The sequence below is a fragment of the Candidatus Dependentiae bacterium genome, from assembly GCA_026389015.1.
GTDB lineage: Bacteria > Babelota > Babeliae > Babelales > Vermiphilaceae > JAPLIR01.
In genome coordinates, this window is record JAPLIR010000023.1 from 1 (window position 1) to 49,841 (window position 49,841).

Here is a 49,841-nt window from a genome sequence, read left to right on the forward strand (position 1 = left end):
TAAGCCAACTGATGAAACAGTCTTCAGGTTTGGGTGGATTATTTACCTACTTAGATTTGTTTTCTGGTGGTGCCCTGAGTAAATGTACATTGTTTGCATTGGGCATCGGGCCTTACATTACTGCATCGATTATGATGCAAATGTTAAGTATGACCATTCCATCATTAGAACAACTAATGAAGGAAGGTGAATACGGACGTAAGATTGTTAATCAATACACGCGTTATTTAACGTTTGGTGTCAGTATCATGCAGGGTCTAGGGTATGCCATGCTGGTTGAAAAATTTAATCTAGTTCTTGACCCAGGTTGGGGATTCCGGATTATGTTTATTTTAACATTAACGGTAGGTTCCATGATTACTATGTGGCTTGGTGAGCAAATCTCACTATTTGGCATTGGTAATGGTAGTTCCATGATAATTTTTGCGGGTATTGTTGCTCGTTTCCCTGACGATGTTATTAGAGTATTGGGTTCTGTAGAGCAGGGGCTTATGGGTTGGGAAACAGCAGTTATTATTGCTGTTGTTTTTGTAGCCATTACTGCCTGCATTGTCTTTTTAGAAAAAGGCGAACGAAAAATACCGGTACAATATACCAGACGTGTAGTTGGACAAAGGGTGTATGGCGGTCAAAGCTCCTATATACCATTTAAAATTAATACGGCCGGTGTTATGCCAGTGATTTTTTCGAGTGCTGTGTTGAATATCCCAGTATTTCTTTTTTCTATGCTTGCCACACGTTTTGATTTCTTTAAAACGCTTGCTGAGCATTTTAGTTATACGGGAATTCTCTATAATATGTTAAATTTTGTGCTTATTATATTTTTCTCTTTCTTCTACACTGCATTGGTATTTAATCCTGATGAGCTTGCTGATAATATTAAGAAAAGTGGTGGATTTATTCCTGGCATTCGTCCTGGAAGAAAAACTGCTGAATTTTTTAATTATATTTTGAATCGCATTGGTTTGATTGGAGCCATTTATTTGGGTCTTCTTGCATTATCACCAACCATTTTGAGTGTTTTTATTAAAATACCATTCAATTTGGGCGGTACGGCATTACTGATCGTTGTTGGTGTTGCCTTAGATACTGCGGCTCAAATTGAAGCTTATTTGATTGAGCATCGTTATGAAGGGTTTCTGTCAAGCGGCAGAATGAAAGCTAGAGGAGTAGCACGTTGAACTCCAAGACTGATGTTATTATATTAATTGGCCCACCTGGCGCAGGCAAAGGATCACTGGCTAATCTATGTATTAAAAATCTTGGCTGGAAACAATTGTCAACTGGTAATTTGTGCAGAAAGCATATAGCTGAACAGACAGAAATTGGTAAGCAGATAGATTTTGCTATAAAATCTGGTAAACTAGTTTCTGATAGTCTTATGACTGGTGTTGTTGACGAATGGCTTTCAAGTCAAATTGGTCGGGTTCCGGCGGTTATTTTAGATGGCTTTCCAAGAACAGTTGCGCAAGCAAAAGCTCTTGGTGAGTATTTAAAGGATAAAGAAAGCCATTTGAAATTGACCGTTGTAAAACTGTTTATTTCACATGAAAAAGTGATTGCACGTTTGTGCAATCGATATATTTGTTCAAACATTGAGTGTCAGGCTATTTATTCGCTGAGTACTGGATCAACGTTAGTTCCGCAAAAAGAGATGATATGCGATACTTGTGGAAATCCACTTACAAAAAGAAAAGATGATGAAGAAGAAGCAATAGTAGAACGTTTGCAAATATATCGTAAACACGAACAAGATCTTTTAAATTTTTATATTAACGCACAACATGCCGTTACAGAGTGTAATGTTGAGCGGTCTCTTAATGAGATATTTGAGGATTTTAAAAGATTGATGGGAATAGGACTTAAAGCTGGATGATTACTTTAAAAAATAAAGCTTCCATTGCCAAAATGGAGGAAGCAGGACAACTTCTAGTTGATATTGTTGATACTATGACTTTTTTGCTGCAACCGGGAACAAGTACTTTAGATATTGACACTTGGATTGCACAAGAATTAAAAAAAAGAGATTTGACATCAAAAACACGTGGCTATATGGGATATAAACATTCCAGCTGTGTCTCTGTTAATGATGAAGTAGTTCATGGAGTTCCATCTGCTCATTCGATTTTAAAGGATGGGGATTTGGTTAAAGTTGACATATGCGCTTCCTTCAAGGGTTACTGTGCTGATATGGCACGTTCATTCATTATTGGAAAACCTGCTGATGCTTCTATTCAAAAATTGGTTGAAGCAACACAGCGAGCTTTAGATAAGGGTATTGAAAAGGCTCGTGCGGGCAATCGCTTATCTGATATTTCAGCTGCGATACAAGAAGAAGCTGAAATGCATGGATTTGGTGTAGTGCGTGATTTTGCAGGACATGGTATTGGGAAATCCATGCACGAGGATCCAGAAGTGTTAAACTATGGAAAACCTGGTATGGGCCCAATATTGCGACCGGGAATGGCATTTGCGTTAGAGCCTATGTTGACTGTGGGTAAGTATGATGTGTATGTTGCCGATGATGGTTGGACGGCCAAAACAGTAGATAAAAGTTGGGCTTCTCATGTGGAAGACACGGTTGTTATCACTGAGGGCAATCCAAGAATTTTAACAAGAAAAATAACCACGGATTAAGGATTTGAAAGTTCTATGAAACAAAAAGAAGATGTAATAAAAGTTGATGGTGTTGTGAAGGAAACATTGCCGAATGCCATGTTTCGTGTCGTTATTGAAGGTGGGCATGAAGTATTGGCACATGTTTCTGGAAAAATGCGCATGCATTACATCAGAATTTTGCCAGGTGATAAGGTTGCCTTGGAACTTTCACCATATGATTTGACTCGGGGAAGAATTGTATTGCGCTATAAAACATAACGAATGATTGTTGCATAAGGAACTCAGCGATGAAAGTACGAACATCTGTTAAAAAAATTTGTAAAGAGTGTTGCATTATTAAACGTGCTGGTGTTGTCCGTGTGCTTTGTAAAAAAAGCGCTCGTCATAAACAACGTCAAGGTTAACGCACTAGAGCAAGGGATTGTATGGCTAGAATAGAAGGTGTTAATTTACCATCTAACAAAAGAATTGAATATGGATTGACCTATCTTTTTGGTATAGGTTTAAAGTTATCGCAAGATGTTTTAACAAAACTAAAAATTAGTTATGACAAACGTGTGAGAGACTTATCTGACGAAGAAGTTGCAGCGATTCAAAAAGAAGTTTCTAATAATTATATGACGGAAGGTGAATTGCGTAAAGATATCGCAATGAACATCAAGCGTCTACAAGAAATTGGGTCGTATCGTGGATCACGTCATAAAAAAGGCTTACCTGCACGTGGACAACGTACTAAGACCAATGCTAGAACTCGCAAGGGACCTCGTAAAGCTGGCGGTCAAGTTGCATTGAAGCGTAAAGTAACCAAAAAATAATTAATAAACCTTGAATGATACGTTAGTGATTTAAAGGACAGAATGGCATACAAAAAAAAGTCTAAAAAAACCAAAAGACAGGTTGATTTAGCAGTAGCACACGTGAAGTCTACTTTTAATAACACCCTTGTTTCGATTACTACTACCGGTGGTGATGTTCTTCTTCAAGGTAGCTCTGGTAGATTAGGTTTTAAGGGTTCACGTAAAGGGACACCATTTGCGGCAACGCAAATAGGTACTGGTCTTGCTAAAGATATGGTTGCGCTAGGCATTAGAAGTGTTGAAGTGAACTTGCAAGGACCTGGATCAGGAAGAGATTCAATAGTGCGTGCGTTTCAATCTTCAGGGTTGAATGTTACTGTTTTGCGTGATGTAACCCCGTTGCCTCACAATGGTACCCGAGCTCCCAAAAAGCGCCGAGTATAAGAACGGTATACGTAACGGAGATATGATAAGTTTTATAATATGGCGGTAATGTCATTCCAGATATGATAAGGTGAACATGGAAAGAAAACCAACAGGATTTGCTGATCAAAACGCTAAGCGTGGTACAAGTAGCAGAAAGACTACGGATAACAGTGCGGAACAACCTTCCAAGCGTCCGGGTAAAAAGCTTTCTGAATACGGTAAGCAATTAGCTGAAAAACAAAAAGTAAAAGGCATCTATGGCATGCGAGAAAGTCAATTTAGACGTTTCTTTAGTATTGCTATTCAGACACGTGAAGGCGCAACAGGCGAAAACTTATTGAGTTTGTTGGAAAGACGTCTTGATAATACTATCTACAGACTAAAGATGGCTACAACACGTGTGCAAGCTCGTCAAATTATTGTCCATGGCCACATTAAGGTTAATGGCAAAAAGGTGTCATCACCTTCTTTCTTGGTATCATTGAATGATGAAATATCATTGGGTGCTACTGTTGCTAATAAGGCAGCGTTTTTGGAGCAAGTTATAGATAAAAGATTGAAAATGGCGATCAAAGTTCCAGAATGGTTAGAACTTGATAAGAACGAGCGTAAGGGACGTGTGTTACGTAATCCTGCTCGTACTGATATTCAAGTTCCAATTGAAGAGCACTTGATTGTAGAGTTGTACTCTAAGTAATTAGTGTTGTTACGTATAGTACGATTTTTTTATTATTAGCAGGAGATTACATGGATAGGAAGGAGTATAAACCTTTGACTATTCCACGCTTGAGTTGGAATAAAAAAGAACTAACAAGTTCTTATGGTGAGTTAGTTGCTCAACCATTAGAGCCTGGGTTCGGTATTACCTTAGGGAATGCTTTACGACGAATACTCTTAGGCGCTGTTGAAGGTTCAGCCGTGACATCAGTCACCATTAAGGGCGTTAATAATGAGTTTTCGGTTGTTGAGGGTGTTATAGAAGATACCATGCAGCTGGTGCTTAATATTAAAGATATCGTTATCCGTAATAAAGAGGGTAAGCCCGGTACAATGCGTCTTACGATTAAGGGAGAAGCTACTGCTCGTGTTGCAGATATCGTTGCAGATGAGCATTTAGAATTAGTAAACCTTGATCATGTTATTGCGCATGTTGCTCCAGGTGGCGAACTTGATATCGAGTTCTTTGTTGAAAACGGTAGAGGTTATCGCGTAGCGCAATGGCCTGAAAGAAAAGCTTTCTTAGAAGATGGCCGCATTTATGTTGATGCTATGTTCTCTCCGATTAGACAAGTGACTTTTGATGTTGAGAAAACACGTGTTGGTGGCAACATTGACTACGACAAATTGACGCTCAAAATTCACACAGATGGTTCTGAAAATCCTCTTGATGTTGTTCATTATTCAGTATCCGTGCTAAGAACACAACTTGAACATTTCTTAGCAAGCGCAGAAATTCCATTTAATCAAATTTCTGCATTACCTGAAGAAGAAAAAGAACAAGAGCCAGTTGCTTTAGATGGTTTCGGCCTCAAAGGTGTGCCGGTTGATTTATTGCTCAAGCCAATTGATGAATTAGAGCTTTCAGTACGTGCGCACAATTGTCTCATTAATGCTGATATTAAACGTGTGATTGACTTAGTGAACATGTCAGAAGATGATGTCTTAAGAATTAAAAACTTTGGACGTAAGTCATTGACTGAAGTGAAGGAAAGCATGAAGGCATTTGGTCTTTCTTTCAGCATGGGCATCAAAGAATCAGACTTAAAAAAAGTATTGAAAAATAACGAAGAATAAGTAAATTATTTACTGCATTGAAGATCCACTGGAATTACAATGAAACATCAAATTGATAGAAGAAAATTAAACGTAAAACCCGCTCATAAAAAAGCGCTATTACGTAACCAAGCAATCCATTTAATTACTTATGGTTTCTTGGTTTCTACTAAAGTGCGTGTTAAAGAAGTACAACGCTTTGTAGAAAAATTGATTACTGTTGCTCGTGTGGGCAATGATTTCAACTCACGTCGTCGCGCACAAGCTATTTTGCCTTATAAGCAAGATACCTTGTTAAAGTTGTTCACTGATATTGCACCTAAATATGCACAACGCCCAGGTGGTTACACCCGCGTTATTCCTATGGGTCAAAGAAAAAGTGATACTGCTACGATTGCAAGATTGGAATGGGTATAACAACCTATGATGCAAGAGACCCTGAACAAAATAGATCAGGTATTTAGTCAACTAAGACCAATGGTTCAAAGAGATGGCGGCGATATTGAGTTCGTCAAGTTTGAACAAGGTATTGTGTATGTAAGAATGCATGGTGCTTGTGTTGGTTGTCCAGCATCAATGTACACCTTGAAGCTTGGCCTTGAAGATTCTCTTAAAGAGCAAGTTCCTGGTGTTACTGAAGTTGTACAGGTTGATTAAATAACATCAATTGCATTATCAAAAAAATTAAAGCCTTTGTAATAAGAATATAACGCTTATTACAAAGGCTTTTTGGTTGTCTGGTATTTTTTAAATTGCATCTCCAATAAATTAAGTCGCTAGAACATCTTCTGTCTTTTCAGTACATCGACTCTAAAAACTTGGTTTTTTTCGACCCCACGTCATTCTAATTGGATTAATTGATTCATGCCATGAATATATTGATTTTCTAATTGAAAATATGTCATCATGGGGTAGAATATGAAGTTATTAGTTGAATTATAGGGTAATTCCAGGTTTGTTTGCCTGACATGGAGAGAGAGATGAAAAGAAATATTTTATTGTTATTGGTTTTAGTAGGTATGTGGCAGGCTTTCTCTCTTGAAGGCTCAATTCCCCCGGTTACGGGTGTTGCTACACTTGATACTTGGCTTGCGCAAACCTATGGTGCGGTCCAAGTTAACGATGCCAATTGGAATTATCTGATACTGTATAACGGGGGTTTTCCTGTTGCATTTGGCAACGCAATTTGCAGTTCAAATACTAATCAAGTAGCTGGGTTGATAGATGGGCTTAAAAACTATGTTCATGCCAATCCTAGTTCAAAATATCTAGCTCGTCAGATAATGGTTGCTGCTTGTGGCATAGCCTATGGGTACCGAGGTATGAGTGGTTACTATGATGCATTTACACAAAATGGCGTTGAATTTTATGAATGTGATCAAGCTGCTAAACAGCTTCCTGCCAATCCTCATAATCCTGTAAGGACCGGCCTGAATGAAGCCCCTGCTCGTTGTGGCTATAATAATGACTTCGTATCATTTGGTACGCCAGATAGTCAAGAGCAACAAAATGAAGAGGCCATAAAAAAAGGTATAGAACTTGGGGTAGAAATTTTTGGAGAGATATTATAGATCGTACTTTTAAAGACTTTGAAAAATGGAGACAGAAATGAAAAAAAATATCTTATTTTTATTAGCCTTAGCCGGCATAGGGCAAGCTGCTTTGTTTACTCTTACCATGAAGCCATTAACGGACCAAGAGTACGGCCAGGAAATGGTACATGGAGTGGTTAAATACGTTATTGCAAAAAATTATTGGATAGCTTCAACTGCTCAATGGTTATGTTACAGGCAATTGAAGATTTTTTTAACACGGGACTTCGCTTTGCCAACCAGACTTCAAATCCTGGCCAATTGCTTGATTTTAAATATGGGCTACAAGGTAACATTAATGATGCTCTTCTTGCAGTACAACAAATAAAAGATAAAACCAAGGTGTTGGAAAATACTCAACAGCGCGATATAGCTCAGCAGGCATTAGAGAAAGCAAATCGTAAAATGGTGAGCATAATCAACACAGCACAAGCAATTTATCAAAGGCTGGGCGACGTCAGTAAGAAAGATTTTTTTGACCAAGTGAAAGCCGGATTTGAAGATGTTGGCAAGACTATAAAAGGTGGATTTGAAGACTTTGGATCTGCTGTAGAATCTTTTGGGAAAGATGCCGTTGATAAAGTAAAGGCTTTTGGAGAAGAAGCCGCTAACAACGTCACAATGGCTACAGATATGATGAAAAAAATGATTGAAAACTGGCAAAAAGGTAAAGAGAGACCGGTCTATTGTGATCAGCCACCTACAAATTTCAAACAACCTAATAGTTTTTTACCTCCTCTTATGAGCGCTTATGACAATGAAGTTGATCTGCAAATTAAAAAAGAAGATACTGAAGGGTATCTTGAACTTATAAAAGCACATGCTCCTGTTGTCCATTTGGAAGATAGTGAGCTTTATTTACCCATTTGGCCAAATGAATATTTTACGTCACAAGGGACCTCAATTAAACTTCGAAATCCACAGGCCAATACTATAATGACCATTGCGGGTGGAGAGGTCGGCACTATCACCTTTGAAAAAATGTATGAGAATTTTTATAAAAATCTACCCATTATACAGAGAAATAATCCTGATATGTATATTGATAATCCTCATTGTACTATATTTGGATCTAATCCAAATGGTGTTGGTTACACGAGCAAAGGGCCGGTAGCAAACAAAGATGCCAATGGCAATCTTATTACTCCTATGTGGGTGGTGACTTCTGAACAAGATAACAATATTTACATTCAATATCTCTATTTCTATGGCTTAAATGGACCTTATGATATTGGTCCACTACAAGGAAACGTCGCCGAGTTTCAAAACTATCATGAATCAGATCTAGAACACGTTACCTTAGAATTTGATAAATCGAGTAGAAAGTTGAAACGTATCTATTATGGATCTCATGGCAAAAGAGAAGGTTTTTGGCTTGATGCGAACCATCCAGATATAAAACGTATCAATGGACGTATTCTTGTGTATTCGGCGCACTATGGACACGGATGTTATCCCCAAGATGGTACGTACGTTCGTATATTTGGTGTGGCCAACGATGTAACGGGTAATGGTATTCAATGGATACCCCAAAATTTAGTGCGTCTTTATCCTGAAGGTGATCCACGTTTTAATCCTAAAACTATGGGCTTTCTGTATTTTGCGGGACGTTACGGCGCGCATGGTATTGACTCAGCAGCTGCGGGCGGTTGGTTCCCAGAGATGGATACAGAACAAACAGCGCGAGAAAACAGACTTGTCTATAAGAAAAAGATAGGCGTCAAGGGTGATATTGGCCGCGCATATACGCCAAGTAAATGGTTCTGTGAAAACCCATCATCAAATTTTTTCCAAAATGCAAAATATATTGGATGCATTGTAAAATCTATTCCTGAAGCAGGGATCCCTGATTAAAGAGATTGAGTAGGAGTGGGTGACGCACACACTCCTACAATCTTTTGCTAAGAATTTCTGGCTTCTATTCCAGATAAACTCAATTTTTTCATTGCAATCTTCTTTTCTAAGCGATTGAGAAGTTCTGTTAATTCAGTAATGCCGCCAGAACAGGTAATGCGTACATACCCTAGTTTTGGGTCTGCACCAAAATAAGACAGAGGACTGATCATAATATGTTCATCTAATAACAATGAATAACATAGTTCTTCATCGGTAGAAATAAGGCCAGTTTTACCCAGTACTTTTTTTGCTTCAGCGGGCATTTGAGTTCCGAATAAACAGTGCAAGTCAGCTAGTACATAAAAAGTTCCCTGTACTTTATATGCTGGATCAGGCATCTGAATATTCATCTGCTTGAGTCGATTTTGTACGTATTCAGTTTGAACTGTATAATGATTACTCAATTGTTTTCTTTTTTCTGGAGTAAAATGAAGCATGCCTTGTGAGTAGGCATATTGTAAACTCCGTGGTAGATGTAAATAAGCAAGTGCGCCTTCATTAATGATATTTTCTCTCAATTCTTTATTGTGACATACGATGACTGCCATACGTTCACCACTTGCAGAAAACCCTTTTGTAGTAGAGCGGAATAAAACGATACGATCTTTTAATTCCGGTGCTGCAGTTAATAGCGATTCATGCTGCTTGTCTCCACAGACGACTTCGGCATATGCTTCATCTAAAATGATAGGAATGTCAGCAGGAGTATTTTTAAGTACATGTGCAATATTTTTCCATTCTTCCTGGCCAACAATAAAACCTAATGGATTATTCGGATCACAAAATAGAAAGGCGCTAATGGCATGACCATCTTTTTGTGCCAGCTCCTGTGCAGTATCTATACTTTTTTGTACTGCTTTGGCAGTTAATCGATAGCCAGGTTCTTTGAGCAGATCAATCAAGTGTAAATTATTGCCATGAGTCTCATTATTATAAAACGGATAGAAAGGAGCCGTTGCTATAATCCGTCCATGAGGTTTTTTTTCATTAATTATTTTAAAAAGCATTCTTAGTGCTCCTGCGCCACCCACGGAGAAAATAATATCATCAGGATGTATTGATGTGTTATGCCATGCTGAAAGGGCTTGCGCCATCGTGGTTCGGTAGGGAAGTTCTCCTGCAAGATCACCATAGTCTATTGCGGTTGAATTCGTTCTTATAGTTTCTATGTTATCTTCAACTGACATATTTTTTTGAGATATCGATTTTACTAGTTGGGTATTGGCATCAACCAAGCTTTGCCAATAATCAGCTGCTGAGCGAGCAAGATCCTCATTTAAAAAATAGGATGGTTTTCCTATGCCAGCAAAAATCATATCTGATTTTCCTGTCTTTGTTTGTAGCTGCTCGTCTACATGATGAGTCCACATATTAAGCAACATTAAAGTATCTATGGTTCCAGCTGGCGTACCATTGGGTTTAAATAAGGTATGATGTTCTTTAGTTTCTGTAACAGAAACTGAACATACTTTGAAGCAGGTTGCTGCAACTAAGGTTACTATACATAACGACAAAAGTAGTATTGTTTTATTGCGCATAATGAAATCACTCCATTTATATATATGAAATCTTTTTAAAATAACATCTATTTACAAATAGAATAACATAATGGGTTTTTTTGTCAATAGGGGTTCGTATTATAGGCAGAAATCACTATAATATAGGTTTGAGGCAATATTCTTATGGAAGGTATTTCTACCCCTGTTCAATTACCGTAACGGTGCTTCCTGATGGCCCTTTATCAATAAAGAAGTGGACGGGAAATTGATCCTTCATGGAAGGTAAATGGGATACAATAATGATTTTTGCAAAGTCATCCTGAATTTTATACAAAGCATCCATAATCAGCGCGAGTCCTTCTTCGTCTTGTGACCCAAACCCTTCATCAATAATGAGCGTTTGGAGTGATGTGCCTGCTCTACGCGCAAGCAATTTGGATATAGCAATGCGGAGTGCAAAATCTATTCTAAATGCCTCTCCACCCGAAAATAACTCATAAGGACGAATGCCCGCAGAATCGGAAATTTTAATATCAAGTGTTTCTTTGGTGCCGCCTTTTTTCAAATCACGCAGCGATTCAAAAAATACTTGTGATTGGTTGTTGGTCAAACGTGAAAGCAAATAATTTGCTTCATGTTCAATTTCTGGAATAGCATCTTCGATGAGCAGTGCCTGAATACCATCTTTGCCGGTGGCGGCAGCAATGGTTTGGTAATCGTATATGGTGTTTTGTAACGCCAGGATCATCTGTTGTTGTTCTTTGTGTTCTTTTTCAAGCTGCACAAGCGCTTTTTGTTGTGTTTCTAAGCGCGCTTTTTCTTGTAAGAGCTGCTCTTTGCGTTGTGCTAGCTCTTTGATTGTTTGCGTCAAGGTAGCGTCTTGCGCTTCGAGTGTTGATTGGCGTACTGCTAAATCTTGGTAGGTGGCGCAGGTTGCGGAGAGTTCTTTTTTTTCAGCACGAATCTTTTTGAGTTGTGCGCACAATTCACTAATTGTTTTTTGTCGTTGCGTTTGTAACGAAGCTTCATTGATGAGCTTGGTGTATTCAGTGAGTTGTTGTTCGATCTGCTGCAAGGTATCAACTGCTTTCTTATGTTCTAGTTGGTTATAGGCAATACCCTTTGCTTCTAGCTCCAGTGACTTTAATACAGCGGTCATCATTTGATATTCGTTGTTTTGTTCTATGGCTGCATGTTCTTGTTGAATGAGTAAAGCGAGTGCTGTTTGTTCGGTAACTAAAAGTGTTGCGGTGTCGATGAGCTGCTTGTTGTGCGTGGTTGTCGTGATGTTTAATTCTTGTAGCGCAGCATCTAATTTTTCACTATTTTTTGTATGTTCTTCACTCTTTATTTGCAACGTTGCCAAGAGTTCGAGTTGCTTGCGTGCATCTTCCAGTGTGGCATGTTGATCGATGAGTATTTTTTTTAATTGTTTTACTACGTTCGTGATACGTTGCAAACGGTGGCGCAAAAATTGTTCTTGTTCAACGAATTTATTTTTTAAAAATCTTTTGCGTGCTGCGGATAAATTTTGTTCGCAGAGTGGGCAACTTGGATCTTCGTCATCGTGCGCTAACTGTTTTTTCTGTTCTAAATTTTCTAATTCTCCGGTGAGCCAACGACCCTGCTCGAGGAACTTTTGGTAATATTCTTTACGTCGTTCAAATTGCTTTTCGATGATAGTGTGACTGTTCAGCGTCGCAGATTTTTCTTTGAGGGTGATCTGCATTGCGGTCAATTGTGTAATGCATTGTGTTTTTTCTTTTTTGAGCAAATCGCTACGTTTTGTACTTTCTTCTATCGTGTGTTCGAGCGATTTTTTTTCAATGATTAAACGTTCGATCTGTACCTTTTTTTGATTCAATGTTGCAGCTTGTTTTTCGCGTAAGGTATGTGCAAGCTGCTGCGCTTGTTCTTTTTGTTTGAGGTACTGTTCTTTTAAGTCCAAATTCTTTTGTAGATGTTGTTGATGTTGTTTGATTTCATTAATCAGGCGTTGTTTGTCAGCTTCTAATTGTGCGATGTCGGTAAAGGTTAATTGTTTTTTGTGTACCGATTTCCACTCGCGCATATCTCTTTGCAACAGCTCTAGATGCTCTATTTCTTGTTTGCGGAGTTGTTCATAATGAAATGCTAAGACTTGATATTGTTTTTGGTCTTCGATGAGTTGTTTTTGTGTTTTGGTTAACGCATCTCGTTCTTGTGTTGTCGCCGCTTCTTGTGTTGCAAGGGTTGTCGATTGCGTCGTAATATCCATAAGCTGCGCAATAATAGTTGCTGTGTTTTGCAGTTCATGCTCAATTTTTTCTTGCAGCGTGGTACGGCTGGCTATGGTACTGTTTGCTTCTCGAATTTTTTCCATGGCTAATTTTTTAATGGCCTCATATTGGTTGAGTCCCAAAATGGTTGCCAGAATTTCTTTACGATCCTTGGGCGATTTTTTGGAAAATTCATTGGCCTGGCCTTGGCGTAAAAATGCTGAATTAGAAAAAGAATCAAACGTGAGATTCAACGTTTGTTCTATCACCGCTTGGGTTGCGCTAATAGTTTTATCGGTGAGTGGAATAAATGATTCATTCGCATCTAATAGGCCAAAATCAAGTGCCGCATAAGGCTTGCCATAGGTTTGTGCAAATTCACGACGTATGCGGTAGAGTTGATTGTTGAATTCAAAGTCGAGGGTAACCATCATTTGGGTTTGCCCGAGGCGTAATAATCCTTGATCTGCTTTTGAACTACCTGAAACTTTACGTGCTTGACCCCACAATGCCCAAGTGATTGCGTCGAGTAGGGCTGATTTGCCATGACCATTTTTACCCGATAAACAAATGAGTGGGTATGATGAAAAATCTATAGTTTGTACATCGGGGCCGTAGCTAAGGAAGTTTTTTAGTTGCAGTTTTAACGGAATCATACTCTGGGTTTGCCTTTATCAATGGTGTATGCGTTATTATTGTGAGTAGTTTAGCATGCATAGGTGGTAAGGGCTAGAGTAAAAGATAAGCGCATACCCATTATTATTGAACGAGCATGCGCTTATCTTATTTTATTATCGTATGTTATTTAGTTTCGTCTTCAGTTTGTTTTTTGAAATCTTCAAGCAATGCAATAATTTTATCGAAAGATTTTATATCTTTTTGAATGCGTTTCTTCTCTTTAGAAGGCATTTTTTTTGAGCTCATTAATTTTTTGTTCGTCTTACTTTTCATTTTCTTGGCAATCTCTTCTGCGGTCCTACCCTGATTATCTTTACGAGTGATATCAGCGCCTGATATCACTAATTCTTTTATGAGATCTGGGTTGCCACCAGTCCATACAGCAAACATGAGTGGAGTCATGCCTTCTTTATCTGCAGTATTAATATCAGCATCCAATGCAATCAATTTTCTCATGGTATCTAAATCATCTGCTGCCACTACAAATATCAATGCTGTCTTACCTGCGCTATTTTTGACATTAACATTATCAGCCCCTGCTTCGAGTGCCTTCTTAATATTAAATTGGTTTCCTCTTTTAACGGCATCAGCGAACTCTTTATTGGCCTCTTTTTTGTCTTGTTTTTGTTGCTGACGAGCTATCATAGGTGGCATATATATTCCGTACAATGCTGCAGACATAACTAACAATGATACTTTCTTCATAACGATCTCCGGGTTAAGAATTTTTATAGGGAATTTATATTTATAATTAGACCAAAAAGAGGGGGGGGTATGCAATTAAAAGGTTGAATCGCTGATTTTCCAGATTTAAAATATTAATTTACTTTAAGCTACAGGTGTCCATAGCTTTTCCGCGGTAATTTTGTAGAATTTATAGAAAAGAGAGAAGTGCATTTAAAAAAAGGAGCATTTGTGGATATTTATAAAAAATTATACATGGGTACAATGATGGTTCTAACGCTATCAGCACATGCTCAAAAAGGGAATAAAGCTATGCAAGACGTGATTTTTAGAGAGTATGATATTCGTGGTAAGGTTGGTTCTGAGTTGATTGTTGAAGAAACCTATGGCCTTGCACGAGCTATTGCGTGGTATTTGGTCGAGCAACAACCATCCGTAAAAAAAATTGCTATTGGTATGGATGGAAGGACCCATTCGCCAGCTATAAAAGAAGCTATGACTAAGGGCTTTATGGATTCAGGCTTAGATGTTTCATTTATTGGTGTTTGTCCAACACCTGCTCTTTATTTTACGATGCATACCAAACCGTTTGATGCGGGGATCATGATTACCGCATCACATAATCCAAAAGAATATAATGGTATGAAGATTTGCTTAGGCAAGGAAAGTATCTGGGGCAAAAAAATTCAAGAAATTAAACATGCCTTCAAGCAAGGACGTGTTATTGATGCCGCTAATAAGGGTACGTATACTGAGCAACCAATGGTTAATGCCTATGTTGATTGGTTGGTCGATAAATTTAAACATATCAAAGGCATGAAGCTTTCTGCAGTCGTTGATTGTGGTAATGGCGCAGCAGGCACGGTGTTGCCTGATTTGGTTAAAAAAATGGGATGGGCGCATGTGATGTTACTCTATGCTGAAGTAGATGGCACCTATCCAAACCACGAGGCTGATCCTACCGTTCATGAAAATATGTGCGATGTCAAAGCAGTGCTTGAACGTAGCACTATTGATATCGGTATTGGACTTGATGGGGATGCAGACCGCATGTCGCCGATGACTAAAAATGGTTTTCTTGTTCCCGGTGATCAGCTGCTTGCATTATTCGCAAAACAAGTTGTTGAATACAATCCTGGAGCATCGGTAGTATTTGACATCAAGGGTTCTTCCGGACTTATTGAAATGTTAGAAAAAATGGGTGCTAAGCCTTGTATTTCTCCGGCGGGTCACTCTATTATCAAAGACATGATGAAGCAACATCATGCACTTCTTGGTGGCGAACTCAGCTGTCACTTCTTTTTTCACGATCGTTATTTTGGATATGACGATGGCATATACGCTATGTTACGGTTGTTTGAATTATTAGTCGATTCAGGAAAAACTCTTGAAGAACTTTTGGCTGATTTTCCTAAAAAATATAGTTCACCCGAGTTTCGTGTGCCGTGCGACGAAGATAAAAAGCATAGTGTTGTTGCTGCGGTTAAAGATGCACTCATAAAACGTGATGATGTTCAGGCGATAACCATTGATGGCGTACGCGCAACCATGCCTTATGGCTGGGGTCTTGTACGTGTATCTAACACGCAACCGGCATTAACCATTCGCTTTGAATCGAGTACCCCGCAAGGTTTGCAACAGGTCAAACAGGATTTTTACGATGTATTGTGCCCGTATTTTGATGCATCGTGGTTAAAAAAACAGCTTGATTTGTTGTAAGGATACTACTTTGAGAACTATTGGGTTACATCTACGTCTTATCAATTCATTGACTGAAGTGGCCGAAAAAGCATTGGCTATGCAGTTGCCATTATTTCAATCTTTTTTGGTGCAACAAGGCTCCGGGGCATTGATACACATCGAACAGGAAGACATTAAAAAGTATCTTAAAATTCGCCAAGAAAAATTTAAGGATTTGTATGTACATGGTTCCTATTGGATTAATCTGGCGGGAGTGAAGTACACCAAGCATTATGCATTAGATCGTGAATTAGCGCTTGCTAAAAAACTTGAGTTTACGCATCTGGTATTGCATCCTGGTTCAGCAAAGGGTGCAAAAACAAGGCGAGAAGGTATTGATGCTATGGCGCGTATTATTAACGCTACTATGGCCAAAGAACATAGTATAAAAATTGTGCTTGAAAATACGGCCTATGGATCGTGGTCAATCGGTGGCGATGTGCATGATTTTCAGATACTGTTGACCATGCTTGACCATCCAGAAAAAATATTGTTCTGCATTGACACTGCCCACGCCCATTCTTTTGGTTATGATATTATTGACGCAACTGCGCGAGAAGAGTTTATTCAATTATTAGATGCAACTATTGGTATTGAGCGTATTGCCTTGTTACATTTAAATGATACCCAAGAAAAGCGTGGCTCAAAAAAAGATCGGCACGAAGTTATTGGCAAAGGCGTATTGGGTGATGAAGTCTTGAAGAGCTTTGTGCTGCATGATCGTCTCAAGAATATTCCTCTGCTCATGGAGTTGCCGATAATGGAACAAGAACAAGAGCAGATGATGGTAGATAAAATTAAGCAGTGGCATACTGAATAAGGAGAGAGTCAATGATACGTATTGCAATTAACGGGTTTGGGCGCATCGGTAGAAACTTTTTGCGAGCCCTCTTGTTGGATAAAGAAGCATTAAAAAAGATAGAAATTGTCGCCATTAATATTGGACCATCGGCCATTGAGCATGTTGCTCATATGTTCAAATACGATTCACTCATGGGAACTTATCAAGGATCTGTGGCTATTGAAGGTTCATCATTAGTAGTGAATGGGAATCGCATACAAGTGTTAGCCCAAGCTGATCCGGTACTTCTTGATTGGAATAAGCTTGCCATTGATTGGGTGGTTGACTGTTCTGGTCGTTTTACCAAACGAGCGGATGCTACCAAGCATATTCAAGCTGGCGCCAAGCATGTATTAATTAGCGCGCCTGCTAAAGATGAAGATGTTACCATTATTCCTGGCGTAAACGACAACGCCTTTGATGCTCAAAAACATCTGATCGTTTCTTTGGGTAGTTGTACGACCAATGCACTGTTGCCTATGCTCAAAGTTATGCAGGAAACCTTTGGCATCGAAAATGCGATGATGACCACCACGCACGCCTACACCAATTCACAAGTACTGCTTGATCTTGAAGGTCGCGATTTGCGCATGGCGCGGGCAGCGGCAATTAATATTATTCCCACCACCACTGGTGCTATGAAAGTCGTGGGCAAAATTATGCCAGAAATTGCTGATCGCATTCAAGGCATGGCAATGCGTGTTCCGGTTGCTAAAGTTTCACTCATCGACCTTACGGTTATTACCAAAAAATCAATCACGGTTGCAGCCATTAACGCAGCGTTTACCAAAGCTGCACAAGGTTCACTAAAAAATATTCTAGAAGTTACTGCTGAGCAGTTAGTTTCCAGTGATTTTTGTGGCAATGATCATTCTGTTATTATTGACACACTGTTGACCGCAACAGCGGGTGATACTATGGCCAAAGTATTTGGTTGGTACGATAATGAATGGGGTTACAGTGTGCGACTCAAGGATTTCTTGGTAAAAAATAGTTAAAAACAAGAGAAAAGGCTGTTATTTAGGGGCTTTTGCATTTTATTGCTCAGGATCTATACTGATAGTAGAAGGTGAAAGTCTTTTTTCTATTTGTACTATTGAATCTGTAGGGGTATTCCATGACTAGTAGTTCTATCAATCAAAAAGGGCTAGCGATTATTCTGAGTTGTGTAGCTCTGCAAGCAAGTGCTTTGCGTACCGAGTATGTTTTTAAGGGTGCGGGAATCGATAAAAGCGATGTTGCATTGACTCTTGTTCGTGGCGATATCACCAAGCAAAACGATGTCCAGATAATCGTCAATGCTGCCAACAAAACATTGCTTGGTGGTGCTGGGGTTGATGGTGCGATTCACGCTGCGGCCGGTTACGACCTGGCTGATTGGATTGAGAATAATGTAAAAGAAATTACCCCGGGCATACGTTGCAAGACGGGTGATGCGGTAAGTACCGAAGCTTTCAATTTAAAAAATTTAGGCGTGCGATATATCATTCACACCGTTGGTCCCGATTGCAGAATAAGAACGCAAAGTGCGGCAAAAGAAACATTATTAGCTGCATCGTATAGTAATAGTTTAGATGAAGCCATGCGTTTAGCTGCTGGCAATTCTACCACTATTAGAACCGTTGCTTTTCCATCTATTAGTACGGCTATTTATGCTTATCCTGTAGCGCAAGCTGCACAGCTGGTTATCTCAACCATTGCAAAAAAAATCACCATGAACAATTTCCCGTTACGAGAAGTGCGCATGGTGTTATTTTCTGCTGCTGATTTGAACGTCTATGCAGCGGCGTTAGAACGTTACGCTGTCGCATTATAAAACTACTCTGATTTTTATTATTTTTCACACACCTTTTTATGAGCTATAACAGCAGGCATAACATGTGTGGTTTGAATTCTACGCATGAATTCTATATAGGCCGTCTGCGCTTCTTCAAAGGTATTGTGAGCGACGTGATTTTGAATTGTTTGAATCTGGTGCGTCTGAACTGTTGGGTGGTCTTGTGGCACATTTTGTAGCGCTCGTTGATAACGGTTGCGGCAATAGTTTTGTAAGGTGATGGCGGACGGAACGAAAGGTGCCATGGCAAGCATGGTGGTAGTGACGGTGGCGCTTATAAGTATACTCAGTATTAGTTTTTTAGATGAGTAATGCATGGCGAACTCCCTCCATTACTCTAGTATGTTATAAACCTTCATAATGAAGCTTACTCATTCATGGTATTGTAATTCAAGCATGCGCATTAAAACTATTTTTTTCTTTTGATTGACCTTGCTTAGTTCCTGTACTAGATTTTTTTCCAATATTTCAACCTCTTTTATTGGGAGACGTCTATGAAACGTATGAGCTCAGTTTTGTTAACAGTGGCACTGGTAACTTCTACCTTCAACGTACATTGCATGGAGACAGGATTTTTTAGTGGATTGAGTAACAGTATAGTGGAAACATTAACAGCACATAGAGTTTTTATTTTAGGTTCTTTGGGTATTGCCGCGGTCATTGCTACGTGGCGTTATAATAGTGCGCGCACTACTGAGCTCGATAGAATTGAATATCTTGCTCGTGATATTGCAGCTGAACCGGGCGAACATCTTGGATCACAGTGTGCATATATGTTTAATAGTGGACTGCGCGGTGTAAAGTCATTGACTATGGAAGAAATGAGTTTTGTAGTTAATGGCAATCGTGTTTCAGGTATTGAAGGATTGAAAGTTGCGGTTGATAATTTTGATGATGCCGTTAGACGACGTGATTGGCGTGATATTAAGCTCAGACATGTTGAATTAGAAGCATGCATTGATGCGTTGAGAGCTGCATTAGCAAAGAGCGATAAATCACTGCCTATGCTTGTAGAACAACCTTTTATAACCGTTTATGCGCCACCATCAGCAACAGGTGATGTATCAGAAATACAAGTTTAGCTTCACAAAATACGCTTTTTGCTTTAGGATATGTCTCTAGTAGAAAGCAATAGTAATTGCCTCTTTTCTTTGATAGATATATATGAGGGCCCATAGCTCAGTTGGTTAGAGCAATCGGCTCATAACCGAGAGGTCCCAGGTTCAAGTCCTGGTGGGCCCACCACTCATGTATATGAGAACTGTATCAAGTTCATCAAAATCTTATAGTAAAGAATGGCAAGGAAGTATGCATATGAATGAACATCCATTTCAAGCGTTTATAAAACTTATCAGTGCCGATAAAGCAATACTAGCTATTGAAAATTCTTTGGCAGCATTAAAAACTGGCATTGTGGAACTCAATAAGCAGGAGCAACAATTGGCTGCAACGGTTCAACTGGCAAAAGATGTTATGCATGATGCACGAAAAGAAGTTGATGCACGTGAACTTGAATTAAAAGCTTTAGAACAACAAGAAAAACAAAAACAAGAACGTCTTGATAACGCTACTGATTATAAACAATATCAATTGTTTAAGGCAGAAATTGAAGTTGTTAAGCATAAACAGCATGCGTATGAAGAGATTTTAATGGACGTTTGGAACATCTTAGAATCTGCGCAAAAATCATACGACCACATCAAAGAAGTTGTCCCACAAAAGATCGATGTAATTCATGCTGATATCAAAAAAAATGAATCAGAAATTGCAACATTGCAAACTCAATTGGACGAAGCTCAAGCGCAACGTGCGGTGAGTGAAAAGCCAGTACCACAAGAGTGGCTTGAAAAGTATGCGGTGATGCGCTCGCGTGTGGAAGACCCTGTGGTGCCTATCCAAAATGGCAGTTGTAGTGCATGTTTTTATAAAATTAATGAACAAGATTTGCTCATGCTTCGTCGTCGTGCTTTATTGCAATGTTTAAGTTGTTACCGATTACTCTATAGTACAGAACTCGAGCGAGCCAGTGGGGTTGAAGCTTCATGAAACAACTGAAACTTTTTGACAATGACCCTCACGAGCAATCAACAAAAAAAACAGAACCCGCTCATTGGAAATTATTTATCGATGGGGCTTCTCGTAATAATCCAGGGCCTTCTGGCGCTGGCATTTATATACTCAAAGATAGTGAGTTATTTCAAAAACATGGTTTCTATCTCGGGTCAAAAACTAATAATCAGGCAGAATATTTCGCTTTATTATTAGGTCTTTTTATAGTCAAACAACATATGCAGTTACATGATACGATACACATTATTTCTGACTCCCAACTCTTGGTGCGTCAAATAAAAGGTGAATATAGAGTAAAGAACGAAGATCTCAAGACATTACATAAGTTTGCTAAGCATTTGTTGCATGAAATGCATGCGCAGATGTTTCATGTATTGCGTATTGACAATCAAGAGGCCGATGAAATGGCTAATTACGGTATCGACAAAAAAGTAAAACCCCCTCAAGCATTTATAGCGATGATTAAACAACATGATGTATCACTTTAGAAAAATCTTTTTATTCGGTGCTGGTTTTCTTTTTGCTTGCATGGCGTTCACCGATGTTATTACGCACACTGACTCAGTTATTGCTCGCAGTGAGCGCAATGTTCCCTTGTCATGGGTTATAGAATCGTCAGCCGGTTTTATGTTGAGTTATCCAGACTCTAAGTTAAAAGATGAGACCATTACATGTCCAAAGCTTACTATCACAGAAACAAAGGGTAAGTTTTATTGTAATGGAAAAAAAATAGCTGCAGATCGCATTATTCTTACGCCGATTCCCGGAGAATTGGTTTTTCAAGATAAATCGTATTCAGGGGCATTGACTCTTGAGCGACAAAAAAAGCGCATGGTGATTTCTCATGTGAGTACGATTAATACGCTTGCTACGTCAGTTGATGTGCCAATCAATTCGCCTGCGGTAGCCAAACCAGCACAGACTCTTTCAGGCGCTATTAAGACTTCCAAGGAACGGTCAAAAGATTTTACGGTACGCGTCATGTTGGCTGAGCGAGAACTCATGTACAATGACCCATGGAAGCTCAAGTCTAGTAAAGGATTTTTATTAGCTGATCCTCGTGATCCTTCTACTAAAAAAATGGTACAAGCAGAAGAGATTGCTATCACCGTCAAAAAAGGTGCTGTAATTTGTATTAATGGTGAGGCCATGTTTACTCAACAAGTCTACGTGAAGCCCGTTGCGGATACGATATCTTTTGAAGGTCTTGACTATCAAGGAGCATTTTGGCTCCTTGTTGATGGTGGCTCGATTAAGTTAATCAATTGTATCGGCCTTGAAGAATATGTTGCCTCGGTATTATGCACAGAAAGTTGGCCCGGTTGGTCGCTTGAGGTGAACAAGGTATTTGCCATTGCGTGTCGTACCTATGTAATTGCCATGGTGCAACAAGCACGTAAAAGTAAACGTGCTTATCACGTAAAGAACACTAATATTCACCAAACCTATACTGGTGGTTGTGCTGCACCCGTCCTTAGACAGGCTGTTGAGCAAACCAAAGGGGTGTTTTTAACACATAACAATAAGCCTATTACGGCCATGTTTGATGGTTGTTGTGGTGGAGTTATTCCAGCGCATATTCAAGGGATGAATTTTTCTTCTGCGCCCTATTTAGCACGGACCTATCCATGCACCTATTGCAAAGATTATGCGGTGTATACGTGGGAAGCTTGCTATGACATTCATGAATTGGAAAAGCTATTAAAGCCCGAACTGCCGCATTTGCATCGTTTGCGTGATGTAAAAGTCGTCAAGAAAGATAAGGCAGGCATTGCTTTAGAAGTGAGTGTTAAGAGTGCTGGTCATGGGCATACATTAACGGGAAAAAAAGTGTATTCATTGCTTAATAAGCAAGTGAAAAGCTTTTGTTATAATGTGCATAAAGAAGGCCATAACATTATCTTTAAAGGTCGTGGCCGTGGGCATCATATGGGGTTGTGCCAATGGGGCGCAAAAGAGATGATTAGCCAGGGCTGGGACTTTAAGAGCACTTTAGAGTTCTATTATCCGGGCACCAAATTGATGCGGTTGATTTAATATCAATCGCCGTCCTCCCTGACCCTTCGTCTACGCTCAGGAGTAAACGCATCCCCGCTCGTCCCGAGTGATTCTCGTAGAGAATTTTATCGAGGGATGTCGAAGGGTTTTTAAATTAATTTAGAGATTTAGAAAAAATCGTCTCATAATAAAAATATCTTAAATCATTGTTTTTTATACCCCCACAAAGTCATAGTATTAGTAGTATGACTTTGTGGGGTTTGTTTTAATTTCTTTAAAAAAGGAACGTGTATGATTTCAAAAAAACAGGTGTTTTTTTTAGTGCTGAGCTGTCTTCTGGTCAATGGAGTAGATGCAAAAACTAAAAAAAGCAAAAAAGCACAAGAGGTCAAGCAGCCGACCTGTAGTAATGAAAAAGATTGTACCAATATGAAAAAACCATGCCAATGCTATTGCTCAGTAAAATGCGGTTACAGAAAAAAAATGAAGTCTGATAGACCTGTCTATGTAGAAAATGATCCTACCGGTATCAATTGTTGGTGCAAAGAGTGGGATAAGAAAAATTATAAAAATAATGAGTGCGACTTAGAACAAGCTGAGTAAACAATAGAGCACTGCGAATTAATTACAAACCCAATGCTCACGTGGCATTGGGTTTGTTGTATAAATACATTGGTGCGGGAGAATCGTATGCCGGGATATAAAGGACATCTTGTCGGTGGTTTAATTGTAGGTGGACTAGGGCTCTACGTAGTGCAAAGCTTGCAGCCGACCTACATGGCAATGGCCGAATGGGTTCTCTGTGCGCTAGCAGGCGCCTTGTTTCCTGATATTGATATCAAAAGCAAGGGACAAAAAGTTTTTTATCGCTTTTTACTCGTGCTGTTTGGCTTCTTGCTTATCAAAGGGCATATTCAGATTTTTATTCTTATGAGCGTTTTGGCGGTGGTGCCTATGATTGTGCGCCACCGTGGCTTGTTTCATAAGCTATGGTTTGTTGTTGGATTTCCTACCATCGTTGCGCTCTGCATTACTGCCTATTTCCCCGACTATCGTTCTATTCTTTTCTATGATGTTTCATTCTTCATTGCAGGCGCGGTGTCTCACTTGTGGCTTGATGTTGGATTACGCAGAATGTTTAGGTTTTAAATAGAAAACAGCTCCGAAGGTTTTCGCCCTCAGAGCTGTTTTTTATTCATTGTCATCGTGAGTGCGGCCTTTTTTGTCCGCCGAAGCTTTAGCGAAGGAGGAAGGCCCTATCGAACGATGTTTGTTATTTAGCAGTTTCGCTTGCTGCTTCAATTATTGCATTGAGGAGCAATGATGAGTAATCCACAACAGTTTTTACGTTTTCCTGTGATGGTGGCATGGTGTCTTGCATAGCAAGCGTAAAAGACATTGCGCCATTTTGTGCTGATTCTATCAAAGCAGGATCTACTTCTTTTCCTTGAATATCTTGATCGATGATTGCTTGGAAGGACTTTAACAATTCCTTAGCTGCATCACGTTGATCTTGAGTGAATTTTGCTTCGTTAAATCCTTTGCTGAAAGCATTTTTTAATGAGGCTTTAAGTTCATTGCGAAATGTTTCATTGTTGAGCATGGTTTTTATAGCATTAGTGAGAGCTCCATATTTTTGTATGCCTAGTTGTGTTAATTTTGCTTGCTCTTCTTGCGCTTTTTGCATTTCTTCTTGCCACCGCTTTTGATTTTCTTCTCGTCGTTTTTTCTTTTCTGCCAATTTTTGTAATTCTTCTTCTTGTTGTTTTTTTGCTTCTTCTTGTGCTTTTCGTATTTCCTCTTGTGCTTTTCGTATTTCTTCTTCTTGTTGTTTTTGTTTTTCTTCCAGTTGTGCTTGTTGGTTCAAGCGGTCTCGTAATGTTTTTTTACCAGCAGTTTTACTAGCAGGAGCAGATTTTTTTTGTGGGGCTGCATGTAACCCAAGTCCGGTGCATGTTAGTAATGCAATAAAAAATATACTCTTTTTCATTCTTCTCTCCTTGAAAATAGGTTTATTATATTGGTTTTATCAAGCTTCATTGTCTATTTGAATATATCAAGGGGGGGGGTAATAAATCAATAATTTGATTAAATTGCTAGCCAAGTGGTTATTGAGTCGTTCTTTTGAGGAGGAAATTTGTGTTAAAAGTGGGGTTTATGGGAGTGGCAAGGGATTTTTTTTCGAGTCTACTCTGAAATCAACTCGGAAGGTCTTTGCTTCAGAGTGCTTCAGTGTAGACTTTAGAGTCTTCAAGTATCTCAAGAATATTTGGCGTCGATCTTGTTTTTGTTGGACATTTGGCAAGTGCGATGGGTTCTGGCATACTAGTGGCGTTCTTTATCTTATTAATGACTGGCATGGCTCTATGCTGTTACCGCTGGTTGATAATGTTGATGAGAATAGGTTGACTGGAGATATTTAGGGTGTTCTTAACTACAGGGATATGGGGCAATATGACAAAGGAATTACTCATTATAACGATTGCAGGTATTGCTTTGAGTGTTACGGCAGCGACTTTTTGTATGCAACGCATTGTGTATCCACGTTTTGCCAGGGCCTCTCAATGGCGGCCAGGGCTGGGAACGATAGCAGAGGAGCAAGCTAATGGCCCACGTGTGGTAGGGGGGCAATATAGTGGTGTGTATAATGAGGCGAGTGGGGTCTTATGTATTCAGCCGGATCACCACGAAGCAATGTTCTCACAGTCAGATTGTCATGAGGGGCTTGAGCAAATTCGCCATACACTCATGAGAATCCAATTCGCATCTCGGCCTATTAATATGAAGGGGCGGGTTTTGATTGCTGTGTCGCAATGATAAAAAATTTATTCGACAGGGTAAGGTCAGGATCGTGGTTGGCGTAGTGATTTTGCGTAGACACTTTACATAATCAATTTCTGCTCAGTATAGTAATGCTAGTGAGTTTGAAGTTGTCCAACCCTTCTTGTAAGGAACTGTTATGTATAAGAAAGTGTCTATAGGATTAGTTTTTCTTGTAAGTTTTTCAATGATTAATGCGGGTACAGATGCTACGTATGATGTGTATGGCTTTTACACCGATTTCAAAAAAGTAATGGAGGAGCTATGTCCACCAGCGATTGCTGCGCAAATTTCTGATGAAGAACGTTCACGTGTGGCAGAAACAGGTGGCTCGCCAGTGTATGGCGAGATTATTTTTGATAGTATTACGGCGTTGCTCGCAGACATTAAGTTAACGGCGGATGATGTGTTTTATGACATTGGCAGCGGTCTAGGTAAGTTTGTATTGCAAGTGTATTTAATGACGCCGGCCAAAAAGAGTATTGGTGTTGAATATTCAAAATCACGTTGTGAGACATCACAGAAACTGAAATCTCGTGGCGAAAAAATATATAATGAGAGTTTTAAATTTGAAAACGGCATACGTAAAGTTTTTGGTAAACCTCAGTTAGCAAAAACAAAGAAAAAGACTTTTGAATATCGTAATGAAGATGCCTTAGAAGCTGATTTTTCTGATGCTACGGTGGCATTTACTTGTTCTACCTGTTTTGGTCCAGAATTTATGCAAAAGCTTACCGATAAACTTTCTGATAATGATGGCTTGCGCATTTTGTCGTTGAAAGAGTTACCTTATAATGAAGATGTTCATTATGTCAAGACACATATGCTTCCTATGACCTGGGTTAAAAATTCTCCTATACCAGTGTATATGTACGAAGTTGATCATAGCAAAAAGGCCGTGAGATCTGATGCAAAAGCAGAAGAAAAACCGGTAGTAGCTGTGAAAACGGAAACGAAGTCTGAATCAAAGCCAGTAGCAGCAAAACAGGTTGCTAAAAATGCGACTGCTGTTAAGAAATCTTAAAAATTCTTAATGCATTTTTTGTTGTAGTATCGGCAATAGTTTCAAATGATTCACTGCGCAGGTGTGCGATATATTCAGCAATAGTGCGCACCTGCAGTGGATGATTTTTTTTTCCACGAATGATTTGTGGTGGCAAGAATGGTGCATCAGTTTCGAGCACTATATTTTCTAAAGATATTTTACACACAATGTCCCTCAAATATAAATTTTTTGGATAGGTAATCGTGCCGCCAATTCCCAAAGCAAAGTTCCACGCAATGACTTGATCGGCAAAGTATTGTTGTTCAGAAAAACAATGAATAATGCCGCGCGTAATATGTCCTTTAAATTCTTCCAAACTGCGTAATGTTTCTTCTGCGGCATCACGTGTGTGCACGACGAGTGCAAGATCATTTTCGAGTGCTAATTCGATTTGTGCTTTAAACGCATCTTTTTGTCGTTGTAAATTATAATCGGGATAGTGACGATCAAGTCCTACTTCGCCAATGCCAACAATACGATTAATTTCTTTTTTTTGTACAAGAACTTTCAATTCTTTAAAGTCATCCATCCATGATGATGTGCAGTCATTAGGATGAATGCCGACGGTTGCATAAACAGCATCGTATTGTTGTGCGAGTGCAATGCAATTTAAACTTTCAATTAAACTGGTGCCAACATTGATAATGCGAAAAACTTGATTGTCGGCAGCTTCTTGCACGATGACTTTTGCTGCGGATAGTTCTTCTGATGTGAGCGTTGAATCGAAATCTTTTTTTACCATCGTATTAATATGACAGTGCGTATCAATAAGCATCGTGTGTCCTTTTTTTCATTCTTTGTAACAATCGAAATTTTCTTGCTGCACTTTGTTGTCAGTGTTTTATTAAATAATCCTGTATTTGACAAACATATAAATGGAATTACTATATGATACAGGGATTGAAAAATTTGAGAAGAGAGTTGCAATAAGCAAGCAGTGTTTTAATCATTACTAACCATAATGTTGGGAGTATACAATGAACAAAAGTGAGTTGATAAATTCACTCAGTGAAGAAACAACCTTTAGCAAAAAAGATATCACGCGTGTGCTTGATTCTTTTACGCGCATTATTGAGCGTACGCTCAAAAAAGGCGAAAAGGTTTCGTTGACAGGATTTGGCAGCTGGTGGATCTCATGTCGTCCGCCGCGCAAAGGTATCAATCCTGCAACAAAGCAACGCATTGACCTTCCTGCGGTTAATGTTCCAAGATTTAAAGCGGGAAAAAATCTACGCGAAGTAGTAAGATCGGTTAAAATTGGTTAAATAATACTTTAACCATAGAAAATAGCTTTTACTTAAAAAGGTCGCATTTCGGTGCGGCCTTTTTTAATGCTTAATTTTGCAAGGTTTTGTTTTTACAGTATTATTGCATATGTGCCTGTTTAGGCCTCTCGAAATAAAAAAAGTTTGACCCCGCCGTCCTCCCTGAGGGCAGCGAACATTTGTGAGCGTACTTGAAGGGTATACAATTTTTTATGAAAAACCCTTCAACTTCGCCCTATGGGCTACATTCAGGGAAGACGGCGAGTGAGAATACTATTTTATTGCGAATGTGATAATAACTATAAGATTAAATGTTGTGGAGTCTATTAATGATAGATCTAGCTTTATTACGAGATAAACCAGAAGAAATTATTGCCTTATTAAAGATAAAAGAACCTTCATTTGATGCGCAAAAACTTTTTGATTTAGATGCGCAGGTACGTTTATTAAGACTTGATGTTGAAGCGTTGCGCCATAAAAAAAATGAACTTTCAAAAGCAGGCCGCACCGGTATTACTGATGTATTGCGTGAGCAAGCAATTGCATTAAGCAAAGAACTCAAAGAAAAAGAACTCTTATTAGAGGATGTCGAAAAGGCATTCCAAGTTTTGAATCTCTCCTGTCCTAACATTCCTGATGCACAATTGCCGCACGGTGGCAAAGAAGCTAATAAGGTAATAAAAACAGTTGGGCAAAAACCTGAATTTACTTTTCCTATAAAAAATCACGTAGAGCTGGGCCACGCATTAGGTTGGTTTGATTTCACCGTTGCATCGCAAATTGCCGGTAGCAACTTTGCTTTGTATAAAGGTGATTCGGTTAAAATGCTCTACGCATTGACCATGTTAATGCTCAAAAATAATATGAAGCATGGTTTTGAGCCGGTGTTGCCATCAGTGTTGGTGAATGCCAAATCATTAGAAGTTGCGAGTAATTTTCCTAAATTTAAAGATCAAGTCTATGCCGTGCCTGAGGATGGTTTTTATTTAACGCCAACGGCTGAAGTTAACCTTGCCAATTTATATCGCGATAAAATTTTAATGGCCGATGAATTGCCTATTCGCATGACTGCATGGACAAGTTGTTTTAGACGCGAAGCGGGAACCTATGGCGCTCAAGAACGTGGATTGATTCGTATTCATCAATTTGAAAAAGTTGAACTGTACACTCTGTGTGAGCCAAAAGATTCTCCGTCCGAACAAGACCGCATGGTTGCATGCGCGGAAGATATCCTGCAGCAATTAGGATTGCATTACCGCATTAGTTTATTAGCAATGCAGGATTGTTCATTCCCATCGGCAAGAACCTACGACATTGAAGTGTGGTTGCCTGGTCAAAATGCTTACTACGAAGTTTCTTCCGTGAGTAATTGTACTGATTTTCAAGCCCGCCGTGGCATGATCCGTTATAAAAAAACGGTTGATGACAAAACACAATTGACGCATACTCTTAATGGATCATCGCTGGCATTGCCACGATTAATGGTTGCATTAATGGAAGTGTATCAACAGCCGGATGGTTCTGTTATGATCCCCGATGTCCTAAAAAAAGAATCACTTTTTAGCTAAGTTTTTGCAGGCTTTATGATTTCCAAAGAGATTTTAAAGAAGATTAAGCAGATTGAGCTCTCTACGCGTCGACTACTCAGCGGGTCGTTGGTAGGGGATAGTCGTTCCGCAATTAAAGGTTCTGGCCTTGAATTTGACCAAATTCGAGAATATCAGTTAGGCGACGATGTGCGCTTTATTGATTGGAAGTCGTCGGTGCGTATGGATAAAATCCTGGTCAAACAGTATAGAGAAGAGCGTAACCGCACCGTTCTTTTGGCCGTTGATGTGTCGAGCTCAATGTTTTTTTCTTCTGGTGATCAATTAAAGAGCGAGAGCGTTGCTCAGATTGCCAGTGTGTTGGCCTTGGTTGCTTCTTATGGTAAAGATCAGGTCGGGCTTATATTATTTTCCGATGATGTTGAGCTTTGTATTCCGCCAGCCTCAGGCAGGAGTCATGTTCGCAAAATAATGGAAACCGTTCTCAGCCATGCCCAATCACAAAAAAAGACTAATATTTGCGCAGCCTTAAGGTATGCCGTGAATTTGAAGAGAAAAGATGTTATACTGTTTGTACTGTCCGATTTTATCGGCAATGACTTTAGCAAAAGTTTAGGCCTTGCGGCTAGTCGTTATGACGTCGTGGCAATGCGTTGTGTGGATGCCCATGAGCAGAAATTTCCTGCCGTTGGCTTTCTTGAATGTCAAGATAGTGAGACAGGTCAATCGCTGGTGCTCGACGCTCGTGGCAAGGGTGTGCGGTCGATTAATGCTTTTTTGCATGCATGGCGTTCCGAGCAGGATGCTCTGTTTAAGAAATATGGGGTTGATTGTATTGAAATCACCAGCCGCCAAGATTTTATGGGTGATTTGATTAAATTTTTCAGACGGCGGATGAGGTATTAGGATGGTATCAATAGAACCAGGTATGAATGAACAAGGTCTCTATACAATTTATGGGCCAATACATGTTCCTTTTTGGCAAACCAACGGCTTTTATTGGGCGGTTGGTACTGTTGTTATATGTTTAGTGCTCGTTTTGGCATGGTACACCATTGCCTGGTATCGGGCTAAACGATTGGTTTTGCCGCCGTGGGAAAGAACATTGCGGGCATTAGTATTGCTCAAAAAAGACAATAGAGCGACCGTGGCTCAAGGTAAAGAATTTTATACTGAGCTGACCAGTTTGCTCAAAAAATATATGCACGAGCGGTATGGCTTTGAAATGTACGAAAAAACTGACGAAGAATTTTTACGTTATATAGCATCAAAAAACTTTTCTGCTGACCTTTTGGCAGATTTAGAGACTATTTTTTCTGGCAGCATTACGATAAAATTTGCCAATGTTCAGGCAATGCAAGAGCAGATTGAGAGCGACTTTGTGCGCGCTACGTCTTTTGTTAAGCGCTCTATCCCGCGCAATTAATTTAAAAGTTACTATTTCAAGGAATTTCATGCTTTATAATCACGCTGCTGATGCGCGTTCAGTGTATCTCCATTGGCCGTTTTGCCCTTACAAATGCCACTTCTGCCCATTCGTGGCACTCGCATCGCACGATCAGTTCATGGGTCGCTATCACAATGCTTTGACCAAGGAAATTAAGGATTTTGGCGCGTTGTTTCAATCCAAACTGCCTTTGGAGACGCTCTATATAGGTGGTGGTACCCCGAGTACTTACCCTGACGATTTGCTACTTGACACGTTTGCTATACTAAAGGATATATGGACTTTTGATGAGTCATGTGAGGTGACTATAGAGGTTAATCCTGGCACGGTTCGAGTAGAACAATTGAGTTTGTGGAAAGCATTGGGTATCAATCGATTGAGTATAGGAGTACAGAGTCTGAAGGATCCTGTATTGAAAAAATTAAATCGACATCAATCTGCGCAGGATGTCTTCACGGTGATTGATCAGGCAAAGGATCATTTTGATAATTTGTCGGTTGATTTTATTTTGGGATTGCCCGAAGTGTCATCGGCTGATTGGCGTGACCTTATACAGCAGGCGGTTACCTGGCCCATTAAACATATTTCGATTTATTTTTTGATGGTGCATGAGGATACCCCGCTTTATTTTGGAGTAAAGAAAAAAGCTATTACGTTGCCGTGTGATGATGAAGTTGTTGATCTTTATTATTGGACTATTGATTATTTAGCGCAACATGGTTTTGATCAGTATGAAATTTCTAATTTTGCGCGTGCTGGTTATGAATCGAAGCATAACAGTATGTATTGGGATCGCAAGCCTTATAAAGCTTTTGGATTAGGTGCCTGTGAATTTGATGGCACCATGAGATTACAGAATCAGAAAAATTTGGGTAAATATCTTGACGGTGTTGAAAGGGGAGAGGACATCACAGTATTTTCAGAAACATTATCGTCTGAACAGGTATACCTAGAAAGGGTAATGCTTGGACTGCGTAGGTCGCAAGGCGTATCGTATCAAGATTTAATGGAAAATCTTTCTGAGCAACGTCAACATGATGTACGTGCAAAGATAGCATATTTGCAAGCAAGTGATTTTGTTATGGAGCGTTCTGGACGGTTATTGTTGACGCCAAAAGGTTTGGCTGTTGAAAACGATATTGTCGTGAAGTTGTCTTTATAGCAGTATATAATTTTTTTTAGTGTAAAACAGTGGTATTATTTTTAATTTTTTTATGAGCGGGGAACTATTTATGGCAAAACATGTTGGAGTGAAACTTCCTGAAGATTTAATTACGGTATTAAAAGCGGGAAAAACTGTGGCCGTAGTCGCAACATTTTCAGAAAAAGGCTTGCCTCATACCACACCTATTCAATGTGTTTATCCTAAGGGACTTGAGAGTATATTGATCTCTATTCATAAAGATCATGCTGGCTACCATAACATGGTATGGCAGAAGAAAGTTATGGTTTGTTTTATGGACGAAAACAATGTGGCGTACAGTGTATTGGGACGTGCCGGCGTTGTGCGAGCACCATCGTTAGTACATCCATTGATGAACGTAGTGCGCATTGATATTATCGATATAAAGAGTGATCGCTCAGTATTAACACGAGTTGATAGCGGTGTGCGTTGGAGTTATGTATCATGGGAAGCGGAAGAACTTTCTAAGGGACTATACAACGAATTGCAAGAGCTATCGAAAACATTATAGTTTTTTAAAAAAAGGAGCATGGTTCATGCGTTTATTTTTGTATGAATTATTTTTTTGTTGTGTAGTTATGGGACATAGTTGTTTTGGTGCAGAAAGTCCTGCTGCGCCTGCATCGACAGGGGCGCCAGCTCCTGCGGCATCTGCTGTGCCAGCGCCAGTTGCAACACTCGTGGTGGATCAAACCCCACCGGCTGCAACAGGTGCACCAGCGGTTACGGCACCAGAGCAACCTAAAATTCAAGACGCGCCTGCGACGCCAGCTGCGGCTACTCCTGTAGTTACTACAACTATAGCACCGTCAGCAAATCAAACAGCACCGGCTACAACTGCTGCGCCTACTGGCCTAGAAGCAATGCCAGCGGCACCCGTTGCAGCAACGGCACAACCGGCTGCTGCTCAAGCGACAGCGCCAACCGAGGAGGAAATTCAAGGTATTGATACTATGAATACAGATGAACCTCAGGGAAATTGGCTTTTTAAGCGTATTTGGTGGCAACGCGCACAAACACAATATGAAAAAATTAAGGCTGTTGTTGATACCATTATGGAATCAAGAATGGCTTTCTTTGATAAACGAACCGAGTGGGATAAAACGGTATTTGATCCATTTTATCTTGAAGTTGGTGTCGGGCGTGGCATACTCGAGGAATTAATTGGTAACGCGGTTGCACAAATCGATCAAGAGCGCAAAAAAGATGGTGAGTTGAGCGCTGAAGAGCGTACCTTCTTGGCAACTTTAGAGGCTGAAAAGAATACGTTAGAGCAGCTTCAAAAAGATATACAAAAAATTAATCAAATTGATAGTGCTGTTGATGATACGATTACCATGCTTATCAAACAGATTAATGTTGCTCGCGGTTTTGAAAAACAGTCGTGGCAAAATTTAAAAGGTATTGCGCAAGAACTGAGTGATGAAAAAGCTCGGGAACTTTATTACGGCATGGTCACCTATTGGCAAAATATTAATGCGGTTATGGAGTATATTCAAAATCCATTAGCAAAACATTTTGAGCAGTTAGGATCAGTTGCTCAAGAGAATATCAAAAAAGTGACGGCTACGTTGACAGCGTTAAAAGAAAAGGGCATTGACTTTAAAAAACAATGGCAAGCTTTGGAAGCAAAGCATCAACAAGAACGTGATGCTGCAAAGTCCGATTCAGAGAAAAAGTTAACGCAAGAACAGATAGAAAAAGCAGTTAAAGAGCAGCAAAAAAAAGATGAAGAGGCTGAAACAAAAAGAGCTGAATCAGGATTTTTTTCACGTGCGGCAAATGCAGTAACTAATGCTGCAAGTGCAACATGGGATTATATTGCATCGGGAGCCAAAACTCTTTGGGGTGCAACATTTGGTAAATGGTTTGGCAAGTCTGAGGTGAGTGTGTCAGTGACAGCACCGGCACCAGTAGCACCAGAAACTGCACCAGTTACCCCAGTGACGCCAGCAGTAGCATTAGCTCCGGCAGCATCTAGTGCACCAGTGGCTCCGGTAGTATCTGTAACACCGGTTCCATAAAACAATTTTTTTCTCTGTAGATTCTTAGAAACAATAAAAGGCGACCCATTATGGGTCGCCTTTTGCATGTAAACAAATTTGATAAAAAGTGTGAGTATTTTGGTAAAAAAGTCGATCAAAGTTGATAAGTGACTTTAATTATGATAGATTTTCGAGGTGATTTTAGGTGCTGCCGTGGTGGTGGAACTGGCAGACACGCAGCCTTGAGGTGGCTGTGGGAGAAATCCTGTAGGGGTTCGAGTCCCCTCCTCGGCACCATACTTCGCTCTCTAAGGAGCTTCGTATGGCGCGGCCAGTCTAAGCTTCTGTATGGCAAGAGATTAGTATGGCTGACCTGTTCTTCATAAAACAGGTCGTAAGGTAGGACCTTGATCACAAAAGCTAAGAGTAAAAAAAGTTGTATTTTGAGAGTATGCTTAAAGGAGCCTGCATGAATATGTCAGCACGTAGATTTCTATTTTCCGGATTATCTTTCTGGATTGTCTTTGTTGCAATAGGTTTGTATTTTATTATACCATTACGTCAAAAATTACGTTTTGGTATTGATTTAGTTGGTGGTACCTACATCACTATGGAAGTACAGACTGATAAAGCGGTAGAGTCAGAGCTTGCTGAAACCATGCAATCATTACCTATGAAACTCAAGGCAGGGGAGCAATCAGTTCCTACCGCCAAAACAATAGAAAAAAATGATATCGTTCTTACCTTTGATTCTCCAGCAGCAGCACAAGCAGCAGCAACATTCTTGCAAAATGATTCACGCAGAGGACGTTACTATACCTATGCAACCAATAATAATATTTTGCGTATGCAACTGACGGCGCACCATGCTGAGCAGATCAAAAGAGATGCTGTACGAAGCAATATTGAAGTATTGCGCACACGTCTTGATACCTTAAGTGTTGCTGAAATCACCATTGCAGCGCAAGGTGAAAAAAATATCATTGTTGAACTGCCAGACGTTTCTGATCCTCAACAAGCAAAAGCAATGATTGGTAAAGCGGCAAAGCTTGAATTTAAATTAGTTGAAAAAATAGGTAATGCACCTGAAGATATTTTATATGAACTTGATGGTGTTTTGCCAAGAGATAAAGAAATTCTTGCAGGCAGAGACGAAGGCCGTGGCAAACGTTATTACCTCGTTTCAAAATATACTGATATTACGGGTGGCTCATTGAGAGAAGCAAATGCTTCACTTGGTGGTCAAACAGGTGCAGAAGCGGTAGTGAGCTTTAAATTTAACGCAGATGGAAGCGAAAAATTTTATGCATTAACCAGCAAAAACATTGGCAAGCAATTGGCTGTGGTATTAGATGGTATTGTTATTACTGCACCAACCATCAGAGATGGTATCCGTGGCGAAGGTTCTATCAGCGGGACACGCTCAACACAAGAATCTCAAGAATTAGCATTATTGCTTAAATCGGGCGCATTTGTGGCACCAGTTACGTTTGAAGAAGAACGTCAAATTGGACCATCACTTGGCGCAGAGTCGATTAGACAAGGTGTGTTCTCCTGTTTAGTTGGATTAGGATTGCTCTTCATATTTAGTTTATTGTATTACAAAGTTGCTGGTCTACTTGCATTCTTTGCATTATTGTACAACTTACTGCTCATCTTAGTTGGCATGGCATGGCTCAGAGCGACGTTAACGTTGCCTGGTATTGCCGGCATGGTGTTGACCATTGGTATGGCTATCGATGCATCCATTTTGATTTACGAGCAAATTAAAGATGAACTTGCAGCAGGTGTTACGGTTAGAAAAGCAGTTGATGCAGGATTTTCAAATGCGATGGTTGTAATTTTGGATGCTAATATTACGACGTTTATTGTCGGAGCTGTTCTTTATTACTTTGGCACAGGACCTATCCAAGGGTTTGCTGTCACCATGATGCTTGGTATCGTTTCTACCTTGATTACCGGGTTGTTCTTCCTGAAATCATTATTTAGCTTTGTTTTAGAATTTTTTAATGTACAAAAGCTAAAAATATAAGTATATTAATAAGGTATTTTATTAATTTTGAAAAATTTGTGGCGGCGTAGCTCAGTTGGTTAGAGCGGCAGAATCATAATCTGTAGGTCCGGGGTTCGAATCCCTGCGTCGCCACCACTTTTATTTCCAGGCGATAATGGCTATAGTGAATTTTCCTACAACATTAACCCTTATTCGTTTGGTAGTCTCTCCTTTAATTCTCCCTTTGTTACTCGTTTATTTTTTACCGATCAATCATATCTTGATTAACGGTATTCTTGTCTTATTTTTTTTCGCTTTGAGTTTAACCGATTTTTTTGATGGCTATTTGGCCCGCAAGTATGGTCAAGAAACCTTACTTGGTGCGGTGCTCGACCCTATAGCTGACAAGTTTTTGGTCTATTCAACCTTAATTGGGTTGCTTGTAGTAAACAAGATTTACTTTTTCTGGGTTGTGTTACTCATCGGGCGTGAATTTTTTTTGATGGGTTTACGTCAAGTAGCGCTCGAAAATAATTTTTCTGTTCCCGTATCTTTTTTAGGTAAATTAAAAACGGCGACACAAATTATCTGTCTCATGTTTATTATCTTCAATCCCTATCAAACAGTTGGTCTTGGACTAAGCGGTGTTGCATGGTGGAATACCGCAGAGCTTATTCTTATCGTGATAACCGTTGGTATATCAATGCTGTCAGCATTGTTTTATTATCAAGCCTTTATTGGAAAGTTTCTTGCCAAGCATGAGAGCGATACAATCGTTAAGGCACATAAATCATGATCACTATTATTCTTGTCTGCATTGCTGCTTATCTTATCGGTTCATTGTCAACGGGGTTTCTTATTGCACGAGCTTGTGGCGTTGATGATATACGAGCTCACGGCTCTGGCGGTAGCGGTGCCACTAATGTTGCTCGTGTTCTTGGTGTTCATTATTTTCTCCTTATCTTTTTTTTAGATTTTTTTAAAGCGTATGCTTTTTTAAAAGTGTGCTTTTGGTATAACATTTCTGACTATTCACTGGCTGCTGTTGCGGTATCACTACTGCTTGGTAATGGTGCTCCTATTTTTTTAAAATTTCGTGGTGGCAAAGGTGTTTCTACAACCTTTGGTATTTTGGCTGCTTTAATGCCCTGTGTAGCTGGTGGCTGTATTGGCATATGGGTTTTGGTAATTGCTCTTACGCGTACGAGTGGCAAGGCGTCGCTTGTCTCCTTGTCTATTATGCCTTTGTTGGCCTGGCTTTGTGGTAACTCTCTTCTTTTTATACTACTCACGTTGTTTATGACTGCGTGGGGATTTTTTTTACATAGAACAAATATAGTTACCTATCTCTCTAAATAACTAATTTTCATGTGGTACATATAATGAAAAAAATAATCGGTATAGTTTTAGTATGTACTGCGATTGCGGCCTTCGGTACGGAACTGGCTTGGGACTGGTCAACAATTGATGTTGATGCGGTTTTTTTTGATAAAAATTTTATATTTGGTAGCGCCGTTGCAGAATACCAAGTATCTGGCGCGTTTAATTGTCCCAATGCTAACTGGGCTTTATGGGATTATGCAAAAGACAAGCATGGTAACCCCCGAATTCACGGTGGTCAGCGTTCTGGTCGTGCTTGTGATTTTTGGCATTCCTTTAAAGAAGATATTGCGTTACTCAAACACATGAAGGTAAAAGCATTTAGATTTTCGGTTGAGTGGAGCATTATTGAACCGCAACAGGGCGTGATTGATAAAGCAGCAATTGCTCATTATCACGAACTGTGCGATGAGTTACTCGCTGCCGGTATCAAGCCAGTGGTCACGCTGCATCATTTTACTCATCCTTTGTGGTTTGAAAAGCTCGGTGCCTTTGAGTTGGAAGAAAATATTCCTTACTTTGTTGATTTTGCACGCTTGATGGTTCAAGAACTCGGCAGTAAAGTTATGTTGTGGGCAACCTTTAATGAGCCCGGTGTTTATGTGTTTCAAGGATATATACGTGGTGTATGGCCTCCGGGAAAAATTGGCATTAACCGTGCTGGTAAAGTATTATACAACATGATGTGTGCGCATGTTAAGGCCTATAAGGCAATCAAGAATCTGCCTGGTGGCGATACTACTCAAGTGGGCTTGGTGCATAGCGTAACGCAGTTTGATCCGTACAATGATGATAGCGTGATCGAAAAGACGTTATGTTATTATATCAATCATATGTTTCATGATGTGATCACAGAATTTTTTGCACAAGGTGTATTTAGTTTTCATGTGCCAGTACTTGCCTCACTTGACTATGTAAATTCTGATGCAGTATGTTCACTCGATTTTTTGGGTATCAATTATTATTCCCATGTTTTGCTGCGTGTAGAGTTGGGATTTAATACCATGGCCGGTCAAGCTTACAGATCACATGAGATCAAAACTGACATGCCCTACTGCATTTACGCAGAAGGGTTGTATCGTGCCATTAAGGATGTTTCAGAGCGTATAACGGTTCCACAAAATATTCCTATGTATATCACCGAGAATGGTATTGCCGATAGCAAGGACGATCGACGCGAACTTTTTATTAAGCGCTATCTCTATGCATTAAGCCGTGCTATTCAAGACGGGTATGATGTGCGCGGTTATTTTTATTGGTCATTGCTTGATAATTTTGAATGGTCCGAAGGGTACACGCAAAAGTTTGGGTTGTATGATGTTGATATGGCAACACAACAGCGCACCTTGCGTGAAGGCTCAAAGGCATTGTTGAAGGTTATCAATTCAACGTACCAAAAATCATAGCGATTTTATGCGTACCATTAAACTTTTTATCTTTTTCTTGAGTGCTTCGTTTTTTCTTGTACATTTAGCTATAAAAATTACCCATTGCACAAAGGTTACCACCATGCATTTTAACGAAGTTGGAAAAGCATTTTCTGTCATAGAAGCAACAAGCGGTCGTTTGGAAATGACAAAATTGCTTGCAGACTTGCTATCTAAAGCGACATCATCAGAAGCTGCTATTATTTGTAATATTTCCCTCGGTCAGCTTAATGCACCGCATATTGGTACGCAATTTAATATGGCAGAAAAAAGTGTGGCAAAAGCTATTGCAGATTTAATGGATCTTTCTGATGCAACGATCATGGCCCATGCCAAAAAGTTGGGCGACCTAGGATTAGTCTTGGACGAAGGTAGCTGGCAATCAAAAGATACCTTAACGGTGCATCACGTGTATGCAGCATTGCATGCGATTGAACAGCATGGCGGTACTGGTTCTCAAGAAGACAAAATTCAGCAGTTGCGCACCTTGTTGTCGGAGCTTGATCCGGTCTCGGCTAAATATGTAGTACGTATTATTATCGGCAAATTGCGTCTTGGTTTTTCTGATATGACCATTATCGATGCGCTTTCTTGGATGGTAGCGGGTGACAAGTCGTTGCGTGGTGCTATCGAAGACGCGTATAACATATGTGCTGACATTGGTACCATCGCATCAGTTCTCAAACAAGATGGCATACAAGCTATCAAAAATATGAAAATTCATATGGGTATTCCGATCCGTCCTGCAGCTGCAGAACGTCTTCCAACCGCCAAAGCAATTATTGAAAAAATTGGTCACTGTGTTGCACAACCAAAGTTAGATGGCTTCCGTTTGCAAATTCATGTTGATAAAACACATAAAGCACCAAGAATTCATTTTTATTCACGTAACTTACAAGATATGTCGGCGATGTTTCCTGACATTAAGCAAGCTATTGCTGACCTTGATGTACAAGAACTTATTTGCGAGGGCGAAGCAATTGTATACGATCAACACACCGGCAGCTTTTTACCATTCCAAGAAACAGTAAAACGTAAAAGGAAACATGGCATAGAAGAAGCTATGACAGAATATCCTCTGCGTGTTTTTATTTTTGATCTTCTTTATTTAGATGGTCAGGAATATATGACTAAAACACACGAAGAGCGCCGTACAAAATTGCTTAACGTATTTAAAAGCTTTAATAATGATGCGGTCCAAGTAATTGAAGAAAAAGAAATGCATACGGCACAAGAACTTGAACATTATTTTACGCAAAACATAGCATCGGGTCTTGAAGGCTTGGTGGTAAAGAAAAATGATTCGGTCTATCAACCGGGCAAACGTAACTTCAATTGGATTAAACTAAAGCGCCAAGAAGAAGGGCATCTAGAAGATACTCTTGATTGCGTCATTCTGGGATATTATGCGGGTGAAGGCAAACGAGCTTCATTTGGTATTGGAGCGTTTCTTGTGGGCGTTTATAATAAACGAGAAGATCGTTTTGAGACCGTGGCCAAAATTGGTACGGGGCTTAAAGACCATGATTGGATAGAACTCAGAAAAAAATGTGATGCACATAAAGTTTTCAGCAAACCAAAAAATGTCGTGTGCGCTAAAGATTTAGAACCAGATGTGTGGGTTGCTCCCGAGATGGTTGTATTGATTCGTGCCGACGAAATTACGATGTCTCCGGTGCATGCAGCAGGCAAGACAGCCGACTCCTTGGGCTACGCTCTCAGGTTTCCAAGAATTATGGGCTATCGTCTAGATAAATCACCACAAGAAGCAACAACTATTGAGGAAATTAAGCATTTATATGACGATCAGTTCAAACGTGATTAGCTGTTAATTTTTTGAACAAAGATCATAAAAATACTGCGCTTCTTGAGCAGGATTTTCTGCTTCAACAATGCTTTTTCCGATAGCCAGTCCATACGGCTTTATGTTTATAATTTCTTCGATAGTGTCTCGACGAATTTTTGCTGAAATGAAGACGGGCACATCGGTGTTACCTTTGATCATGTCCCATTTATCCAAAAAGGTGAGCGATTCTTGCTCATCGTACGGTTGGTGGAACAACAAAGCGTTGACACCAAGATTTTTTGCTTCGAGTGCTGATTGGCCAAGGGAACTTGCGTCAATCAGGTCGAGCATAACTTTTATATTAAGGTTTTCTGCTGTTGAACACGCAGCATGAATCACATCTTTACCCGTACCAGCCATTACGGTTACCCAATCAGCGCCAGCTTGAGCAAAGTGGGTGACGGCTTCTTTGGCGCGATCAGCAATTTTGCAGTCAGCCAGTATAGTTTTTTTAGGAAATGCATTTTTGAATGCGGTAACTGCTTTGACGCCGTGGAGATAAATAAGCAGGGTGCCTACTTCTAGGACATCGGCGTGCGGAGCAACCAGTGTGGCAATGGCTAAAGCTTTGTCTAGATCAGGCATGTCGAATGATATTTGTAATTTCATACTCTCTTATCCTCATATGAATGATTATATAGTCCAGCGTGATCGTCGTAAAAATATGAGCTTAGTATAACAGCATTTACTGCGTTTGAAAAAACTACATTTTATACTCATATTATGGAACAAGATGCGTTATATAATTTGTTGGATTTTGTTTGTAGATATAACGAATCGGTTCAAACAAATGTTTTAAGTTGAGTAAATAGAGTGACTGCGCGGTATGGTTTATGCCTTTTTTAACAAATATATCAGGCAATAAAATATTGGCGCCTTCTTGGGCTATAGTTGTGCCAACAGGTACGTACATGTGGACTGGTTTTGCTATAATAATAATGGTTTGTACTGGTATTTTTTTATTTTTGGGAAGCTCTGCGGGCTTGGTTTCCCATACGGTTACCTTAGTTTGGTCATCCAACTGTTGCTCAAGGTGGTACATGGTAGCAGGTACATTATCTTCTAACTCCCAATGGTGGACAGTATTGCCGGCCATCATAATAGGGGTAATTTTTGGGGTAATGAGAATATCAACTGATTTTTGTGAGTGTTTATAGGGGAACGATAATTGGCCGTATTGGTCTGAAACGTTCAGATAGCCGCCGTAGGTAGCAAAAACGCCGACCACTAATTTTTTATCGATAATGCCATTCAAACATTGCTCGGCTAAAACGCCGGGCCTTTTTATTTCTTGGCAATAAGTATCGTCAAGCATAGTCGGGTAGGGCCGTAGGTAAAAAACTATGGTTGCATCGCCAAAGAGCGTGAAATTATAGAAAAAACATGGTAGTATCAGTAATAAAATATTTTTATTTTTCATAGGTGTATAGCTTCTTCTTTTTAAGGTTGATCCATGACCTCACTAGTAAGCTACCATTATAATAACCACAAAAGCTATGATTTGAGGAACGAAATTGTCTATTGCAGAAAAATTTGGTCAAAATGCCGATACTCTATGGCAAACATTTATTACTAAAGAAAAGTTAACCGCGGTTCAAGCTGGACAGTTTGAGCGTTATCTGGAAATGTTGCAGGAATGGAATGAGAATATCAATCTAACCCGTATCATCGATATTGAGGATATTATTCCTTACCATTTTCAGGATTCCATGCGCGTCGCTAAATATGTTGATTTTAGTAAAGTGCGTGGCGTATGTGATATTGGTTCTGGTGCAGGGTTTCCTGGTATTCCCTTAAAAATTTTATTTCCCGATGTGCCGTTTATATTACTTGAAGTAAATAACAAAAAAGTCGCTTTCCTCGAGGCAGTTATAGCCGAACTTGGTCTTACCGATTGTACGGTTAGTCCTCTTGATTGGCGAACCTTCTTACGACAAACCACCCACACTATAGATCTTTTTGTTACTCGCGCATCACTGCAGCTTGAGCAACTGGTCAAAGTATTCAAGCCGAGCTGTCACTATAAAGATGCTCAGCTCATTTATTGGGCATCAAAGAAGTGGAAGCCTGGTACACAGGAAAAAGCTTATTTGGTTAAGGAACAAGACTATACCGTCGGCACTCAACTCCGTGAATATGCTTTCTTCAGTGGCAAAAAAGCTTAAAGCGCTGTGCTATGCCTCGCAAAAAGGGCTATTTCTTGCTAAAAAAGTTTTTTTTGTTACTGTGGTGCCTGTGTAAGGTGAAATTATTTTAGTCTTGTAATGCCTTGTTCATCAAAGGTTTTTGGGGAATCAATGGATCAACACATTAAGCTAGAGGAATATCCAATGAAAAAAGGACTCATCGCAAGTTATTTTTCGGGGATTACCGATGCTACTCAAGGTGAAAGTTATTGGAATATTATTCGGTATGCTTTGCCAGAATTTGTTACCGCTTTGCTGCTTTATTCTGTGCCTATTTGGATTGAGGCTAACTTTATCAGTTATTTAAAAGATACGCCGACATTTGCTACCCTTGGGGCTACTAACAATCTTATGCATTTTTTAATTAAAATCGGCGAAGGTGTTTCTGTTGGGACCTTGGTGTTAGCCGGCCAATTTAATGGTAAGGCGGATTATCAGGAAGCTGGACGCTCAGTGCGCGATGCGTTTTGGATTACGTGTGTTTCTGGGGTAATGGTTGCAGGTAGTTTATATCTTGGCGCCTATTGGATTTATAGTTGGCTTGGCGTTCCTACAGAAATTATTGGTCTTGGCGTTCCTTTTTTACGAATTCGGGCCATAGGTGTTTTCTTTATGTTTATATACTTGGCCTTGGTTGGTTTTGTACGTGGTATAAAAAACACAAGAGTACCAATGTATGTCAGCGTGCTTGGTGTATTTGTTGTTATATCGTTGGATTATCTTCTGATCTTTGGAAAATTTGGCTTTCCTGCCATGGGATTGCACGGCTCTGCGCTTGCAGCAGTTATGCAATATTTGGTTATGTCGGTTGCTGTTCTTGTTTATATTCTTTGGCATCCAGATAATCGTAAGTATGCCGTAGATCTTTTTTCAGTATTCCGCTCACGCACCCATATGAAAGAGCTTCTTATTCTCAGTTGGCCTGTGATGCTTGATAAAGCTACGCTTGCTGCGGCATATATTTGGCTTTTGAAAATGGTTGGTCCTATGGGCAGTTGTATGGTTGCCACATTCTGTGTTATTAAAGATATGGAGCGTGTAGCATTAACGCCAGCTCTTGCGTTTGCTTCGGTTATTACTTTTTTGGTAAGTAATGATTTTGGTGCCAAAAATTGGGATGCTGTAAAAGTTAATATAAAAAAGACAGTCTTTTTGGCTTCAATTTGTGTAATGGGTATTTTTGTAGTATTTGCTGTTATGCCAACTTACTTTATAGGTTTTTTTGATAAGAAAGGCGAGTTCACGCTATTGGCTGCTCGAGCGTTCCCTATCCTGAGCATATTATCATTCTGCGATCTTCTTCAAGTGGTGTTGTCCGGTGCCATACGTGGTACAGGGAATGTAAAAATGGTTATGATGGTGCGACTATTAGTGTGTGGGTGTATTTTTACGCCATTGTCCTACGCCTTGACGTTTTTGGTAATGGACGATCCGCTGCTGAAATTTATTCTAATCTATGGTACATTTTATGTGTGTAATGGCTTAATGAGTGTTATTTATATCAATTATTTCCGCTCTGACCGGTGGAAAAAGAGTGTTGTCTAGGAACAAGTGTATGACAAAAATTACTAAAGAAGATGTTATAAAAATTGCTCACATGTCTAATATCAAGGTGCATGATAATGAACTTGATCAGTTAGCTAATCAACTTCAACAGGTATTGAGCTACGCTGCATGCGTGCAGGAAATCGCCGTTGATGTTCAGGTTTCTGAACGTAAAAACATCAATGTATTGCGCGATGATGTTGTGGTGAAAACTGATTCAGAAATTATTCTGGCATGCGCACCCGAATCAGAAGGCCATTACTTTGTTGTTCCTGCTATTTTAGACAGCACCAAATAAAATTTTTCTCCTATAAAAAGGCTATTCATGAAAACAACTATGGACACGTTGGCATTTGCAACTATTAAAGAACTACGCACCTTACTTGCCGACAGAGAAATTTCATCTCAAGAATTACTCGAATCATGCATCAAACGTTTTAGCGTGCATGATGGTGACCTCCAATCAGCATTAGAAATTTTCGAAACTAACTCCATTCTCGAGCGCTCACAAAAACAAGGCATGCTCTTTGGTATTCCAGGGATCTTAAAAGATAATATTTCCCAAGAAGGCCGCACCTTGACCTGTGCCTCAAAAATCTTAGAAGGTTTCAACGCAGCATACGATGCAACGGCTACCGCACGTCTCAAAAAAGAGGGCGCATTGATTCTTGGCCGTGCCAACATGGACGAATTTGCCATGGGAAGTTCTGGCGAAACCTCAGCGTATCAAAAAACCAAAAATCCTTGGGATTCTTCCCGTGTACCTGGTGGTTCAAGTAGTGGGTCTATTGCTGCTGTTGCAGCCGGACTTGTTCCTTGGGCTTTGGGTAGCGAAACCGGTGGTTCTGTTCGTTTGCCAGCAGCGTTTTGTGGCATTGTGGGTTCTAAGCCTACTTATGGCTTGGTCTCTCGTTCTGGCCTTGTTGCCTACGCTTCATCGCTTGACCAAATTGGTGTAGTGACCCGTACGGTGTACGATAACGCTGTAGTGCTTTCTGCTATTGCCGGACACGATCCAAAAGATTCTTCATCATTAGCGGTAGAAAAAAAAGATTACACTCAAAGTTTGGATGGCAAAATTCCCGCCAATCTCCGTATTGGTATTGTGGAAAACGCTTTATATGCACCGGGCATGAATAGTGAAGTTGTTGTAGCGATTGAAGAAGCTATTAAAGTTCTAGAAGGTTTGGGTGCAAAGACACGTCGCATTAAACTTTCTACCATGGACTATAGCGCTGCTACCTACTTTATTTTAAGCCGTGCTGAAGCAGCATCCAACTTAGCTCGTTTTGACGGGGTTCGTTATGGCCTCCGTGACAAAAAAGCGGCAACCTTAACTGATATGTATTGCAACACGCGTCACGATGGTTTTGGCGCTGAAGTTAAAGCCCGTATTTTGATTGGTAACTATGTTCTTTCAGCTGGTTATGCCGATGCGTATTATGAAAAAGCTAAAAAAGTACAACGTATGATGTGCAAAGAATTTACTGAGATGTTCAACGAGGTTGATCTGTTGGTAATGCCTACTCATCCTGAACCAGCATTTAAGTTTGGTGCGTTTGACACTGATAAGTTAGCAATGGATTTGCAAGATTATTTCACCTGCGCTATGAATTTGGTGGGTATTCCTGCTCTTAACGTGCCATGCGGCTTTACGCAGTCTAACTTGCCTATTGGCTTCCAATTTGCGGGCCCTCACCTTTCTGATGAGTTGATTCTGCAAGTTGCCCATGCTTATGAGCAAGCGACTCCATGGCATACGATGCATCCAAAAGGTTTCTAGGATATTCGTAAAATAGAGAAATTAAAAAAAGGCCACGATTGAACAATCGTGGCCTTTTTTTATTTAAATCTAAAGTATTTTAGCGACAAAGCCATATATAATCTCGCAAAGCTTGGTAAGCATGCGCGCCATCATTTCTACCTGCTCGATCGGGTATAATTTGTGTGGCAGTATTGTTATAAATGGCAAAAGCGGATACTAATTTTGATATGGGATAGCCGATTGATAAAGGTTTTAGTGTATTTGGATGATATTTATTGAGTAATGTTAAACTTGCGATACTCGCGAGTGTGCCAAATAAGGGACCTGCTAAATTTACGGCTATTCTTTTTAAGCAGCTGCTTTGTGGATTGCTTGCATATGCTGATTGTTGTTTTGCGAGATCAATTTCGGTATAGCCAATCGCAGGATTGAGTCCACAAACTGTTAATCCTGGTAGTTTCAAGAGAGGTTTTCTGTTATTATAACCACCAATATTAACATGGAATGGTTGGCCGAAAAGAATTTTGAGCATAAGAGCATGGCCGACTTCATGGGCTGTGGTAATAGCCATACCAATACTATATGCCAACAAGCAGTCTTTTGAAAAGCTTGTGACGTTCTTTACAGCAGATGAAGCAAATTCATTTACCCTTGTCCAATTCATCCCATTGCATGTTTGGGACGATATGAGTACAAGAAAAAATAATGCTAGCGATCTCTTAGTAGTATTCATTTTTGAGTCCTCCATAAGACTTATTTGAATTGTAAATTTTGACTTTGTTATTTAATTAAAAATTAATACATATTTCTATTATGAACTATTCGTGGTCTTTTGCAACAGGGGGGTCCTTTCATTGATTAGATCGCATAAAATGGTATTATTATTAATAGATGCAGGACATTTCTATCGATTATACAGAATTTAGGGATATCTCAATGAAAAAATTACTATTGTTTATGGTATTATGTACCTTTTCTTTAGCGCATGCTGATAACTTGGCAGATGCGATTAGAGAACAGGATATTAAAAAGATTGGAATTGAGATGCAGCAGCGAAATTACTTAGCTGCTTTACGGCCAAGATACTTAGAGGTGGCAGAAGAAAATGTTCGCTTTAGAAGAGATTGTTTGGTATCGCAACGAGCCAATCCTCGCATGCATGACAGCTATATGCCAATTGTTATAAGTGCAATTTTTCCGACTACATTTTTGGCCTATTCTGCAGTAAAGGAAGAAGCATCTGTGGTAAATCAAATTTTGTTTGCAGCTTCTCTTACGGTACTATTGGGTCAAATGTATCTTGGGCACTATAAACAGACTCTGCAATGTGAGCTTGAATATGATAGTGCGTTAAGAGCCAAAGATTTAATTACGCATTGTATGTCATTTCCATGCACCCCTTTGCCTAAAGGGTAAATTATGAGTTACTGGAACGGGTCTATTAAGATCGGCAACCTTGAATTTCCACGTTTTATTGGTGGGCCACTCGATGGCATTACCGATTCGCCATTTCGTAAGTTAGTACGAGAATTCTCTTCGTCCGAGCTTTTATATACCGAAATGCGCCATGTTGCGTGCATAGCCAACGATAAAGGTGGCCAAAGAGCCTTAAAATTCGAGCAGCTGGAACGCCCCCTTAACTATCAAGTTGCTGCAAACTCTACCCTGTATATCGAAAAAGCCTGCGATCTTATTCTGGCTAAAGGGGTAGATATGATCGACCTTAATATCGGCTGCCCGGCAAAGAATGTGATCGGCTCAGGTTCCGGTTCGGCTTTAATGGCAAATGTGCCTCGACTCAAAGAAATTGTAACCCTATTTCGCAAAAAAATTCCTAACATCCCTTTTACCGTAAAAATTCGTGCCGGCTTCAAATCCCAAAATGCTGTTGAAGTGGCAAAACTTCTTGAAGATTGTGGCGTTGATGCACTTGCAATTCACCCGCGCTTACAGACCCAACGCTTTGAAGGTCGCCCTGATTACGCTCTTGCGGCCGAAGTTAAACAAGCAGTAAAAGTTCCCGTAATTATTTCTGGTGGTGTGGTCAATTGGGCTACCGCCAAAATGATTCACGAACAAACTGGTGTTGATGGCTATCTCATTGGCCGTGGTATTTGGTCTCGCCCTTGGAAGCTCCAAGAATTGCGTGAGCATTCACAGGGTAGGGAATATTTGGCTGATAACACAATAGTATTGCATTCCGCATTAAAACATTTAGATTATATGCTTGCGCATTATGGTAATCATGGTCTCTATAATTTTAGAAAACATTTACCATTTTATATCAAGGGTGCACCCGATGCAGCAACGATTCGTGAGCGTTTGGTTGTTTCTCACTCAGCGGAAGAAGTACAAGAAGGTCTAAAAAGTTTTTTTAGGATATAAACGGTGCGTAAGAAAAGGCGAGGCGGTTTATTTTTTAAGGTGTGTGTGTTGGGCTTAACAGCTTGGACTGCGCATTATTGTTTTTCAAATGCTAATACCCTAGAAACTATCTCATCATATGTTATGTACCCTGTTTTGGTTGCACAACATAAACTCATCGCTCCTATAAAAGCTTTATTTGATAATCGTCGTTCGATGCAAGAAATGCATGTGTTGTTGCAAAGCATGCAAGCTGAGCGAGACGAACTTCTTGCACAAAATGTCCAACTCAATTCTTTAATGAGCTACAATGAAGAAATCAAAGAGCTCATGCTTTTCAAAAAACAGTACAATAATGCCGATGCTATTTTGGCACAAGTTTTAGTTAGACATTTTTCTGACCAGTCCCATTATTTTTTAATCGATAAGGGCAGTAATGCTGGCATGAAGGTTGATATGGTGGCGATTTACAAGCAATGTTTGCTGGGCAAAGTAGTAGAAGTGCAGCCGCTGTATAGCAAGGTAATGCTTGTCACTGACACGGTGTGCAAAGTTGCTGCGTATTGTGCGCATACACAAGCAAGTGGCATTCACGAGGGCAACAACCAAGAGCAGATGACTGGCTTGCGCTATGTGAGCCACCTTACTGAAATTGAGACAGACGATTTGGTGCTTTCTAGTGGCGATGGTTTAGTATTCCCCAAAGGGTTCGCCTTGGGCAAAATTTCTTCATGTACGCCCGAGGGATTATTTTATGATGTTACCGTCAAACCGTTGTTAGATCTTCGTAGAATAGAACATTGCTTTATTATTCAAAAAGGTGCGGTCATGGGATTAGATGTTAATCCTGGATTAATGGCTTTGTGCGAAGAACACGAAAACAATATGCATGAACAAAAACAGCTCGCTCAAGTGAGTGTGCAGAACCAAGAACCTATCAAAATTGCTCCTATCGCTATGGAGCTCATGATGCCATTGCCGATGCAAGAGCCTGTTGTGTCTGTACAGGAATTAGTGCAACAACAGCGTTATGCCGCGCAGGATTTTTACGATTTCAAGCCAGTCATAGAATTACTGAACAACACCGTTGCTTAAATATCGTTGTTCCAAAAAACTACATAATTGTGTCATGCAATAACTGAACATCGACCCTTCATCGTCAGAGCTTCCTCCCAAGACATCAATCAAACTATTTTTTGTAAGCGGATGAACCCATTCGATTTCACCTTCAATGAGTGCCTTTTCTTTTAGCACGGCAATTGCTTGTTGTGCTGACCCTATCGTGTCAATCAAGCCGAGTTTAATGGCCTGGCGTGCAGTGAATATTTTTCCATC

The 49,841-nt window shown here is 39.8% G+C and carries 54 protein-coding genes and 3 tRNA genes; 47 read left to right on the top strand and 10 right to left on the bottom strand.

Features of this window, described 5'->3' with window-relative positions:
* The 13 genes from secY to NTX86_04040 form a co-directional block, all read left to right on the top strand.
* Positions 1-1,181: preprotein translocase subunit SecY (secY, locus tag NTX86_03980; GenBank protein MCX5922461.1), on the top strand; the 1,181-nt coding region annotated here is incomplete at its 5' end.
* Positions 1,178-1,876: a nucleoside monophosphate kinase gene (locus tag NTX86_03985; GenBank protein MCX5922462.1), complete on the top strand. Its 699-nt coding sequence runs from the start codon at positions 1,178-1,180 to the stop codon at positions 1,874-1,876. The genes secY and NTX86_03985, both read left to right, overlap by 4 nt.
* Positions 1,873-2,637: a type I methionyl aminopeptidase gene (gene map, locus NTX86_03990; GenBank protein ID MCX5922463.1), complete on the top strand. Its 765-nt coding sequence runs from the start codon at positions 1,873-1,875 to the stop codon at positions 2,635-2,637. Before NTX86_03985 ends, map begins: the two co-directional genes overlap by 4 nt.
* 15 nt (positions 2,638-2,652) lie before the next feature.
* On the top strand, positions 2,653-2,877 hold the full coding sequence (gene infA, locus NTX86_03995) for a translation initiation factor IF-1 (protein MCX5922464.1): 225 nt from the start codon (positions 2,653-2,655) through the stop codon (positions 2,875-2,877).
* A 29-nt stretch (positions 2,878-2,906) separates the two neighbouring features.
* The gene (rpmJ, locus tag NTX86_04000) at positions 2,907-3,023 is read left to right on the top strand and encodes a 50S ribosomal protein L36 (protein MCX5922465.1); all 117 of its coding nucleotides are present in this window, start codon (positions 2,907-2,909) and stop codon (positions 3,021-3,023) included.
* 21 nt (positions 3,024-3,044) lie between these two features.
* Positions 3,045-3,434, top strand: a complete 390-nt coding sequence (gene rpsM, locus NTX86_04005; protein MCX5922466.1) for a 30S ribosomal protein S13 — start codon at positions 3,045-3,047, stop codon at positions 3,432-3,434.
* A 42-nt stretch (positions 3,435-3,476) separates the two neighbouring features.
* Complete coding sequence (gene rpsK / locus NTX86_04010; GenBank protein MCX5922467.1) at positions 3,477-3,860, top strand: 30S ribosomal protein S11; 384 nt, start codon at positions 3,477-3,479, stop codon at positions 3,858-3,860.
* A 76-nt stretch (positions 3,861-3,936) separates the two neighbouring features.
* On the top strand, positions 3,937-4,539 hold the full coding sequence (gene rpsD / locus NTX86_04015) for a 30S ribosomal protein S4 (GenBank protein ID MCX5922468.1): 603 nt from the start codon (positions 3,937-3,939) through the stop codon (positions 4,537-4,539).
* Positions 4,540-4,589: 50 nt separating this feature from the next.
* A complete protein-coding gene (locus NTX86_04020; protein MCX5922469.1) occupies positions 4,590-5,636 on the top strand; it encodes a DNA-directed RNA polymerase subunit alpha in 1,047 nt (348 codons plus the stop codon).
* A gap of 39 nt (positions 5,637-5,675) precedes the next feature.
* The gene (gene rplQ, locus NTX86_04025; protein ID MCX5922470.1) at positions 5,676-6,032 is read left to right on the top strand and encodes a 50S ribosomal protein L17; all 357 of its coding nucleotides are present in this window, start codon (positions 5,676-5,678) and stop codon (positions 6,030-6,032) included.
* Between the two features lie 9 nt (positions 6,033-6,041).
* Complete coding sequence (locus tag NTX86_04030; GenBank protein ID MCX5922471.1) at positions 6,042-6,272, top strand: NifU family protein; 231 nt, start codon at positions 6,042-6,044, stop codon at positions 6,270-6,272.
* Between the two features lie 323 nt (positions 6,273-6,595).
* On the top strand, positions 6,596-7,186 hold the full coding sequence (locus NTX86_04035) for a hypothetical protein (GenBank protein MCX5922472.1): 591 nt from the start codon (positions 6,596-6,598) through the stop codon (positions 7,184-7,186).
* Between the two features lie 210 nt (positions 7,187-7,396).
* Positions 7,397-9,061 carry a Vps62-related protein gene (locus NTX86_04040; protein MCX5922473.1) on the top strand — a complete coding sequence of 555 codons (1,665 nt, stop codon included), beginning with the start codon at positions 7,397-7,399 and terminating at the stop codon, positions 9,059-9,061.
* Positions 9,062-9,108: 47 nt separating this feature from the next.
* On the opposite strand, the gene NTX86_04045 is transcribed toward NTX86_04040, so the two are convergent.
* The 3 genes from NTX86_04045 to NTX86_04055 form a co-directional block, all read right to left on the bottom strand.
* Complete coding sequence (locus NTX86_04045; protein MCX5922474.1) at positions 9,109-10,641, bottom strand: pyridoxal phosphate-dependent aminotransferase; 1,533 nt, start codon at positions 10,639-10,641, stop codon at positions 9,109-9,111.
* 157 nt (positions 10,642-10,798) lie between these two features.
* Positions 10,799-13,516, bottom strand: a complete 2,718-nt coding sequence (locus NTX86_04050) for an SMC family ATPase (protein MCX5922475.1) — start codon at positions 13,514-13,516, stop codon at positions 10,799-10,801.
* 145 nt (positions 13,517-13,661) lie between these two features.
* Positions 13,662-14,243 carry an ankyrin repeat domain-containing protein gene (locus tag NTX86_04055; protein MCX5922476.1) on the bottom strand — a complete coding sequence of 194 codons (582 nt, stop codon included), beginning with the start codon at positions 14,241-14,243 and terminating at the stop codon, positions 13,662-13,664.
* A gap of 210 nt (positions 14,244-14,453) precedes the next feature.
* Here NTX86_04055 and NTX86_04060 point away from each other — a divergent pair, with 210 nt between their 5' ends.
* From NTX86_04060 to NTX86_04075, 4 genes are all read left to right on the top strand, one after another.
* Entirely contained in the window at positions 14,454-15,941 is a 1,488-nt protein-coding gene (locus NTX86_04060) for a phosphomannomutase/phosphoglucomutase (GenBank protein ID MCX5922477.1), read from the top strand.
* Between the two features lie 10 nt (positions 15,942-15,951).
* Positions 15,952-16,782 carry a deoxyribonuclease IV gene (locus tag NTX86_04065; GenBank protein ID MCX5922478.1) on the top strand — a complete coding sequence of 277 codons (831 nt, stop codon included), beginning with the start codon at positions 15,952-15,954 and terminating at the stop codon, positions 16,780-16,782.
* Positions 16,783-16,793: 11 nt separating this feature from the next.
* Positions 16,794-17,801, top strand: coding sequence for a type I glyceraldehyde-3-phosphate dehydrogenase (gap, locus tag NTX86_04070; GenBank protein ID MCX5922479.1), 1,008 nt, complete (start codon positions 16,794-16,796; stop codon positions 17,799-17,801).
* Positions 17,802-17,920: 119 nt separating this feature from the next.
* Positions 17,921-18,619 carry a macro domain-containing protein gene (locus NTX86_04075; protein ID MCX5922480.1) on the top strand — a complete coding sequence of 233 codons (699 nt, stop codon included), beginning with the start codon at positions 17,921-17,923 and terminating at the stop codon, positions 18,617-18,619.
* A gap of 17 nt (positions 18,620-18,636) precedes the next feature.
* Here the strand turns inward: NTX86_04075 and NTX86_04080 are convergent, their stop codons facing one another.
* The gene (locus tag NTX86_04080; protein MCX5922481.1) at positions 18,637-18,957 is read right to left on the bottom strand and encodes a hypothetical protein; all 321 of its coding nucleotides are present in this window, start codon (positions 18,955-18,957) and stop codon (positions 18,637-18,639) included.
* A gap of 177 nt (positions 18,958-19,134) precedes the next feature.
* On the opposite strand from NTX86_04080, the gene NTX86_04085 reads away from it, so the two are divergent.
* The 7 genes from NTX86_04085 to NTX86_04115 all read left to right on the top strand — a co-directional run bounded on the left by NTX86_04085 (position 19,135) and on the right by NTX86_04115 (position 23,857).
* A complete protein-coding gene (locus tag NTX86_04085; GenBank protein ID MCX5922482.1) occupies positions 19,135-19,722 on the top strand; it encodes a hypothetical protein in 588 nt (195 codons plus the stop codon).
* 86 nt (positions 19,723-19,808) lie between these two features.
* Positions 19,809-19,885, top strand: a tRNA-Ile gene (locus NTX86_04090).
* A 69-nt stretch (positions 19,886-19,954) separates the two neighbouring features.
* On the top strand, positions 19,955-20,686 hold the full coding sequence (locus NTX86_04095; GenBank protein ID MCX5922483.1) for a hypothetical protein: 732 nt from the start codon (positions 19,955-19,957) through the stop codon (positions 20,684-20,686).
* Positions 20,683-21,198 carry a ribonuclease HI family protein gene (locus NTX86_04100; protein ID MCX5922484.1) on the top strand — a complete coding sequence of 172 codons (516 nt, stop codon included), beginning with the start codon at positions 20,683-20,685 and terminating at the stop codon, positions 21,196-21,198. The genes NTX86_04095 and NTX86_04100 overlap by 4 nt, the downstream gene beginning before the upstream one ends.
* Positions 21,182-22,747 (top strand): SpoIID/LytB domain-containing protein, encoded by a 1,566-nt coding sequence (locus NTX86_04105; protein ID MCX5922485.1) that lies wholly within the window; start codon positions 21,182-21,184, stop codon positions 22,745-22,747. Before NTX86_04100 ends, NTX86_04105 begins: the two co-directional genes overlap by 17 nt.
* A gap of 252 nt (positions 22,748-22,999) precedes the next feature.
* Positions 23,000-23,311 (top strand): hypothetical protein, encoded by a 312-nt coding sequence (locus tag NTX86_04110; protein ID MCX5922486.1) that lies wholly within the window; start codon positions 23,000-23,002, stop codon positions 23,309-23,311.
* An 87-nt stretch (positions 23,312-23,398) separates the two neighbouring features.
* Positions 23,399-23,857, top strand: coding sequence for a metal-dependent hydrolase (locus NTX86_04115; GenBank protein ID MCX5922487.1), 459 nt, complete (start codon positions 23,399-23,401; stop codon positions 23,855-23,857).
* Between the two features lie 124 nt (positions 23,858-23,981).
* Here the strand turns inward: NTX86_04115 and NTX86_04120 are convergent, their stop codons facing one another.
* Complete coding sequence (locus NTX86_04120) at positions 23,982-24,698, bottom strand: hypothetical protein (GenBank protein MCX5922488.1); 717 nt, start codon at positions 24,696-24,698, stop codon at positions 23,982-23,984.
* A gap of 464 nt (positions 24,699-25,162) precedes the next feature.
* Here NTX86_04120 and NTX86_04125 point away from each other — a divergent pair, with 464 nt between their 5' ends.
* Together NTX86_04125 and NTX86_04130 are read left to right on the top strand one after the other, a co-directional pair.
* Complete coding sequence (locus NTX86_04125; GenBank protein ID MCX5922489.1) at positions 25,163-25,525, top strand: hypothetical protein; 363 nt, start codon at positions 25,163-25,165, stop codon at positions 25,523-25,525.
* A 142-nt stretch (positions 25,526-25,667) separates the two neighbouring features.
* Positions 25,668-26,552: a hypothetical protein gene (locus NTX86_04130; GenBank protein ID MCX5922490.1), complete on the top strand. Its 885-nt coding sequence runs from the start codon at positions 25,668-25,670 to the stop codon at positions 26,550-26,552.
* On the opposite strand, the gene NTX86_04135 is transcribed toward NTX86_04130, so the two are convergent.
* Positions 26,539-27,348, bottom strand: coding sequence for a TatD family hydrolase (locus NTX86_04135; GenBank protein MCX5922491.1), 810 nt, complete (start codon positions 27,346-27,348; stop codon positions 26,539-26,541). The genes NTX86_04130 and NTX86_04135 overlap by 14 nt on opposite strands.
* 202 nt (positions 27,349-27,550) lie before the next feature.
* Here NTX86_04135 and NTX86_04140 point away from each other — a divergent pair, with 202 nt between their 5' ends.
* The 14 genes from NTX86_04140 to NTX86_04205 all read left to right on the top strand — a co-directional run bounded on the left by NTX86_04140 (position 27,551) and on the right by NTX86_04205 (position 40,625).
* Positions 27,551-27,838, top strand: coding sequence for an HU family DNA-binding protein (locus NTX86_04140; protein ID MCX5922492.1), 288 nt, complete (start codon positions 27,551-27,553; stop codon positions 27,836-27,838).
* Between the two features lie 329 nt (positions 27,839-28,167).
* Positions 28,168-29,406: a serine--tRNA ligase gene (serS, locus tag NTX86_04145; GenBank protein MCX5922493.1), complete on the top strand. Its 1,239-nt coding sequence runs from the start codon at positions 28,168-28,170 to the stop codon at positions 29,404-29,406.
* 15 nt (positions 29,407-29,421) lie between these two features.
* Positions 29,422-30,291: a DUF58 domain-containing protein gene (locus NTX86_04150; protein ID MCX5922494.1), complete on the top strand. Its 870-nt coding sequence runs from the start codon at positions 29,422-29,424 to the stop codon at positions 30,289-30,291.
* A 1-nt stretch (position 30,292) separates the two neighbouring features.
* Positions 30,293-30,811: a DUF4381 family protein gene (locus NTX86_04155; GenBank protein ID MCX5922495.1), complete on the top strand. Its 519-nt coding sequence runs from the start codon at positions 30,293-30,295 to the stop codon at positions 30,809-30,811.
* 28 nt (positions 30,812-30,839) lie between these two features.
* On the top strand, positions 30,840-31,994 hold the full coding sequence (gene hemW, locus NTX86_04160; GenBank protein ID MCX5922496.1) for a radical SAM family heme chaperone HemW: 1,155 nt from the start codon (positions 30,840-30,842) through the stop codon (positions 31,992-31,994).
* Between the two features lie 70 nt (positions 31,995-32,064).
* Positions 32,065-32,526 (top strand): pyridoxamine 5'-phosphate oxidase family protein, encoded by a 462-nt coding sequence (locus NTX86_04165; protein MCX5922497.1) that lies wholly within the window; start codon positions 32,065-32,067, stop codon positions 32,524-32,526.
* 25 nt (positions 32,527-32,551) lie between these two features.
* The gene (locus tag NTX86_04170) at positions 32,552-34,039 is read left to right on the top strand and encodes a hypothetical protein (GenBank protein MCX5922498.1); all 1,488 of its coding nucleotides are present in this window, start codon (positions 32,552-32,554) and stop codon (positions 34,037-34,039) included.
* Between the two features lie 171 nt (positions 34,040-34,210).
* Positions 34,211-34,297 (top strand) — tRNA-Leu (locus NTX86_04175).
* A 172-nt stretch (positions 34,298-34,469) separates the two neighbouring features.
* Positions 34,470-36,032 (top strand): protein translocase subunit SecD, encoded by a 1,563-nt coding sequence (gene secD, locus NTX86_04180; protein MCX5922499.1) that lies wholly within the window; start codon positions 34,470-34,472, stop codon positions 36,030-36,032.
* A 40-nt stretch (positions 36,033-36,072) separates the two neighbouring features.
* Positions 36,073-36,149: transfer RNA gene (locus NTX86_04185), tRNA-Met, on the top strand.
* 19 nt (positions 36,150-36,168) lie between these two features.
* Positions 36,169-36,789 carry a CDP-diacylglycerol--glycerol-3-phosphate 3-phosphatidyltransferase gene (pgsA, locus tag NTX86_04190; protein MCX5922500.1) on the top strand — a complete coding sequence of 207 codons (621 nt, stop codon included), beginning with the start codon at positions 36,169-36,171 and terminating at the stop codon, positions 36,787-36,789.
* Positions 36,786-37,352: a glycerol-3-phosphate acyltransferase gene (locus NTX86_04195; GenBank protein MCX5922501.1), complete on the top strand. Its 567-nt coding sequence runs from the start codon at positions 36,786-36,788 to the stop codon at positions 37,350-37,352. The genes pgsA and NTX86_04195 overlap by 4 nt, the downstream gene beginning before the upstream one ends.
* Positions 37,353-37,375: 23 nt before the next feature.
* A complete protein-coding gene (locus NTX86_04200) occupies positions 37,376-38,779 on the top strand; it encodes a glycoside hydrolase family 1 protein (GenBank protein MCX5922502.1) in 1,404 nt (467 codons plus the stop codon).
* A 7-nt stretch (positions 38,780-38,786) separates the two neighbouring features.
* The gene (locus NTX86_04205; protein MCX5922503.1) at positions 38,787-40,625 is read left to right on the top strand and encodes an ATP-dependent DNA ligase; all 1,839 of its coding nucleotides are present in this window, start codon (positions 38,787-38,789) and stop codon (positions 40,623-40,625) included.
* 3 nt (positions 40,626-40,628) lie between these two features.
* Here NTX86_04205 and NTX86_04210 read toward each other — a convergent pair whose 3' ends face one another.
* Complete coding sequence (locus NTX86_04210) at positions 40,629-41,255, bottom strand: orotidine 5'-phosphate decarboxylase (GenBank protein ID MCX5922504.1); 627 nt, start codon at positions 41,253-41,255, stop codon at positions 40,629-40,631.
* Positions 41,256-41,367: 112 nt separating this feature from the next.
* Entirely contained in the window at positions 41,368-42,066 is a 699-nt protein-coding gene (locus NTX86_04215; protein MCX5922505.1) for a hypothetical protein, read from the bottom strand.
* A gap of 94 nt (positions 42,067-42,160) precedes the next feature.
* Between NTX86_04215 and rsmG the strand changes: the two genes are divergently transcribed.
* The 4 genes from rsmG (at position 42,161) to gatA (ending at position 46,160) form a co-directional block, all read left to right on the top strand.
* On the top strand, positions 42,161-42,811 hold the full coding sequence (rsmG, locus tag NTX86_04220) for a 16S rRNA (guanine(527)-N(7))-methyltransferase RsmG (GenBank protein ID MCX5922506.1): 651 nt from the start codon (positions 42,161-42,163) through the stop codon (positions 42,809-42,811).
* Between the two features lie 165 nt (positions 42,812-42,976).
* Entirely contained in the window at positions 42,977-44,377 is a 1,401-nt protein-coding gene (locus tag NTX86_04225; GenBank protein ID MCX5922507.1) for an MATE family efflux transporter, read from the top strand.
* 10 nt (positions 44,378-44,387) lie between these two features.
* Positions 44,388-44,675 (top strand): Asp-tRNA(Asn)/Glu-tRNA(Gln) amidotransferase subunit GatC, encoded by a 288-nt coding sequence (gene gatC, locus NTX86_04230; GenBank protein MCX5922508.1) that lies wholly within the window; start codon positions 44,388-44,390, stop codon positions 44,673-44,675.
* A gap of 27 nt (positions 44,676-44,702) precedes the next feature.
* Complete coding sequence (gatA, locus tag NTX86_04235) at positions 44,703-46,160, top strand: Asp-tRNA(Asn)/Glu-tRNA(Gln) amidotransferase subunit GatA (protein ID MCX5922509.1); 1,458 nt, start codon at positions 44,703-44,705, stop codon at positions 46,158-46,160.
* Between the two features lie 79 nt (positions 46,161-46,239).
* On the opposite strand, the gene NTX86_04240 is transcribed toward gatA, so the two are convergent.
* Entirely contained in the window at positions 46,240-46,875 is a 636-nt protein-coding gene (locus NTX86_04240) for a hypothetical protein (protein MCX5922510.1), read from the bottom strand.
* A 203-nt stretch (positions 46,876-47,078) separates the two neighbouring features.
* On the opposite strand from NTX86_04240, the gene NTX86_04245 reads away from it, so the two are divergent.
* Genes NTX86_04245 through NTX86_04255 form a run of 3 tightly spaced genes read left to right on the top strand, consistent with a single transcriptional unit; the run spans position 47,079 to position 49,601 of the window.
* Positions 47,079-47,558, top strand: a complete 480-nt coding sequence (locus NTX86_04245; protein ID MCX5922511.1) for a hypothetical protein — start codon at positions 47,079-47,081, stop codon at positions 47,556-47,558.
* Positions 47,559-47,561: 3 nt separating this feature from the next.
* Complete coding sequence (locus NTX86_04250; GenBank protein ID MCX5922512.1) at positions 47,562-48,527, top strand: tRNA-dihydrouridine synthase; 966 nt, start codon at positions 47,562-47,564, stop codon at positions 48,525-48,527.
* Between the two features lie 45 nt (positions 48,528-48,572).
* Positions 48,573-49,601 carry a rod shape-determining protein MreC gene (locus NTX86_04255; protein MCX5922513.1) on the top strand — a complete coding sequence of 343 codons (1,029 nt, stop codon included), beginning with the start codon at positions 48,573-48,575 and terminating at the stop codon, positions 49,599-49,601.
* On the opposite strand, the gene NTX86_04260 is transcribed toward NTX86_04255, so the two are convergent.
* Positions 49,578-49,841 (bottom strand): hypothetical protein (locus NTX86_04260; protein ID MCX5922514.1); only part of this gene is annotated, 264 nt, incomplete at its 5' end. The genes NTX86_04255 and NTX86_04260 overlap by 24 nt on opposite strands.

Bases quoted from the DNA above. Each gene is read 5' to 3' on its own strand.
- map (MCX5922463.1), top strand. From the start codon at position 1,873: ATGATTACTTTAAAAAATAAAGCTTCCATTGCCAAAATGGAGGAAGCA.
- infA (MCX5922464.1), top strand. From the start codon at position 2,653: ATGAAACAAAAAGAAGATGTAATAAAAGTTGATGGTGTTGTGAAGGAA.
- rpmJ (MCX5922465.1), top strand. From the start codon at position 2,907: ATGAAAGTACGAACATCTGTTAAAAAAATTTGTAAAGAGTGTTGCATT.
- rpsM (MCX5922466.1), top strand. From the start codon at position 3,045: ATGGCTAGAATAGAAGGTGTTAATTTACCATCTAACAAAAGAATTGAA.
- rpsK (MCX5922467.1), top strand. From the start codon at position 3,477: ATGGCATACAAAAAAAAGTCTAAAAAAACCAAAAGACAGGTTGATTTA.
- rpsD (MCX5922468.1), top strand. From the start codon at position 3,937: ATGGAAAGAAAACCAACAGGATTTGCTGATCAAAACGCTAAGCGTGGT.
- NTX86_04020 (MCX5922469.1), top strand. From the start codon at position 4,590: ATGGATAGGAAGGAGTATAAACCTTTGACTATTCCACGCTTGAGTTGG.
- rplQ (MCX5922470.1), top strand. From the start codon at position 5,676: ATGAAACATCAAATTGATAGAAGAAAATTAAACGTAAAACCCGCTCAT.
- NTX86_04030 (MCX5922471.1), top strand. From the start codon at position 6,042: ATGCAAGAGACCCTGAACAAAATAGATCAGGTATTTAGTCAACTAAGA.
- NTX86_04035 (MCX5922472.1), top strand. From the start codon at position 6,596: ATGAAAAGAAATATTTTATTGTTATTGGTTTTAGTAGGTATGTGGCAG.
- NTX86_04040 (MCX5922473.1), top strand. From the start codon at position 7,397: ATGTTACAGGCAATTGAAGATTTTTTTAACACGGGACTTCGCTTTGCC.
- NTX86_04045 (MCX5922474.1), bottom strand. From the start codon at position 10,641: ATGCGCAATAAAACAATACTACTTTTGTCGTTATGTATAGTAACCTTA.
- NTX86_04050 (MCX5922475.1), bottom strand. From the start codon at position 13,516: ATGATTCCGTTAAAACTGCAACTAAAAAACTTCCTTAGCTACGGCCCC.
- NTX86_04055 (MCX5922476.1), bottom strand. From the start codon at position 14,243: ATGAAGAAAGTATCATTGTTAGTTATGTCTGCAGCATTGTACGGAATA.
- gap (MCX5922479.1), top strand. From the start codon at position 16,794: ATGATACGTATTGCAATTAACGGGTTTGGGCGCATCGGTAGAAACTTT.
- NTX86_04075 (MCX5922480.1), top strand. From the start codon at position 17,921: ATGACTAGTAGTTCTATCAATCAAAAAGGGCTAGCGATTATTCTGAGT.
- NTX86_04080 (MCX5922481.1), bottom strand. From the start codon at position 18,957: ATGCATTACTCATCTAAAAAACTAATACTGAGTATACTTATAAGCGCC.
- NTX86_04085 (MCX5922482.1), top strand. From the start codon at position 19,135: ATGAAACGTATGAGCTCAGTTTTGTTAACAGTGGCACTGGTAACTTCT.
- NTX86_04095 (MCX5922483.1), top strand. From the start codon at position 19,955: ATGAATGAACATCCATTTCAAGCGTTTATAAAACTTATCAGTGCCGAT.
- NTX86_04100 (MCX5922484.1), top strand. From the start codon at position 20,683: ATGAAACAACTGAAACTTTTTGACAATGACCCTCACGAGCAATCAACA.
- NTX86_04105 (MCX5922485.1), top strand. From the start codon at position 21,182: ATGATGTATCACTTTAGAAAAATCTTTTTATTCGGTGCTGGTTTTCTT.
- NTX86_04110 (MCX5922486.1), top strand. From the start codon at position 23,000: ATGATTTCAAAAAAACAGGTGTTTTTTTTAGTGCTGAGCTGTCTTCTG.
- NTX86_04115 (MCX5922487.1), top strand. From the start codon at position 23,399: ATGCCGGGATATAAAGGACATCTTGTCGGTGGTTTAATTGTAGGTGGA.
- NTX86_04120 (MCX5922488.1), bottom strand. From the start codon at position 24,698: ATGAAAAAGAGTATATTTTTTATTGCATTACTAACATGCACCGGACTT.
- NTX86_04125 (MCX5922489.1), top strand. From the start codon at position 25,163: ATGACAAAGGAATTACTCATTATAACGATTGCAGGTATTGCTTTGAGT.
- NTX86_04130 (MCX5922490.1), top strand. From the start codon at position 25,668: ATGTATAAGAAAGTGTCTATAGGATTAGTTTTTCTTGTAAGTTTTTCA.
- NTX86_04135 (MCX5922491.1), bottom strand. From the start codon at position 27,348: ATGCTTATTGATACGCACTGTCATATTAATACGATGGTAAAAAAAGAT.
- NTX86_04140 (MCX5922492.1), top strand. From the start codon at position 27,551: ATGAACAAAAGTGAGTTGATAAATTCACTCAGTGAAGAAACAACCTTT.
- serS (MCX5922493.1), top strand. From the start codon at position 28,168: ATGATAGATCTAGCTTTATTACGAGATAAACCAGAAGAAATTATTGCC.
- NTX86_04150 (MCX5922494.1), top strand. From the start codon at position 29,422: ATGATTTCCAAAGAGATTTTAAAGAAGATTAAGCAGATTGAGCTCTCT.
- NTX86_04155 (MCX5922495.1), top strand. From the start codon at position 30,293: ATGGTATCAATAGAACCAGGTATGAATGAACAAGGTCTCTATACAATT.
- hemW (MCX5922496.1), top strand. From the start codon at position 30,840: ATGCTTTATAATCACGCTGCTGATGCGCGTTCAGTGTATCTCCATTGG.
- NTX86_04165 (MCX5922497.1), top strand. From the start codon at position 32,065: ATGGCAAAACATGTTGGAGTGAAACTTCCTGAAGATTTAATTACGGTA.
- NTX86_04170 (MCX5922498.1), top strand. From the start codon at position 32,552: ATGCGTTTATTTTTGTATGAATTATTTTTTTGTTGTGTAGTTATGGGA.
- secD (MCX5922499.1), top strand. From the start codon at position 34,470: ATGAATATGTCAGCACGTAGATTTCTATTTTCCGGATTATCTTTCTGG.
- pgsA (MCX5922500.1), top strand. From the start codon at position 36,169: ATGGCTATAGTGAATTTTCCTACAACATTAACCCTTATTCGTTTGGTA.
- NTX86_04195 (MCX5922501.1), top strand. From the start codon at position 36,786: ATGATCACTATTATTCTTGTCTGCATTGCTGCTTATCTTATCGGTTCA.
- NTX86_04200 (MCX5922502.1), top strand. From the start codon at position 37,376: ATGAAAAAAATAATCGGTATAGTTTTAGTATGTACTGCGATTGCGGCC.
- NTX86_04205 (MCX5922503.1), top strand. From the start codon at position 38,787: ATGCGTACCATTAAACTTTTTATCTTTTTCTTGAGTGCTTCGTTTTTT.
- NTX86_04210 (MCX5922504.1), bottom strand. From the start codon at position 41,255: ATGAAATTACAAATATCATTCGACATGCCTGATCTAGACAAAGCTTTA.
- NTX86_04215 (MCX5922505.1), bottom strand. From the start codon at position 42,066: ATGAAAAATAAAAATATTTTATTACTGATACTACCATGTTTTTTCTAT.
- NTX86_04225 (MCX5922507.1), top strand. From the start codon at position 42,977: ATGAAAAAAGGACTCATCGCAAGTTATTTTTCGGGGATTACCGATGCT.
- gatC (MCX5922508.1), top strand. From the start codon at position 44,388: ATGACAAAAATTACTAAAGAAGATGTTATAAAAATTGCTCACATGTCT.
- gatA (MCX5922509.1), top strand. From the start codon at position 44,703: ATGAAAACAACTATGGACACGTTGGCATTTGCAACTATTAAAGAACTA.
- NTX86_04240 (MCX5922510.1), bottom strand. From the start codon at position 46,875: ATGAATACTACTAAGAGATCGCTAGCATTATTTTTTCTTGTACTCATA.
- NTX86_04245 (MCX5922511.1), top strand. From the start codon at position 47,079: ATGAAAAAATTACTATTGTTTATGGTATTATGTACCTTTTCTTTAGCG.
- NTX86_04250 (MCX5922512.1), top strand. From the start codon at position 47,562: ATGAGTTACTGGAACGGGTCTATTAAGATCGGCAACCTTGAATTTCCA.